Below are 56,065 nucleotides of genomic sequence, written 5' to 3' on the forward strand. Positions count from 1 at the left end.
CTGCACCTGAGGGGTCGAACGCCGGCCGAGCCGCAGCGCGGCCTCGGTGCCGGGAGTGATCTCGAGCAGTGCGGAGTTGCGGGCGGCGACGGCTTCGAGGCCTGCGAGCGCCCGTTCCCCCGCGCCTTCACGGAGTCCGGCGTCGAATGTCCGCTTCGTCGAGGTGACGTCGCCGACGATGCGGCTGAGCAGGAAGGTGCGCTCGTCATCCGCGTCGAGATCGATACCGTAGACATGCCAGCGCGCCTCGTAATCGAGCAGGGCCAGCGGCTCCACGCGCCTGCGACGCGGCGACTGCTCCCCCGGCTTGAGATAGTCGAAGGCGACCACGCGACAGTCCTCGATGGCGCTCTGCAGCGGCGCGAAGCTCGCATCGCGAACCGTGATGCGCGGCGCGAAGCCGATGATCGGCTCGTCGCCGTCGATGCCGAGCGCGCGGATCTTCCGCACTCCCGCCTGTGCATCCGCCGATGAGGACTCCGCACTCCATACGCTGCCCGCCAGGGTGAGGACGGCGAGCTCAGCCGCGCTGAACGCGATGTCAGCAGGCAGATCGTACTCGGCCTTCGGGATGCGATACCTGGCCTCCCGAAGATCGTTGGGATCACCAGGGTCGCCGATCGTCTCGATCGGGACGCCGAGCGTGCGCAGTTCGTCCTTATCGCGCTCGAACATCTTCTCCAGTGCATCCGCGCGCGTGCCGGCATCGGCGCGTTGACGGTACCCCGAGATGTTGTCGAGGATCTGCTGCTTCGTGAGCCCGATCTCCGTGGCCATCAGCGCCACGACGAGATTCGTCTGACGCTCTTCGGGCGGGATCCGGGCGGCCATCACTGTGCGGGGGCCGCGGGCGGATCGGTGCCGAGGATGTCGACGACGAAGACGAGGGTGGAGTTCGCGGGAACGGCGCCGCTGCCCGCCTCGCCGTAGCCGAGCTCAGGCGGAACGACGATGAGCACCTGCGAGCCGACGGTCTGGCCGGTGAGCCCCTGCGTCATGCCGGGAATCAGAGCGGTGAGGTCGAACGGCGTGGCACCGCGATCCCACGACGAGTCGAAGACGGTCTTGTCCGCCCACGTCACGCCGGTGTAGTTGACGAGCACCGTGTCGTCTTCAGCCACTTTCTCTCCCTCGCCCTTGATGAGGGTCTGGACGACGAGATCGGTGGGAGCGGCGCTGTCGGGGACGATGATGCCTGGACGCCCGTCAGCGGCACGAACCACGGTCGGCATGCCTGCGGCGTCGTTGTACTGCGGGGCGCCTTCGGCCTTCGACGGGAAGACCTTGACGACGTCGAACACGGCGACGACCGGTACGTCGTCATCGAGTTCGAAACTCGCCAGATTCTGGGCGCCGAAGTCCTCGGGAGAGATCACCGACAGCACACGGCTGCCCTCGGTCGCGCATTCCAGCGCTTCACCGAAGGCGGGAACCCGCTGAGCCCAGTAGTCGATGCTCACGAGCTGCGCCTGGTCCTCGTCGAACGCGGTGCCGGCGACCGCTTCGCCGCTCTTGCCGGAGTACAGCGTGAACTCGACGACAGCGCTCTGCGTCGGGCTCGTGAGTGCGGGGCCGTCGCCGACGACGACATCGCTGAACGAGCTCTTCTGCGCGCCGACCGGCGTGAACAGTTCGACTTCCGGCGTCTCGCCCACGTCTCCGGTGATCGTCGCGATGTCGTCGATCCCTGTGGCCGCCTCTGCACGATCGCATGCGGCTCCGTCGAATGCGGGCGCCGTCGCACACCCCGTCAGGGCGACGAGGGCGAGACTGAGTGTGGCCAGAGCAGCAGACGTTTTACGCACGCTCTCCAGTCTATTGCGATCGCTGCTCGGAATCGCGCGAAGCGGCGGCGCGACGTGAGCCGTCTGCCGCCTTGGTCGCCTCACGCACACGCTTGCGCAGGTTCTTGTCGGTGATCTCGCGATCCCCGACCGCTCCCGGCGTCCACTGCTCGACGTCGTGGTCGCCGTAGCTGGACTTCGACGCGCGTCGCTTGACCTCGGGCGCGATCGTTCCCGGCGCGAGACGGCGGGCGGTGAGCAGGAAGCCGGTGTGCGCGACCATCCGGTGATCCGGGCGCACGGCGAGTCCCTCGACGTGCCAGCCGCGCACCATGGTCTCGGAGGCATCCGGGTCGGTGAACAGTCCGGTGCCGCGAATGAATTCGGCGACGCGCGAGAGCTGCGTGGCCGTGGCGACGTAGCAGAGCACCACGCCGCCCGGCGTCAGCGCGTCGGCGACGACGTCCATGACCTCCCACGGTGCCAGCATGTCGAGCACGACGCGATCGACGGTTCCGGCGGGAAGTTCGACCGGGAGTGCCTCAAGCAGATCGCCGACCACGACACGCCAAGTGTCGGGCGACTCTCCGAAGAAGGTCTCGACGTTGGCCTTGGCGACCTCAGCGAAATCGTCCCGTCGCTCGAAGGACACGAGGGCGCCCGCCGGTCCCACAGCACGCAGCAACGAGAGCGAGAGCGCACCCGATCCGACTCCGGCTTCGACGACGGTCGCACCGGGGAAGATGTCGGCCTGCATCACGATCTGCGCCGCATCCTTCGGGTACACGATCGCGGCGCCGCGCGGCATCGACATCGCGAAGTCGCGCAGCAGCGGACGAAGCGCCAGATACTCGTGCCCTGAGCTGTTGGCGACCACGGAGCCGTCCGGCAAGCCGATCAGATCGCGATGCCTGAGCACGCCGTGGTGCGTGTGCAGTTCGCCGTCTTCGCTGAGTGTGACCGTGTGAAGCCGGTTCTTGGGTCCGGTGAGCTGCACGCGATCGCCGTCGCGAAACGGACCGCGCTGCCGTGAGGATGAAACGGTCATCGCAGCGCCCCCTCGGTCAGCGCCGTCTTCGTCGAGGCGTACAGGTCGATGATGTCCTGCGCAGTGCGATTCTCGAGCGTGGGCCAGAGCGCGTGCGCTCCCGCTCCATCGAGCGGCACCATGTGCGGCACACCGAGCGTCACCGCACCGGAGGCAGCACCCGCACGCACACCGGTCACGGAATCCTCGATCACGACGGCATCCTCGATGTCGATGTCGAGAAGTCCGGCTGCTTTCAGATACGGCTCGGGATGCGGTTTGGGCTGTTCGACGTCATCACCTGCGATGACGTGCTCGAAGGCATCGAAATCGACGAGTTCCACGACGCTCAGAGCCATCCGACGCAGCGACATCGTCACGAGTGCGGTACGGATGCCGTTGGCATGAAGGTCCCTCAACATCGCCTTGGCGCCGGGGCGAAAAGGCACGCCCTGCGTCGCCAGGGCCGTGCGCACGTCATCGGTGAGCTTGTCGACGATCGCGGCGGGATCCATGTCGACTCCCGCCGCACGGAGCATCACCGCACTGTCGAGAAGGCCGTTGCCGACGAGCTGCAGCGCCTGCTCGTGAGACCACGTTCCCCCGAAGGAATGCACCAGAGCCGTCTCCGCCGCCATCCAGTACGGCTCGGTGTCGACCAGTGTTCCATCCATGTCCCAGAGGACTGCGCGGGGCTTTTGACTCACTGCTCCATGCTAGCCCGGCCTGTGCCCCATACCCTCGGACGCGGACTAGCCTGGAGGGATACCTGCGTTCGCGATGGGAGGAGAACTCGATGGATGCACTGGGAAACCGCATCGTCGTCGTCGCGTTCGATGGCTGGAACGACGCCGGCGAGGCTGCGAGCGGCGCGATCGAGATGCTGCGCGAGAGCACCGAGTACGAGCTCGTGCACACCGTCGATCCCGAGCTGTACTTCGACTACCAGTACACCCGACCGTCGACGAAGATGGACGCGACCGGGCATCGTGATCTGCGCTGGCCCGAGGCCGCGCTGTGGCGTCCGGCCGCCCCAACCGACGACGGGTCTCCGGAATTCTGGCTGCTCACCGGCGTTGAGCCTGCCCGCACGTGGCAGGCGTTCGCGAACGAGTTCATCGACATCGCGTTGCGCGACGACGTCACCGGATTCATCACGCTCGGCGCGATGCTCTCCGACGTGCCCCACACCAGACCCATCTCGATATTCGCGTCGAGTGCCAACGAGCAGGTCCGGGAATCGCTCGGTCTCGAACGCTCCCTGTATGAGGGGCCGGTCGGCATCCTCAGTGTGATCGAGCACTTCGCCGAGCGCGCCGGCATCCCGACAGCTAATCTCTGGGCCAGCGTGCCGCATTACGTGGCATCCGCCGCGCCGTCGCCGAAGGCGACACTCGCGCTGCTCGACCGCCTGGAGGAACTCACCGGCATCGACATGCCACGTGAACGTCTGCGCACGGATGCCGCCACCTGGGAGGCGTCGATCGACGCCGCGGCGGCGGATGACGACGAGATGACCGAGTACATCCACCAGCTCGAACGCACCCGCGACACCTGGGATTCTCCCGAGGCCTCCGGCGATGCGATCGCGCAGGCGTTCGAACGCTACCTGCGTCGCCGAGGCGACGGCCCCGGCGACCACAAGCGCTAGCCCGAGATGACTCCCATGCTCAGCAGCACGAGCAGCGCCGTGCCGAGCAGGATGCGGTAGATCACGAACGGCAGGAAACTGTGCTTCGAGATCCAGTTCATGAAGAACGCGATCACTCCGAGGGCCACCACGAACGCGATACCGGTCGCGGCGACGGTCTCACCCAACGAGAAGTACTGGTCGGGTGCGTCCCAGCTCTTGAACAACTGGAAGAAACCGCTGCCGAATACTGCGGGAATGGCGAGCAGGAAGGCATAGCGCGCCGCTGCGGCCCGCTCGTAGCCGAGGAACAGTCCCATCGTGATCGTGCCCCCGGAACGCGAGACTCCGGGGATCAGTGCCAGCGCCTGAGCGAATCCGTAGAGAACTCCGTGCGGATAGGTGATCTGGTCGAGTTTGCGGCGCTTCGCGCCGACATAGTCGGCGATTCCGAGCAGGATGCCGAACACGATCAGCATGATCGCCACGATCCACATCGAGCGCAGCACGGTCTCGATCTCGTCCTGGAACAGTAATCCGAGAACGACGATCGGGATGCTGCCGATGATGATCAGCCACCCCATCCTGGCGTCTGGATCGTTGCGAGGGAGCGACCCTGTCAACGAACGGAACCAGTGACCGATGATGCGCGTGATGTCGCGCCAGAAGAACACCACCACGGCGGCCTCGGTACCGATCTGGGTGATCGCGGTGAACGCGGCTCCCGGATCCTCGCCGGAGCCGGTGAAGGTGCCGACGATGCGCAGATGGGCGCTGGACGAGATCGGGAGGAACTCGGTCAGTCCCTGGATGACGCCGAGGAACAGCGCTTCGAGCAGGTGCATGGAGGGGCCTTCTGATTCAGGGAGCGCGTCAATACGAGCGCAGCAGATCGGTCAGAACCTGCTGACCGAAGACAAGCGATTCTACGGGCACGCGTTCGTCGACGCCGTGGAACATCCCGGTGAAGTCGAGATCGGCGGGCAGGCGGAGGGGCGCGAACCCGTATCCGGTGATGCCGATCCTCGAGAGCGCCTTGTTGTCCGTGCCGGCACCGAGCAGATAAGGGATCACCGGCACACCGGGGTCGTGGCGCCCGAGACTCTGCACCATGGCGTCAACGAGAGCGCCCTCGAACGGCGTCTCCATGCCGATGTCGCGCACGACCGTCTCGATGACGATGTCGTCGCCGACGATCCGCTCCAGCTCGGCGAGCACCTCGTCCTCCGTGCCGGGAAGCACGCGCACGTCGATCAGCGCCTCGGCGCGCTCGGGGATCACGTTGTGCTTGTACCCGGCGGTCAGCGCCGTCGGGTTGGCCGTGGTGCGGAACGTCGAGCGCAGGAACGCCTCAGCGGGGCCGGATGCCGCTGCGAGTGCATCCGGGTCGTCAACCGGGCGTCCGGTGAGATCGCCGAGCCTCCGCAGCAGCGCTTCGGTCGTGGGCGTGAGCCTGATCGGCCAGCGAGTGCGCCCGATCGCCGCGACGGCCTCGGCGAGCTTCACCACGGCGTTGTCATCGTGAAGGCGGCTGCCGTGTCCGGCGCGACCCTTCGCGACGAGGCGGATCCAGATCAGTGCCTTCTCTCCCACCTGCAGCAGATAGGCGCGGCGGTCGTCGACGGTGATGGAATAGCCGCCGACCTCGCTGATCGCCTCTGTCGCTCCGGCGAACCACTCGGGTCGCTCCTTCACCACGAGCGCCGAGCCTTCGACACCGCCGTTCTCCTCGTCCGCGAAGAACACCAGTACGAGATCGCGCTCGGGCTGCTCCCCCGCCCGCAGGATGTCCGCGACGGACGTGAGGATCATCGCATCCATGTTCTTCATGTCGACGGCGCCGCGTCCCCACAGCATCCCGTCCCGCACCTCGCCGGCGAACGGATCGACGCTCCAGTCCTCGGCCATCGCCGGAACGACATCGAGGTGGCCGTGCACGACGAGCGCCGGCTTGCTCGGATCGCGTCCGCTCACGCGTGCCATGACGTTGGTGCGACGAGGGATGGGCTCGTAGTACTCAGGCGTCAGGCCGAGGCTCTCCAGGTACGCGCCGACGTACTCGGCCGCCTCCCGCTCTCCTTCGGCTCTGCCGCCGCCGAAGTTCGACGTGTCGATCCGGATCAGGTCACGCGCGACACGGACGACCTCGGGCAGTTCGGCGTCAGACATGTCCTCAGGCTATCGAACCGGCACGGCACGCCCGGGCCGATCCACGGTTCGAACGCACCTGCACGATCTGGTAATGTTTCTCTTCGGTCGGCAACGACTTTTCATCACCTGCGCGGGTGGCGGAATGGTAGACGCGCTACGTTGAGGTCGTAGTGCCCGTAAGGGCGTGGGGGTTCAAGTCCCCCTCCGCGCACAGAAAAAGCTCCGGAAGAATCCTGGTCAGACCAGATTCTTTCGGAGCTTTTGTCTTCTTCTCGGACCCGCGATCACGATTCGAGGTCTGCAGCGTCCTCATGACGCGCGCGCCGCAGCGGTGAGAGCCCGACCACGGCGGCGGCCACGGCGAATATCACCGCCGCGACGCCGAGAGTCAGCGGGTACCCCAGGACGGTCGCCAGTACGCCGGCGAGCAGCGCGCCGAAGAAGAAGATCACCCTGTTCATCGTGCGAATGGTCGAGTTCATCCTGCCCTGGATCGCATCAGGGGCGGCGGCCTGCCGATACCCGATGTCGTTCGCGTCCTCGATGCCCATCGAGAGCCCGTAGACGAACTGCGCCACCGAGATCAGCGGCAGAAGCAGAGCGAGACCGCTCGCAGCCGAGACCGGGGCGACCGCCAGCGCCACCCACGGCAGGATGACGAGCAGGCGGCCCAGCAGAATCGCCCTCCCAGCGCCCAGCCGACGACCGAGAGCAGGTGCGAACAGCGCGCCGAGGAATCCGCCGACTCCACCGCAGGCGAGAGCGAGTCCGAACGCCCACGGTTCGAGATTCAGCTCGCGCAGCACGAAGACGGCGAACACTGTCGCGACGATGCTGTTCGCGAGGAACCAGATGTGAACGGAGAGCGCGAGCGGGCGGAGCGTGCGATGGCGATACGTGTAGCGCATGCCCTCGACGATGTCGTGGCCGATGTGACGCCCGCTCGCGCGAGGCAGAGGAGGAGCCTCGTCGACCCTGATCCGCGACTGGAGCACGGCCGACACCGCGTTGATGGCGGCATCGAAGGCGAACAGGAACGGTGCGCCGAGAAGATTGAGCAGTGCTCCGCCCAGCGCCGGGCCCGCGGTGCCTGCCACCGTCTCGCTCTGTCCCAGCCTCGCGTTTGCCATCACGAGAGAACTACGAGGGACGATATGGGGAAGGAACGGCTGAGCGGCGGAATCCGCGAAGAGCGTGAGGACGCCGAGCATCAGGATCACGATCGCCAGAGACCAGAAATCGAGCGCGTCGACCAGTAGGAGCACGGGGACCGCACCGAGGACGACAGCGCGACCGATGCTCGTGAAGATGAGAGTCCGCTGACGTCGCCACCGATCCATCAGCGCCCCGACCACCACCCCCAGGAAGAGGTACGGGACGACGCTCAGCGCGCTCAGAACGCCGATCTCGAACGGCGAGGCCGCGAGGGACGTGACGATGAGGATCTGGAACGCCACGCCCGCGATCGACCCGCCGAATGCGCGGATGGTCGTCGCACTCCAGAACAGTGCGAAGGCAGGGGCACGGAGCACCTCACGCGCACGGTCTCCGTCGCCGGAACCGGGTCGAGCAGCATCGTCGTGCACTCGGCCAGTGTATGGGTGACGGTGCGCCCGATCAGACCGCGCCGACGCCGAAGGCCAGGCCCAGCAGGTAGGTGATCGCTGCCGCGCCGAATCCGATGGCGAGCTGGCGCAGCGCCCGACGCAATGGCGGGCCGCCGGAGAGCACGCCCACCATCGCGCCGGTTGCGAGCAGCGAGATGCCGACCAGGATCAGCGCCACGATGATCGCGGCCATGCCCTCGAGGCCGAAGATCCACGGCAGCACCGGGATGATCGCGCCGGAGGCGAAGAGGAAGAAGCTCGAGATCGCTGCGGTCCAATCGCTGCCGACGATGTCGTGATCGCTGCCTACGGCACCTGTGCGCACCGGCGCCGTCGCGGTGCGCCGCACGCCCTCCTGCGCGGCCGCGATGATGCGACGAGAACGCGCCAGCGCCTCCGCCTGATCCATGCCGCGTGCCCGAAAGACCAGCGCGAGCTCGTTCACGTCGATGTCGAGATCGCCCGCCGAGTGGGCAGCATCATCGTTCGCCTCGGTGGAGGCGAGCAGCTCGCGCTGCGACCGCACGGAGACGAACTCCCCCGCGCCCATCGACAGTGCACCTGCGAGCAGACCGGCGATGCCGCTGAAAAGCACGAAGCCGGAGCTCACCCCGGTCGCTCCGATGCCCAGCACCAGCGCGAGGTTGCTGACGAGGCCGTCGTTCGCGCCGAACACGGCCGCACGGAACGAGCCGGACAGACGACGCCTGCCACGCGCCGCGAGACCTCGGACGACCTCGTGGTGGATCTTCTCGTCGGCGCGCATCGCCGGCGTCGCATAACGCTCGGTGTCGTACGGTGACCGGGCCTCCGCGCTCTGGGCCAGCACGAGCACGAAGATCGATCCGAAACGCCCCGCCATCCAGGCCAGCATTCGAGAGCGGATGCCGGCCTTGGGAAGCCTGCCAGGATCACCCCCGAGCAGATCCAGCCAGTGCTGCTCGTGGCGACGCTCCGCATCGGCGAGGCTCTGCAGGATCTCGCGCTCCTCCCCCGTCTTGCGCGCTGCGAGCTTCTGGTACACCGTCCCCTCGGCACGCTCCTCGACGAGGTATCGCGCCCAGCGGCGACGGTCGGCAGCGGTCGGCTCGGCGGCAGCGGGCGCTGTCATGAATCCTCCAGTGGTGCTCGGGCAGCTTCAACGGTATCCAGCCGTCAGCTCGGAGATCCCCGGAATCCCCGGATTGCCAGCATTTCGGGGTTCCTAACCCTTCGACAGGCTCAGGGACCGGAAATCGACAGGCTCAGGGAACAGTCGTCTACTTGCGCACGCGCTTGCGCAGCACCTCGATGCGGGCCTGCAGCTGTGTCACGGTCGCCTGGGCGACAGCCGGACCTCCGCAGATGCGGCGCAGTTCGGCGTGCACCGCGCCATGTGGCTCGCCTGCCTGCCTGGCATACAGCCCGACGAGACTGTTCAGGAGCTGACGCTGTTCGCGCATCGTGCGATGCAGCGGTGCCGGCAGCGTCGTGACCGTCTCCGGGCCGGCCTCCGCCTCTCGCGTCTCACGCAGCTTGGACTGGCGCGTCTGGCGCTGCATGAGCAGCTCGTGCACGTGCTCAGGCTCGAGGAGCCCAGGGATGCCGATGAATTCCTCTTCCTCCGGCGTGCCTGGCTCGGCGAGCTGACCGAACTCCTGTCCCTCGAAGACGACTCGGTCGAAGTGCGCGAGCGAGGAGATCGCCTGGTAGGTGAACTCCTGCGTCAGGGCATCGGATGTCTCTTCCTCACGGTTCGCGCTCTCCAGGAGCGAGTCGTCGAATCCGTCCTCGTCCTTGGTCTGGCGATCCAGTGCATGGTCGCGCTGCTTCTCCAGCTCGTTCGCGAGCCCCATGAGCACTGGCACGTTCGGCAGGAAGACGCTCGCCGCCTCGCCACGACGCCTGGCGCGCACGAAACGGCCGATGGCCTGAGCGAAGAAGAGCGGCGTCGATGACGACGTCGCGTAGACGCCCACGGCGAGCCGCGGCACGTCGACGCCCTCCGAGACCATGCGCACCGCGACCATCCACCGGCTGTTGTCGGCGCTGAACTTCTCGATCCGTTCGGAGGCGGCGGCCTCATCGGAGAGCACGACCGTGGGTCGCTGACCGGTCAGGCTGTGCAGGATCTTGGCATACGCACGGGCGACGGTCTGATCTGTCGCGATCACCAGGCCACCGGCATCCGGCACGTGATGGCGTATCTCGGTGAGCCGCCGGTCGGCGGCCGACAGCACCGCGGGCATCCACTCGCCCTCCGGGTCGAGCGCTGTGCGCCACGCCTGTGAGTTGACGTCCTTGGTGTTGTCCTGACCGAGATGGGCCTCGAGTTCGTCGCCGGCGCTCGTGCGCCAGCGCATCTTCCCGGAGTACATGTGGAAGAGCACCGGCCGCACGACGCCGTCCGCGAGGGCGCGGCCGTACCCGTACGCGTAGTCGGTGGACGACACGCGCCCGCCGGTCTCGTCGGGCGCGTATGTCACGAACGGAATCGGCGCTGTATCGCTGCGGAAGGGAGTGCCCGACAGCGACAAGCGCCGCTTCGCCGGGCCGTATGCGTCACGGATCGAGTCGCCCCAGCTGAGCGCATCGCCGCCGTGATGCACCTCGTCGAGGATGACCAGAGTCTTGGCGTCTTCGGTCAGGTGGCGGTGCACCGACGACTTCGCGGCGACCTGTGCGTATGTGACGACGACCCCGTGGTACTGACGCGAGGGCGCCCAGTGGCTGTTCCGGAACCGCGGGTCGAGGCGGATGTGCACCTTCGCCGCGGCATCCGCCCACTGGGTCTTGAGGTGCTCGGTCGGGGCGACCACGATGATGCGGTTCACCTCTCCCATGCGGAGCAGCTCGACCGCGAGCGTCAGAGCGAAGGTGGTCTTTCCGGCACCAGGCGTCGCGGCGACGAGGAAATCTCGCTGATCGCGTTGGAAGTAGATGTCCAGTGCCTCCCGCTGCCAGGCACGGAGCTTGTCCGCCGTTCCCCACGGGGCGCGCTGGGGGAAGGACGGAGAGAGCATCGGTTCCAGGATAATCGGTGCCGCGGACACTTCTCCCCCGCCGCAGGCTTCCCGGTGATCGTGCTGGCCACCTCTTCGATGCGATGCCGAGTAGGCTCGGTCACTGCGCGGTCGCAGTTCCGGCCCGCGAGGCAGTGAAGGAGCAGCGATGGTCGACGAGGAATCGCCCAGAACGCCGTATATCGAGAATGAGACGCCGCATCCGTGGCGCCGATTCGTCGCCATCGGCGACTCGTTCACAGAGGGCATCGGCGATCCCGATCCCGCCGTCACGGATGGGCACCGCGGCTGGGCGGATCGTGTCGCCGAAGAGCTCGGACGCCAGGTCGACGGATTCGCCTATGCGAACCTGGCCGTGCGCGGAAAGCTCATCGCACAGATCGTCGCCGACCAGGTCGAACCCGCCGTCACACTGCGCCCAGACCTCGTCTCGATCTGCGCCGGTGGGAACGACGTCATCCGCCCCGGCACCGATCCGGATGTCATCGCCGAGCAGCTCGAGGATGCCGTCGCGCGCCTCGCGTCGACCGGTGCCGCAATCGTGGTGTTCACCGGAATCGACACCGGCTTCACCCCCGTCTTCCGGCGATTCCGCGGCAAGGTCGCGATCTACAACGAGACCATCCGCGCGATCGCCGAGCGGCACGACTGCATCGTCGCCGATCAGTGGGCGCTGAAGAACGTGCAGGACTCCCGCTTCTTCGACGACGATCGTCTGCACTTCAACGCGCTGGGGCACCATGAGGTCGCACGCATGGTGCTGCGGGCGCTGAACGTGCCGAATGACCTGCAGCCGATGCAGCCCGAGCCCCGTCCGGTGCGCACCTGGCGTGAGGCGCGTGCCGAAGACCTGGGCTGGGCGCGGGAGCACCTGGTGCCATGGGTACTGAGGCGCCTGCGACACCAGTCGTCCGGCGACCTCATCACCGCGAAGCGGCCGGAGGCGGGCCCGATCGTGTTCTCGGACAGCGCGAAGCGCGACGCCGAGTAGTCGCCTGGCCGAGCAGTCGCCGGGCCGAGCGGTCAGCCCGCGAGCGCCCACAGCGCGACAGCTGCGGCGGACGCCACATTCAGCGAGTCCACTCCTGCACGCATCGGGATCGTGACCACGGCGTCGGCTGCGTCCAGCGCGACCCGCGACAGGCCATCGCCCTCCGTGCCCATGACGAGTGCCACCCTGTCAGGACGGTCGATGGCATACTTGCGCAGCGGTACGGCGTCGTCGCTCAGTGCGAGAGCGGCCACCTCGAACCCGGCCGCATGCAGATCGGCGACGGCATCCGTCCAGTTCCCGATCCGGGCCCACGGCACCTGGAACACCGTGCCCATGCTCACCTTGACGCTGCGTCGATAGAGCGGATCAGCGCAGCGCGGCGAGACGAGTACCGCATCGGCGCCGAGCCCGGCGGCTGCGCGGAACGCGGCGCCGACGTTGGTGTGCTCGATGAGATCCTCCAGCACCAGGACCAGCCGTGCGCCCTCGAGCACCTCCGCCACCGTTGGCAGCGCAGGTCGGTGCATCGACGCCAGCGCCCCACGATGCACGGCGTAGCCGGTGACCTGCTCGGCGACTTCGTCGGGCACCACGTAAACGGCGGTGCCGCGATCGCCGAGCGCCTCTTCGACCTGATCGACCCATCTGCGCTGCGTCAGCACCGAGCGCGGTACGTGCCCCGCGTCGATCGCACGCCGGATGACCTTCACCGACTCGGCGATGTAGAGACCTTCACGGGGTTCCGTCAGGCGCCGAAGCGCGGTGTCGGTGAGGTTCCGGTAGTCGGCAAGGCGCGGATCGGCGCCGTCGGCGATGTACTCCAGAGGCATGTTGAACACTCTGCCATCGTCCGAGCCCCGGCCAGGACGGCCATCATGCGCCGGCCACGCCGTAGACTCCCTCGGGGAGGATTCGTGAGCGTGACGACCAGTGCCGAGCTGTCTGCCGGCATAGCGAGAGCCGTCGACCTTCTGAGGGGACGCAGGATCGCCGTCCTCACGGGCGCCGGGATATCGACGGACTCCGGTATTCCCGCGTACCGCGGCGAAGGTGCAAGGACGCGGGCCGATCCGATGACAGGGCAGCGCTATCTCGCTGACGAGGCCGCCCGTCGGCGTTACTGGGTGGGCGGTCACCTCGGCTGGCGCGCGTTCGCGCATGCCGAGCCGAACGCCGGGCACATCGCGCTCGCCGAGATGGAACGCGACGGGGTCTCCACCGGCGTCATCACTCAGAACGTGGACGGCCTGCATCTGCGGGCCGGCAGCAGCCGAGTGATCGAGGTGCACGGCACCATGCGTCGGGTGGTGTGCCTGCGGTGCGGCCAGGTCTTCGACCGCCGTGACATCGCGACGCAGATCGAAGCGCTCAATCCGTGGATCACCGTTCCGGAGAACATCGTGCTCAACCCGGACGGCGACGTCGCGCCGGAGAGTACCGAGGACTTCGTCGTCCCCACATGCACGGTGTGCGGTGGGATGCTGAAACCCGACGTGGTCTTCTTCGGCGAGTACGTGCCCGCGGACCGTTTCCGCGCCGCCGAATCGCTCCTGCGCGCCAGCGATGCGCTGATCGTCGCCGGCTCCTCGCTCGTCGTGAACTCCGGAGTGCGGCTCATCGAGCGCGCCCGCCGCCGCAACATCCCGCTCATCATCGTCAATCGCGAGCCCACCCGCGCCGACCCCTGGGCGGACGTGACTCTCGCAGGAGGCACGAGCGACGTCCTCCCCGCATTCCAGGAGCTTCTCACGTGACCTTCATCACCCTCGTCCGCCACGGTCAGACCGACTGGAACCTGGATCGCCGCATCCAGGGTTCGACGGACATCCCGCTCAACGAGACCGGCCGCGGTCACGCGCGCGACGCCGCAGCTCTCCTCGCGGGCGCCACCCATCATGCGATCTACGCGAGTCCGCTCGTGCGAGCTCATGAGACGGCGCAGATCATCGCCGACGCGATCGGCCTTGCTCAGCCCGAACTGGTCTCCGACCTTCGCGAGCGCGAGTTCGGCGAGGCCGAGGGAATGCTCGTCGCGGACTACATAGATCGTTACGGCGACTGGTACGCCGAAGTTCCGAAGGCGGAGAGCTTCGGTCAGGTCGCCGAGCGTGCGCTCGCCGCCCTGGACGTGATCGCCCGGGCATCTCGCCGTCGTTCGGCGCCGACCGCGGAATCCGTCATTGTCGTCGCGCATGGCGGAGTCATCCGTGCGCTGCTCGACCACGCCTCGGGCGGAACCATGCCGCCGGCCGGCGTGCCGCTCGCGAACGGATCCGTGCACCGCTTCGAGGCGGCGCCCGGGATCCTTCGACTGCTGGAGACGGTCGCGGTCTGAACTCCGCATCGTCTTGAACGAGCGGAACGCGGAGAATCAGCGACCGGCGCGCGCGATCACCGCTCGTGCGTGCCGCAGCACCGGTTCGTCGACCATCTGTCCACGGAACCTGAACACGCCCCGCTCCCCCTCTGCCGCAGCAAGAACGGCCTCCGCCCAAGAGGAGATCGCGGCATCCGGAAGGTACGCCTGCCGGATGATCGGAACCTGGCCGGGGTGGATGCACGCCGTGGCATGGAATCCGGATGCGACGGCATCCGCCGCCTCCCGCTCCAGGCCCTCCGTGTCTTCGATGTCGATGTGCACCGCGTCGATAGCCGCCTTGCCCTGCGCGCCGGCCTCCACGAGCACCCGCGAACGCGCGTACCGCGCGACGTCGCGGTAGCGGCCGCTCGCATCTCGACTCGACGTTCCGCCGAGGGACGCCACCAGATCCTCTGCACCCCACATGAGAGCCACGACGCGGTCGTGCGCGGCGAGCCGGTCGGCCGCTGCGACGCCGCGCGCGGTCTCGCACAGGGCGATCAGGGAGAACCGTTCATCGAAGGCGTCCAACGATGCGGGGTTCTCCGCCTTCGCGACCATCACTGTGCGGAAGTCCGTGTCCGCCAGCGCCGCGAGATCGCGTGCGAAGTCACTCGTGCCAGGGGCGTTGACCCGCACGATCACGCGCTCGGCTCCGACGGCGGTGTCGATCACGTTGCGTCGAGCCGCGTCCTTGTCTGCGGGAGCCACGGCATCTTCGAGGTCGAGGATCACAGCATCGGCGCGTTCCAGAGCCTTCTCGAAGCGCTCCGACCGATCCGCCGGGCAGAACAGCAGAGCGGGGCCGAGCTCAAACACCATCGGACTCCCCTTCCGGCCTGCAGTGCACGAGCACAGTGCGCGCGGCCTTCGCGACGACGACATCGTCCTGATTGCGTCCGGTGTGCACGATCGTGCAGATGCCCTGCCCCGGCCGCGACGATGACAGCCGCTTCTCGGTCACCACGCTCTCGGTGTAGAGGGTGTCTCCGGCGAACAGGGGGTGCGGGAACGCGATCTCACCCAGCCCGAGTTGCGCCACGAGAGTGCCCTGCGTCAGTTGCGCGACCGATGAACCCACCATCGTCGACAGCGTCCACATCGAGTTCATCAGGCGCTGACCGAACTCCTGCTCGGCCGCGAAGGCGGCGTCCAAGTGCAGCGCCTGCGTATTCATGGTCAGCGTGGTGAAGAGCACGTTGTCGGCCTCGGTCGCCGTGCGGCCAGGTCTGTGCTGGTAGCGCGCGCCGACTTCGAACTCTTCGAAGTACAGTCCGCGCTGGAGGATGTCCGTCATGCTGACACGCTACCCGGCGAGTCCCAATGCCCGCGCGATCACCAGCAGCTGCACCTCGGTTGTGCCCTCGCCGATCTCGAGGATCTTCGAGTCGCGGTAGTGGCGCGCGACCGGGAACTCGTTCATGAACCCGTTGCCGCCGAAGATCTGCGTCGCGTCCCTGGCGTTGTCCATCGCGGCGTCTCCCGCGACGAGTTTGGCGATCGCGGAAGCCTCCGCGAAGGGCTTGCCCGCGTCGCGGAGCCGCGCGGCGTGATGCCACGCAAGACGAGCCGTGTGCACGCGTGCGCGCATCCGTGCCAGGGTGAACTGCGCGTTCTGCCTCGTGCTCAGGGCGCTGCCGAACACGGTGCGGCTCTTCGCGTATTCGACCGCCGCTTCCAGACACCCTTCCGCTGCACCGGTGGACAGCGCCGCGATCGCGATGCGCCCTTCGTCGAGGATGCTGAGGAAGTTGCGGAATCCGCTCCCCTCGTCGCCGAGCAGGTTCTCCGCAGGGACCCTCGCGCCGTCGAACGTCAGCGGATGCGTGTCGGATGCACGCCAGCCGACCTTGTCGTACGGCGCCTCCACGGTGAAGCCGGGGGTGCCATTCGGCACGATGATGGTCGAGATCTCCTTGCGACCGTCGCGGATGCCGGTGACAGCCGCGACCGTGACGAAACGGGTGATCGGTGTGCCGGAGTTCGTGATGAACTGCTTGGTGCCGTCGATGACCCACTCGTCACCATCGCGCCGAGCCGTCGTCCGCGTCGCCCCGGCGTCGCTGCCGGCTTCCGGCTCGGTGAGCCCGAACCCCGCAAGAGCCCGTCCAGCGAGCAGGTCTGGCAGGTACTCGGCCTTCTGCGCATCGTCGCCGAAGCGGAAGATCGGCATGGCGCCGAGGCTCACGCCGGCCTCCAAGGTGATCGCCATCGACTGATCGACCCTGGCGAGTGCCTCGATCGCGAGGCCGAGGGCCATGTAGTCGCCGCCCTGACCGCCGACGTCCTCGGGGAACGGGAGCCCGAACAGCCCCAGTTCCCCCATCTGACGGACGACGTCCATCGACAGGGTATGGGTTCGATCGGCCTCATACGACTGCGGCGCGACGACGGTGTCGGCGAACTCGCGCACCATCGCGGCGAGTTCGACCTCTTCGGCAGTGAGATCTTCGGTCATGCGATTGCTCCTTCTGGGGTGTCGTTCGACGCCGTCGCTTCGGTGGGTGTCACCACCGCGACAGCCTGGCCGCGCTTCGCCTGGTCTCCGACCGCCATCAGCAGGCGCACGACGCCGTCGTGGGGGGCCGGAACCGGATGCTCCATTTTCATCGCCTCGATCGAGACGAGGGGCTGTCCTGCAGTCACGGTCGCGCCGTCTTCGACATGCACGGCGACGATGCTCCCCGGCATCGGCGCGCGCGCTTCCGGATGCGTCGCCGTGCTGACAGGATGCTGCGCGGCGACGCGGAGCCTCATCCGCTCACGGCGATCGACGGGGCGAAGGCGTGCGGACCGGCCGTTCTCGCTCACCCAGATCGCGCCGTCGGCATCCGTTGCCGCAACGGCTTCCCCCACCTCTGCGACCGGTCCTGTCACCTCGATGAGCTCGTCCGCGTCCGTGAGGAAGGCCACGGCCCGCGCCCCGCGGTCGGTGAGGGCCGCCCACACGTCGCCCGACCGGCGAAACACGTCTTGCGGCACGAGAGGTGCCTCAGCACGTCCTGTTTCGCTGTGCAGCTCCCGTTTCGCCGCGGCGATCATGGCGGCGGAAGGCTCAGCAGGACGTACGGGCAGCAGCGTCTCGATCAGCCCGGTGTCGAGGTCGCCGCTCACGACCCGCTCGTTCGTGAGCAGCTGCCGCAGGAACGCGATGTTCGTCTCGATGCCGAGCACGACCGTCTCCGCCAGGGCCTGGTCGAGGCGGGCCAAAGCCGTCTCACGATCGGGTCCGTGGGCGATCACCTTCGCGATCATCGGGTCGTAGAACCCCGTGACCTCGCTGCCGGTCTCGATCGCGGCATCCACACGCACGCCGCGCGGCGCGGCGAAGCGCAGAACAGGGCCGGTCGAAGGCAGGAAGTCGTGCTCTGGTGACTCCGCATAGATGCGGGCCTCCACTGCATGGCCGCGCAATGCGGGTGCCGGCGCAAGCACGCCACCGGCGGCGACGTCGAGCTGCAGAGCGACCAGGTCGAGGCCAGTGACCGCCTCGGTGACCGGATGCTCGACCTGCAGCCTCGTGTTCATCTCGATGAAGAAGAAGTCATCTGGCGCGTCCGCGTCGACGAGGAACTCGACCGTGCCGGCGCCGACGTACGACACGCTCTCGCCGGCACGGACCGCGGCCTCGAACAGTCGCTCGGTGAGTCCGCCAGGAAGTCCAGCGGACGGGGCTTCCTCGATGACCTTCTGGTGCCGGCGCTGCAGAGTGCACTCGCGCTCGCCGAGGGCGATGACCGTGCCGTGGATGTCGCCGAACACCTGCACCTCGATATGACGAGGGCGGCGGATGAGCCGCTCCAGCACGAGCGCATCGTCGCCGAACGCCGCCTTGGCGACGCGACGGGCGGATGCCAGCGCTGAGGCGAGAGCGCCGGAATCCGAGACCGTCTCCATGCCCTTGCCGCCGCCGCCTGCGCTGGGCTTGACCAGCAGCGGATACCCGATCTCGTTCGCCCGAACGGCGATCTCGTCATCCGTCAGTCCCGCAGCCGTGAAGCCGGGCACCACGGGGACTCCCCGTGCGCCGACGTGGTCGCGCGCCTTCGCCTTGTCGCCCATGATCTCCAGGGCTTCGACGGATGGGCCGATGAAGATGATGCCCGCTCGCGTGCATGCCTCCGCGAGGGCCACGCTCTCGGAGAGGAAGCCGTAGCCGGGGTGGATCGCATCCGCACCGCACCGTTTCGCGGCGCCGATCACTGCTTCGACGGCGAGATACGACTCCGCCGCAGGAGCGGGGCCGATCAGAACGGCGTCGTCCGCCTCGCGGACATGAGGTGCCGTGGCATCCGCTTCGCTGTAGACCGCGACGCTGCGCAGGCCCTGCTCGCGCAGGGTGCGGATGATGCGGCGGGCGATCTCACCGCGATTGGCGACCAGCACTGTGTTCATGTCGTTCATGCTCATCACATCCTGAATACGCCGAAGCGCGGTTCTGGCAGCGGGCTGCGGGCGACGACGTCGAGCGCGAGACCCAGGATGTCGCGCGTCTCATCGGGATCGACGATCCCGTCGTCCCAGAGCCGCGCGGTGGCGTAATAGGGCTCGCCCTGTGTCTCATACTGCTCGCGGATCGGCTCTTCGAACGCGCTGCGCTCCTCGGCGCTCCAGCTCTCGCCGCGTGCAGTCAGCTGGTCGTCCTTCACCGTCGCCAGCACCGACGCCGCCTGATTTCCGCCCATCACCGAGATGCGGCTGGCCGGCCAGGTCCACAGGAACCGCGGTGAGTACGCACGCCCGCACATCGAGTAGTTGCCCGCGCCGAAGGAGCCGCCGATGATGACGGTGAGTTTCGGCACGCGTGTGGTCGCGACCGCGGTGACCATCTTCGCGCCGTCCTTGGCGATACCGCCGGCTTCGGCCTCGGAGCCGACCATGAATCCCGTGATGTTCTGCAGGAACAGCAGCGGGATGCCGCGCTGATCGCACAGCTCGATGAAATGCGCTCCCTTGAGCGCGGACTCGCTGAAGAGCACGCCGTTGTTCGCGACGACGCCGATCTGATGGCCGTGCAGCCTGGCGAACCCGGTCACCAGCGTCGTGCCGTACTCGGACTTGAACTCGCGGAACGTGTCGGCGTCGATGAGCCGGTCGATCACCTCGTGCACGTCGTACGCGGCGTTCACATCGACGGGGACGACGTCGTAGAGGCTGGACTGCTCGGCGGGCGCTCGGGACGCTGACACCTCCCACGCAGGTGCGCTCGGCGATGGCAGCGTCGTGACGATGTCGCGGAGGATCTCGAGGGCGTGCTCGTCGTCCTCGGCAAGGTGATCCACCACGCCGGAGCGCCTGGCATGCAGCTCTCCGCCGCCGAGGTCCTCCGCGGCGACGATCTCGCCGATGGCGGCTTTGACGAGGGGCGGCCCGCCGAGGAAGATCGTGCCCTGGTTACGCACGATCACGGTCTCATCGCTCATCGCGGGAACGTACGCGCCACCCGCCGTGCAGGATCCGAGCACCGCCGCCAACTGCGGGATGCGTTCGGCACTCATCCGCGCCTGATTGAAGAAGATGCGGCCGAAATGCTCACGATCGGGGAAGACCTCGTCCTGCTTCGGCAGGAACGCGCCGCCGGAGTCGACGAGGTAGAGGCACGGAAGCCGGTTCTCGAGCGCGATCTCCTGGGCGCGAAGATGCTTCTTCACCGTGAGCGGCAGGTAGCTCCCGCCCTTCACCGTCGCATCGTTGCAGACGACCATCACGTGTCGTCCGTGCACGAGCCCGATGCCGGCGATGACGCCCGCCCCCGGCACCTCTCCCCCGTACATCCCGTCCGCTGCGAGCGGCGACACCTCGAGAAACGGACTGCCCTCATCGAGCAGCCTCGCGATCCTCTCCCGCGGCAGCAGCTTGCCGCGAGCGACGTGGCGGGTGCGAGAGGCTTCGGGGCCGCCCAGCGCGGCGGTTGCGCGCCGCTCGCGCAGCTCAGCGGCCAGCATCTCCTGGGTGACGGGCATCCCGGCGTCCTCCTCGACTCACGGTGGCGTTGAACAACGCTTTTCGGTTACTGTGCACTAACCAGCCATTTTAGGTTAGCGAGCATTAACTGAGATGACAAGCCCCCCGACCGCGCGAGATCGCGCGAAAGCAGAGCGCGCGGATTCCCTGCTGCACGAGGCCGCGCGGCTCTTCGCCGAGCGCGGCTACTCCGGCGTGAGCCTGGAGGACATCGGATCCGCCGTCGGGGTATCCGGACCAGCGGTGTACCGCCATTTCGCCGGCAAGCAGGCGCTGCTCGGCGCCGTCCTCGTCAAGGTCAGCGAAGACCTCGTCAGCGGTGGGTCCCGCGTCGCCGCGTCGTCGTCCGGCGATCAAGAACGGATGCTGGCCCTCATCGGATTCCACGTCGACTTCGCACTCGCCCATGCCGACGTCATCCGTGTGCAGGACAGGGATCTGGCGCATCTGAGCGACGAGGACCGCGCCGAGGTGCGCCGGCTGCAGCGCACCTACATCGATCTGTGGATCTCGGCTCTCACACCGCTGCACGACGCGCCGGCTGACGAACTGCGGCTGCGCGTTCAGGCGTGCTTCGGTCTCATCAACTCCACCCCGCACAGCACGCGCAGCGCGACAAGGTCGAAGAAGTCGACGGCGACCATTCTCACCGCGATGGCGCACGCCGCCCTGACGTCCTGAACCCCAGGACCGCTCCCTCAGGCTCAGCGGCCGGGGCGCCCGGCGCTGAGCCCGAGTGAGCGTCATCGCAGGAGCATCGCGCGACCGGGCTCCTCAAGGATGTCGGCGACGTCCTTGACGAATCGGGCGCCTTCCGCGCCGTCGACGATCCGGTGATCGAACGACAGGCTCAGAGTCATCACCTGGCGAAGCGCGATCTCGCCCTTGTACTCCCACGGCAGGCGCCGCACGGCACCGACCGCGAGGATGCCGGATTGCCCAGGAGGCAGGATCGGCGTGCCGGCATCGATGCCGAAGACGCCGATGTTCGTGATCGAGAAGGTGCCGCCGGCCAGCTCTGCCGGTGAGGTCTTCCCTGAACGGGCGGTCTCGGTGAGCGCACGCAACGCATCGGCGAGCTGGGGCAGGGTCATCTGATCGGCGTCACGGATGTTCGGCACTATCAGCCCCCGCTCCGTCGCCGCGGCGATGCCGAGATCCACGTAGTGCGGCTGCACGATCTCGCCGGCCGCGTCATCCCAGCGCGAGTTGAGTCCTGGCGTACGGCTGAGCGCGAGGCACACTGCTTTGGCCACGATCACGAGCGGTCCGATCCGGCGCTCGGACAGTGCGCGGTCATCGCGCAGACTAGCGATCAGATCCATGGTCGCCGTGACATCGACGGTGTGGAACGTGGTCACGTGCGGGGCGGTGAAGGCACTCTGCACCATCGCCGCTGCGGTGTGCTTGCGGACGCCCCGGATCGGGATCCGCGTCTCCCGCTCACCCACGGATCGCTCCGGTGACGTGCTCGGCGCGTGCGTCGTGCGAGGCTCCACCTCGCCACCCACCCGCTCGAGATACGCGTCGACGTCATCGCGGGTGATCACGCGGTCTCCGACGTCGGCGGCAACGAGCGCGATGTCGACTCCCGATCGTTTCGCGTATGCGCGCACCGGTGGCGTCGAACGCGGCCGCTCGCCCACTTGCGCGGGCGCGGCGCTGGACTCCGGCAGCACATCGTGCGGCGCCGCCTCCAGCACAGCAGTGTCGGACACCGCATCGACGCGCCCGGCTCTGCGCACGCGCCGTGTGGGACGGCCGCCCTTCGCTGGGGCGGCTCCATAGCCCACGAGATTCGGCGGCGTCTTCTCCTCCGCGGCGGACGAGGCCGTGGCGGAGGACGCCGCATCCGCCGGCGCGGCATCCGGGGCGTCCACCCCGGCCACGTCGAAGGCGATCAACGGAGCCCCCACAGCGACGGTCTCGCCGGCCTCGGCGTGCAGCGTCGACACGATCCCGTCGAACGGCGACGGCAGTTCGACGACGGCCTTCGCCGTCTCCACTTCGGCGAGCGTCTGGTTCAACGTCACTGTGTCGCCCGGTGCCACCAGCCACTGCACGACCTCGGCCTCAGCGAGTCCCTCGCCGAGATCCGGAAGGCGGAACTCCTCGATCATGACTCCGCTCCCGTCAGGCTGTTAGGCCGGTCGAGCACCCGATCGACCGCGTCGAGTATGCGATCGAGATCGGGAAGGTGGAACTTCTCGAGCTTCGCAGGCGGGTATGGGACGTCATGTCCGGTGACCCGGAGCGGCGGCGCCTCAAGGTACTCGAAGCACTGCTCCGTGACGCTCGCGATCACCTCCGCGGCGACGCCAGCTTCGCGCGAAGCCTCGTGCGCGACGACGACTCGTCCAGTGCGGCGCACCGACGCGGTGACGGTGTCATAGTCGACCGGAGAGATCGAGCGAAGATCGATGACCTCCAGCGAGACTCCATCGTCTTCCGCGGCCGACGCGGCATCCAGCGCAGTCGACACCATCGCACCATAAGTGATGATCGTGGCATCCGCCCCCTCGCGAAGGACGCGTGCGACTCCCATCGGGGGCGCATCAGCGAGCGAGGCATCCAGATCGACCTCACCCTTGTGGTGATAGAGGCGCTTCGGCTCGAAGAAGATGACAGGGTCGTCCGAGGCGATGGCCTGCTGAAGACAGCGGTAGGCGTCCTGGGGATTGGACACCGTGATGACGCGCAGCCCGGCCGTGTGGACGAAATACGCCTCCGGCGACTCCGAGTGATGTTCGGCTGCGCCGATACCGCCTGCCCAGGGGATGCGGATCGTGATGGGCATCTTCACCCGCCCCTGGGTGCGGTAGTGCAGTTTCGCGACCTGCGAGACGATCTGATCGAACGCCGGGTAGACGAAGCCGTCGAACTGGATCTCGACGACCGGACGGTACCCGCGATAGGCGAGGCCGACAGCCGTACCGACGATGCCGGACTCTGCGAGCGGGGTGTCGATCACGCGCGCGGCACCGAACTCCTTCTGCAGGCCGTCGGTGATGCGGAACACACCACCGAGCTTGCCGATGTCCTCACCCATCAGCACGACCTTCTCGTCGTCGCTCATGGCCTTGCGGAGCCCCGCGTTCAGGGCCTTGCCCAGTGTGATCTCCGTCATCTCAGGCCCCCTCGAATGAAGAGATGTACGCGGCGTACTCGTCGCGCTGACGATCGATCCCGCAGTGCGGCTCGGCGTAGACGTTGTCGAAGACGGCGAGCGGCTCGCGCGTGACCAGGCCCAGACATGCGGCACGCATCTCACGTGCCATGACATCGGCATCCGCCTGCACAGCAGCCATCTGCTCGTCGTCGAGTTCGCCGGCGGCGCGAAGGTGCGCCTCCAGCCGGGCGATCGGGTCGCGCGTGCGCCAGGCCTCGAGTTCGGCGGGGTCACGGTAGCGAGTGGGGTCATCCGAGGTGGTGTGCGGTCCCATCCGGTACGTCACCGCCTCGATGAATGCCGGCCCCTTGCCCGCACGTGCATGCGCGAGCGCCCAGCGCATCGCCGCCATGCAGGCGAGCACATCGTTGCCGTCGACGCGGAGGCTCGGGATGCCGAACCCCGGAGCACGGCCGGCGATCGGATACTGCGACTGCACGGCGACGGGCTCGGAGATCGCCCAGTGGTTGTTCTGGCAGACGAACACGACCGGTGCCTGATAAGAGGCGGCGAACACCATGGCCTCGTTGACGTCGCCCTGACTGGTCGCCCCGTCGCCGAAGTAGGTGACGGCGACTTCGGGGGCCTTCTCGTGCTTGATTCCCATGGCGTAGCCGACGGCGTGCAGGGTCTGCGCGCCGATGATGATCTGCAGCGGAGCGATCCGCATCTCGATTGGGTCGAACGGAGCGCCCTCTTCACCGCGCCAGACGCGCACGAAGTCGCCCGGCTGCGCGCCGCGCGCGTAGATGACGCCGGTCTCGCGGTAGCTCGGGAAGACGAAGTCGATCGGGTCGAGCGCGCGGGCGGTGCCGATCTGCGCTGCTTCCTGGCCGTTGCAGGGCGCCCACAGACCGAGCTGGCCCTGGCGCTGCAGTGCGATGCCCTCGGCATCGATGCGGCGCAGGATGACCATGTCGCGGTGCAGCGCCCGCAACTGCGCTGCGTCGACATCGGCCACGAACGGGTCGAGTTCCGGGTTCTTCTGACGGGTGCCGTCTGGTGCGAGAAGCCGCTCGGAGAGTTCCAGATCCTGCGTGGTGTCTGCGATCGGCGTGGTCTGCATTGACATCATCGTCCTCCTGTCGTGTGTCTCCCTCGTGAGGAGTTGCACGCGTGCACCGACATCATCATCGGATGCTTCGAGCGTACGTCCGCTGATCAGCACGCTCAAGCATTCAGAAGCGTCCTGAGCATGTTGCCCAGTGCGCGCGCGCCGACCCTGCTAATGTTTGGCACTATGCCCGCTCTCGACCGCGTCGATCTCGAACTGCTCGCCGTCCTCGCCGAGGATCCGCGAACGACGATCGTCGCGCTCGCCGAGACGCTCGGGCTGTCCCGCAACACGATTCAGGCGCGGATGGCCAGGCTCGAGCAGACCGGAGTGTTCCTGTCCTATGAGCGCTCCTTCTCACCAGAGGTGCTCGGCTTCCCGTTGCAGGCGTTCGTCAGCATCGGACTGCGGCAGACGGAGCTCCCCCGCATCACGGCCGAGCTCGCACGCATCCCCGAGGTGCTGCAGGTGCACGGCCTCAGCGGCGCGATCGATCTGCTGGCGCGAGTCGCCTGCCGCGACGCACGTCACCTCTTCGATACGGACGCACGGATCCTGTCGATCGAAGGCGTCGAACGCACCGAGACGTCGCTCGCGATGGGCGAGGTGATACCGTTCCGCGTCGCCGGTCTCATCGGCCTCGCGCGACGGGAACCCTGAGGAAGCGACGGATCGCCCCGGCTGCTTCGGCCGGGGTCTCGTAGTGGACGAGATGGCCGACGTCGGCGATCTCCACGAGCTCTGCATCGGGGAACAGTGTCGCGAGATGGCGCTCGGCCTCGATGGGTGTGATGTCGTCCTTCTGCGCGGCGACCAGCAGCGTCGGCACCGGGATCTGCGGGGCGAAGGCGCGGACATCGTGAGAGACACTCGCGACAAAGGCGTCACGCAGCACATCGCGGTCGGAGAAGTCGGAGAAGTAGGTGTCGTGCTGGTCGTGGATGAAGCGCCGAAGCGACGCGTCCTTCGTCTTCGCCATCGTGATGCTCATGACGCGAACGATCAGGCGATTGCGCAGCAACGCGGTGCCGAGCCTTGATGGCAGCACTGCCCCGAGGTCGTAGTACCAGACGGCCAGGCGCGTCATCACGCCCTTGGGCCCTTCCAGGGCGGGTGCGCCGATGGGGTTGATCAGGATCAGTCTCGGTGTCTCGAGCCCGCCGGAGACCGCGGCGGATGCCACGATCGAGCCGAACGAATGGCCCAGGATGACGGCACCGGGCGCGACGGCAACGGAGAAGTCCCGGAGCCACTCGGCGTAGGCGGCGAGATCGTGCGTGCGGCCTGGGAGAGGCGGCGTCTCACCGAAACCGGGCAGATCGGGCGCGATCACCCGCGCCTCGGGGAGATACGCGAGCACGGGCTCCAGCCCATGATGCTCGCCGCGGAAGCCGTGCACCGCGATCACCGTGGTCGGGTCGCTCTCGGTCCCTGAGCCTGTCGAAGGGCCGTACACCCAGTACGCGGTCGTCGCGCCGAGCACCTCGACTTCGTGACGCTCGACCGGCAGGCGGCTCAGCCGGTCGGCATACGGCGAGGCAACGGTCATGGATCCAGTCTACGGGCGAGCCTGCACAGCATTGTCCGAACCCCTCCCTAGCGTGGGGTCATGGCAATCGATCTCGAACTCCCCGGCTGGCTCAGCCGCATCGGCGTCTTCGATCTCGAGACCACTGGCGTCGACGTCACCTCCGACCGCATCGTCACCGCGCACGTCGGCGTGCTCGACGCGAAAGGCCGCGAGATCGCTGCGCGCTCCTGGCTCGCCGATCCGGGCATCCCCATTCCCGAGGGCGCGGCAGCCGTGCACGGTATCAGCACCGAGCAGGCCCGACGAGACGGACGCGTCGCACGCGAGGTCGTCACCGAGGTCACAGCCTCGCTCCGCGCCCTCTTCGCCCAGGGCATGCCGGTGGTCGCCTACAACGCGTCCTATGACTTCTCACTGCTCACGCACGAGTGTCTGAGGCACGGCATCCCGACCCTCGAATCACCCGGCCCCATCATCGACCCGCATGTGATCGACAAGGCTGTCGATCGGTATCGCAAGGGCAAGCGCACACTCGAGGTCGTCGCAGAGCATTACGAGGTGCGGCTCGACGGGGCTCATGAGGCAGCCGCCGATGCGATTGCCGCCGGCCGCGTCGCCCAGGCGATCGCGCGAAGCTTCCCGCTCGCCGCCACGGCACAGGAACTGCACACGCAGCAGATCGGCTGGGCCCGCACGCAGGCCGAGAGCCTGACGGAGTACTTCATCCGGATAGGCCGACTCGACGCCGAAGACACACTCGACGGCACCTGGCCGGTGCGTCAGGTCTGAAACGCCGAGACCCCGGCTCGTTGTCGATACCCCATCTGAATGACGCCAGCATCCCGGGGTCTCGACATGAACCGGGGGTCTCAGCAACCCATCCGACGCACGAAAAAGGCCCCGCCGAAGCGGGGCCTTTCTTTGGGGCAGAAGTTACTTGCTGCCGCCGAAGCCCTTGAAGCGCTGGTTGAACTTCTCGACACGACCGGCCGAGTCCATGATGCGCTGCTTGCCCGTGTAGAACGGGTGCGAAGACGAGGAGATCTCGACGTCGATGACGGGGTACTCCACGCCGTCCAGTTCGATCTTCTTGTCGCTGGAGACGGTGGAACGGGTGAGGAACGTCTCGCCCGAGCCGAGGTCGCGGAACACGACGGCCTTGTAGACGGGGTGAATGTCAGTCTTCATTGCTGATTCCTTGGCTTGCGGATACGAATAGATAGAGAGTCAGAGGGTGCATGCGCACCAAGGGTCAAGTCTAGCAGATGTGCATTCAGGACGTGGCGCGCGCCGCGTACCTGCCGTCCTCTGCGCTGAGCGCGATCGGCATGCCGAAGGCCTCGGTCAGAGCATCCGCCGTCAAGGTCTCGGCGATCGGGCCCGCCGCGACGATGCCACCGTCGCGGATCAGCAGCACGTGCGTGAAGCCGATCGGGATCTCTTCGACGTGGTGTGTGACCATGACCATGGCCGGAGTCGTCGGGGATGATGCGTATCCACTGAGCAACCCGAGCAGTTCCTCTCGGGCGCCGAGGTCGAGCGATGCGGTCGGCTCGTCGAGCAGCAGCAGCTCCGGGTCGGTCATGACCGCCCGCGCGATCTGCACCCGCTTCTGCTCGCCGTCGCTGAGGGTTCCGAACGTGCGGTCGGCGAGGTGATCGAGCTTCCACTCCCCCAGCACTCGCACGGCGCGCCGCTCATCGATGTTCTCGTACTGCTCGTTCCAGCGGCCCGTCACCGAAAAGGCGGCGGTCAGGACGACGTTGAGCACGCTCTCGTCGCGGGGGATGCGCTTCGCCATCGCCGTCGAGGCGAACCCGATGCGAGGACGCAGCTCGAACACGTCGGTACGGCCGAGCGTCTCGCCCAGGACGGTCACTGTGCCGCCGGTCGGATGCATCAGCGTGTCAGCCAGCTGGAGCAGAGTCGTCTTACCCGCACCGTTCGGCCCGAGTACGACCCATCGTTGATCCTCCGCGACCTGCCAGGTCACATGATCGACGATGTTGCGCCCGTCACGGCGCACGACGACATCGGTGAAATCAAGAGCACTCGGCATGCTTCAAGCCTATCGGCTCAATCTGTCAGCTCCGCGTAGAGCGCCCGCGTGGTGTCGGCAATCGCACCCCAGCTGAACTCGCGGGCGGCGCGCTCGCGTCCGGCTTCTCCGTAAGCGGCGGCCTGCGCCGGATCCATCGCGACCTCGGTGAGTGTGCGCGCGAGATCGTCGACATAACGGTCGGGATCCACGGGCGTCCCCGTCCCGTCCGTCACCTGCTCGATCGGCACGAGACGGCCGGTGACGCGGTCATCGACGACCTCTGGGATGCCGCCCGTCGCCGTGCCGACAACAGCGGCGCCGCACGCCATCGCCTCAAGGTTCACGATCCCGAGCGGCTCGTACACGGACGGGCAGACGAAGGTGGTGGCGGCCGTGAGAATCGCGGAGAGCTCGTCTCGTGGCAGCATCCGCTCGATCCAGATGACGCCCTGGCGCGTCTGCTGCAGCAGGCGTACGCCCTCCTGCACCTCAGCCATGATCTCCTGGGTGTCCGGCGCACCCGCGCACAGCACCAACTGGACCTCCGGCGGCAGAACGGCTGCGGCACGCAGCAGATACGGCAATCCCTTCTGCCGGGTGATGCGCCCCACGAAGACGACGGACGGACGGTACGGATCCATGCCGATGCTCGCGAGGAATGCGTCATCCTGCACCGGACGCCACCGCTCCACATCGATTCCGTTGTGGATCACCCTGACTCGACTCGGATCCACCTCCGGATAGCTGCGCAGGATGTCGGCGCGCATCCCGGCCGATACCGCGACGATGGCCGCGGCGTTCTCATATGCCAGCTTCTCGATCCCGCTGGAGACGGCATAGCCGCCGCCGAGCTGTTCGGCCTTCCACGGTCGCAGCGGTTCCAGGCTGTGCGCGGTGAGCACGTGCGGGATCCCATGCAGCTGCGAAGCGATGTGTCCCGCGAAGTTCGCGTACCAGGTGTGGCTGTGCACGAGATCCGCACCGGCGATGTCGCCGACCATCGCCAGGTCGGTACCGAGTGTCTGAATCGCGGGGTTCGCACCGGCGAGTTCGATGGGTGTGCGGTACCCACGCGTGGCCGCCTCATCGCGGTCCGCGCCGAACGCGCGTACCTGGACATCGATGGTCAGACGCAGTGCGGCGACGAGTTCCGCGACGTGGACACCGGCTCCGCCGTAGATCTCCGGCGGGTATTCCTTGGTGATCATGTCAACGCGCATGTCTGAACGCTAGTACAGCGACGCGTTGGGATCTATGGTGGAGCCATGGCGGTCCCCAAGAAGGTTTTCGGCATCATCCTCGCCGGTGGTGAAGGCAAGCGGCTCATGCCCCTGACGGCCGATCGGGCGAAGCCTGCGGTGCCTTTCGGGGGCCAGTATCGGCTGATCGATTTCGCGATTTCCAACCTCATAAACTCGGGGCTTCGGCAGGTCGTCGTCCTGACGCAGTACAAGTCGCACAGCCTCGATCGGCACATCTCGCAGACCTGGCGGATGTCGGCACTGCTCGACTCGTACGTCACGTCCGTGCCCGCACAGCAGCGGCTCGGGAAGCGCTGGTTCTCCGGTTCCGCCGATGCGATTCTGCAGAGCCTCAATCTCATCAACGACGAGAAGCCCGACATCGTGGTGGTGATCGGCGCCGACCACGTGTATCGGATGGATTTCCGCCAGATGGTCAAGGCGCACATCGCCTCCGGCGCGAAGGCCACGGTCGCCGGCATCCGGCAGCCCCTCGCACTCGCGAACCAGTTCGGCGTGATCGATGCGGATCCGGACGGATCAGGTCGCATCCGTGCATTCCTCGAGAAACCGACGGATATCGAGGGCCTCGCGGACTCGCCGCACGAAGTACTCGCCTCGATGGGCAACTACATCTTCGACACCGACGCACTCGTCGAGGCGGTCGAGACGGATGGCGAACTCGCGACGTCGGCGCACGACATGGGCGGCGACATCATCCCGTACTTCGTCGATCGCGGCGAGGCCGGCTACTACGACATGAAGCAGAATGACGTACCAGGTTCTTCACCGCGCGATCGTGCGTATTGGCGTGATGTCGGCACGATCGATTCGTTCTTCGACGCGCACATGGACCTGATCTCCACGCTTCCCGTGTTCAACCTGTACAACACGCTGTGGCCCATTCGCACGCAGAGTGTGAACGCGCCGCCGGCGAAGTTCGTGCGGGATGCGGTCGGACGGATCGGCAATGCGATCGACTCCATCGTGTCGCTGGGGTCCGTACTCTCCGGCACCCACCTCGAGCGCAGCGTGGTCGGTCCAGGAACTCTCGCCGGAGGTGGCTCGACGATCACCGATTCCGTGCTGTTCGACCACGTGCACGTCGGTCAGGGTGCCCGGATCCATCGGGCCGTTCTCGACAAGAACGTCGTCCTGCTCGATGGCGCCACTGTTGGCGTCGACCGCGAGCGCGACATCGAACGCGGATTCACCGTGACCGAGTCCGGCATCACGGTGGTGGGCAAGGGCGTGCAGATCGAACGCTGACCGGCGCGCTACCCTCGATCGTGTGACCTCCGCGCGTTTCCTCGTCGTCCTCGATGCCGATTCCACCCTCATCCGCAATGAGGTGATCGAACTCCTCGCCGATGAAGCCGGCCGACGCGAAGAGGTGCAGCGGGCGACCGAGGCAGCCATGCGCGGAGAAGTCGACTTCGCGACGAGCCTGCGATCGCGGGTCAAGGAACTCCAGGGCGTGCCGACCGCGGCGTATGAACGGGTGCGGGCGCGCGTCGAGCCGACGCAGGGTGTGCGCGATCTGACCGCGGCCGTTCACGAACGCGGCGGCGTGGTCGGCGTCGTGTCCGGCGGATTCCACGAGATCCTCGACCACATCGCTCCTGCACTGGGCGTCGATCGCTGGCGCGCCAATCGTCTCGACGTCGCGGACGGGATGCTGACCGGATTCGTCGACGGCGAGATCGTGGATGCCGCGGCGAAGGCTCACGCGCTCACCGAATGGGCGGCCGAACTCGAAGTGCCCCTGCACGCCACGATCGCGATCGGCGACGGGGCGAACGATCTTCAGATGATGTCGGTCGCCGGCCTCGGCCTCGCGTTCAACGCCAAGCCCGCCGTCCGCGATGCGGCGAGCATGGTGATCGGACCGCAGGATCTCAGCGCCGTCATCCCGCTGCTTCCCTGATCAGTTGACGCCGACCACGTCCCGACGGTCGCATCGACGCGGACTTCTGGCGAATGTCCGGGCCCCGGCGTAGCGTCATCGCATGGACATCATCCTCGTACCAGGTCTTTGGCTCGATGCGTCGTCGTGGGACGACGTCGTCCCCGCTCTGGAGGCGGCAGGCAACCGTCCGCTGCCGATGACTCTCCCTGGCGTGGGCGAACCGGCTGAGCGGTCGGCCGAATTAGGCATGTCCGACTGGGTCGATGCGGTCGTTGACAAGATCGACGCCGCGGACGGCCCTGTCGTGCTCGTCGGACACAGCGGCGGAGGAAACGTGGTCTGGGGCGCGGCAGATGCGCGTTCCGATCGCGTCGCACGTGTCGTCTTCGTCGATACCGTGCCTCCGCCCCCAGACTCCGCCATCTCGGAGTTCGATCTCGTCGACGGCGTGGTTCCGTTTCCCGGGTGGGACTTCTTCCCTGACGAGGATGTGTCCGATCTCGATGGGCACACCCGTGCCCGCACCCTTCCGCTGACGCGGTCGGTGCCCGCGCGTGTGCCCACTGAACCCGTGAAGCTGACGGGCGACCGGCGCAGAGTGCCGGTGACCATGCTGATGGGCTGGATGGACCAGCAGCAGATGGAGGCCGAACTCGACCAGTGGGGCGCGTACGCCGACGAGTATCGCGCGATCGACGACGTGACGGTGAAGAAGATCGGCTCTGGCCACTGGCCGCAGTTCTCCGTGCCCGATCGACTCGCGGCGCTGATCAACGAGTCAGTGGCCCATCCCGAGCCCGCCGTCGACGGGGATGACCGCACCTGAGATGTAGGCCGCGTCATCACCGGCGAGCCAGGTCACCACGCCGGCGACCTCGTCCGGCGTGGCGAAGCGGCCGGCCGGGATGTTCGCCTTGTACTGCTTCTGCGTGTCCTCGGGGAGCTCGGCGGTCATGTCGGTCTCGATGAACCCCGGTGCGACGACGTTCGCCGTGATGCCTCGGGCGCCGAGCTCACGGGTCAGCGAACGAGCGAACCCGACCAGACCGCTCTTCGATGCGGAGTAGTTCACCTGTCCGGCTGAGCCGTACAGTCCCACGACGCTCGAGATCAGGATGACACGTCCGAATCGCGCACGCAGCATCCCCTTCGACGCGCGCTTGACGACGCGGAACGCGCCGCCGAGGTTCGTCGCGACGACGCTGTCGAAATCGTCCTCGCTCATGCGCATGAGCAGTGTGTCCTTGGTGATCCCGGCGTTGGCGACAACGACCTCCACCGGACCGAGCTTCTCCTCGACCTCGGTGAATGCTGCGTCGATGGACGCAGCATCCGTCACATCGGCACGGACGGTGAGCGCGCCTTCCGGACCTTCACCGCTACGAGCGGTGACAGCGACACGATAGCCGTCGCGGATGAAGCGTTCGGCGATCGAGCGGCCGATGCCGCGGTTGCCTCCGGTGACGAGGACGACACGTTCTGAATTCATGATCTTTCACTCCCACTGGTGCTCGGTCGAGGCCCGAGCAATCCTATCGGGGCGACGAACGCATGACCCCACGCGGCGTAGGCTTGAAGTACCGTGAACCGCTCCCGTCATGCCCCCGCCGTGACCTCCCTGCCGCAGTCCCCGCAGGACGAGGCCACCGGTCGCGTGCGTCGTTATGTGCTCACGATGGTGATCCGGATGGCGTGTTTCGCGCTGACGATCTTCGTGACCCCGTACGGCTGGTACACCTGGGTCTTCGCGATCGCGACAGCAGTGCTGCCGTACATCGCCGTCGTCTTCGCGAACGCCATCAGCCCCACTGCGAGCCCGGCTCCTGAATCCGCGACGCAGGAGCTGTCGGCGACGGTGCGCACCGCACCCGCCGAGCCGACGGATGCGAACACGATCACCATTCATGAGACGCCACACGGTGAGAACACCCACGAAGAGAAGCCTGATGACGACAGGGCGAACCGCGTGAAGAACCACGATGACAGGAGCGGCGAGGCGTGACGGACGAGTTCGAGTGCTCTCGCGCAGCGTGCCGCGCACTGGCCACCCACCACGTCGTGTGGCGCAACCCGCGCATCCACTCCGTCGACCGCGAGAAGGTCTGGCTGGCGTGCGACGAGCATGTCGACTTCCTGCGTGATTACCTGGCCGCGCGGGACTTCCCGGTGACGGTCCGGGAAGGACTGCCCGCATGAGCAATCGTCTCGTGCGCTGGGGTGTCTACGTCCTCATCGCGATCGCATTCGCCGTGGCCTGCGCTTTTCTCTCGAACTGGCAGTTCGATCGAAATGAGAGTCGGGCAGCACAGCTCGATCTCGTCGAGCGCAACTATGACGCCGCGCCGATCCCTCTCTCTGAGGCGATCGCCGCCGACGGCTCTCTCGACGCCGAAGACGAATGGCATCCGGTGAAGCTCGAGGGCGAGTATCTCTCCGATCAGCAGGTCCTCGTACGCAATCGCCCGCACGGCGGGACGAGCGCATTCGAGGTGCTCGTCCCCTTCCAGGACGTGGACGGGCGCGTGTTCGTCGTCGACCGCGGCTGGGTGCCGCCCGGTGAGCAGGCCACCCCCGACGTCATTGCCGCGGCTCCGACCGGCACGGTCGAGGTCATCGTACGGCTTCGACCAGGCGAGCCGCTGCCGACATCGGGACGCAGCGCCCCAGAGGGACAGGTGCCGACGATCCACCTGCCGAGCATCGCGGCGACGACCACGGGCGACGTCATCACAAGCGCGTACGGTCTGCTTGTGAGTGAGGATCCAGAACCTGACACGGCTCTCGGCGCATTCGACTCTCCCACCGAGGACCCTGGACCTCATCTGTCGTATGCGATCCAGTGGATCCTGTTCGCCCTGATGGGATTCATCTTCATCGGGTACATGATCCGCACAGAGATCCAGAAACACCGCGAAGAGGTCGAAGGCCGACCCACGCCGACCAGGAAGCCCCGGCGCCGTGACCATGACGCGGATGCCGAGGATGAGCTGCTCGACGACGTCGACGCCCGCGTCTGACTCAGTCCTTCAGCAGGTCCGGACGCCGGCTCTCGGTGCGTGCCAGCTGCTGCTCGCGACGCCATGCCGCGATCGCCGCATGATTTCCGCTGAGCAGTACGCCCGGCACAGCACGGTCGCGCCAGGTCGAAGGTTTCGTGTATGACGGATACTCCAGCAGGCCGTCCTCATGCGATTCCTCGACCAGGCTGTCAGGATTCCCGACGACGCCGGGGATGAGGCGTCCGACCGCCTCGATCATCGCCATCGCGGCGACCTCACCGCCATTGAGCACGTAATCGCCGAGGCTGACGAGGCGCACCTCGCCCAGCGAGGCCGCGTACTCGAAGACGCGCTCGTCGATGCCTTCGTACCGCCCGCAGCCGATGATCAGGTGCTCGCGTTCGGAGAGCTCACGCGCAGTCGTCTGATGGAACACTTCGCCGGCAGGCGAAGGGAAGATGATGGTCGGACGGTCAGAGCCCGCGGCGAGGTCGTCGAGCGCCAGCGCCCACGGCTCGGGCTTCATGACCATGCCTGCTCCCCCGCCGTACGGGGTGTCATCGACCGTTCGGTGACGGTCGCTGGTCCAGTCACGCAGATCATGGATGCGCAGATCCAGGATGCCGCTCTCGCGTGCCTTGCCCAGCAGCGACAGCGTCAGTCCGTCGAAGTAGGACGGGAAGATGGAGACGACGTCTATCCGCATGCGCTGATCGTAGCGATCGATCAATCGACGGCCGAGTCGCCCTCAGCGGCCGGCGTCGACTCATCGCCATTGGTCGACGAGTCGGTCGCGGCATCCGGAAGCTCTTCGAACAGCCCGGCGGGAGGCGTGACGATGACGCGCCCAGCGGCCACGTCGACTGCCGGGACGATGGCCTTGACGAACGGGACCATGACGTCGCCGTCCGCACCGGTGCCCGTCGGGCGGACGATCAGGAGATCCTGCGCAGGCATGTGCTCGACGCGAGCGACCTTGCCGATGACGATCTCATCGCGGACAACATCGAGTCCGACGAGCTGGTGGTCGTACCAGGCGTCATCCTCCACCTCGTCGGCATCCTGATCGATCCACAGGATGGCCCGCACGAGACCTTCGGCGCCTTCGCGGTCGTCGATGTCGTCGAAGAACACGACGGGGTTGCCGTTCATGACCCGGTACTCACGGACCTTGACACTCTTGCCGTGCCACGGAGATGCCTCGGGCACCTGCAACGTGAACTCGGCACCCGTGACGAAACGACGCTCGGGGTTGTCGGTGTACAGCTCCAGCTTGAGCGCGCCCTTGAGGCCGTGAGCCTTGACGAGACGCCCGACGCGCAGCTGGTTCTTGCCCTGGTTTCTGTCTTTCGACACCACGTCAGTCGTCCGCGACGTCGACGCGAACGCGACGCCCGTCCGCCAGAGCGGTGATGAGCGTACGCAGTGCCTTTGCGGTGCGGCCGCCGCGCCCGATCACGCGCCCCCGGTCGTCGGGGTGCACGCGCACCTCGAGCAGGTCGCCCCTCGGCGACGTGGAGGCGTTGATCTGAACATCGTCAGGGTGATCGACGATCCCCTTGACGATGTGTTCGAGCGCGGCGGCGAGCACGGCGATTACTCGGCGTCTGCTGCGGGAGCCTCTGCGGCCTCCGCGTCGGCAGCGGCGGGAGCCTCCTCAGCGGGAGCCTCCTTCTTCTCCGCCTTCGGCTTGACGACAGACTTCTTGGCACCGTCGATCTCGAACGGCACCTTGGGAGCCTTGACCTGAACGGTCGAGACTGCATCCTTGTCGCCCTTGAACTTGCCCCAGTCGCCCGTGAGCTTGAGCAGAGCAGCGACCTGCTCGGACGGCTGTGCGCCGACCGACAGCCAGTACTGTGCACGCTCGGAGTCGACCTCGATGAACGAGGGCTGCTCGGTGGGGTGGTACTTGCCGATCTCCTCGATCACTCGACCGTCGCGCTTGGTGCGCGAGTCGGCGACGACGATGCGGTAGTAAGGCGCGCGGATCTTGCCCATGCGCTTGAGACGAATCTTGACAGCCACGATTCTCCTGAATTGTGTGGAAGGAAACGAACCGGTCGCCTGGAGAGTGGGGTGCACACCCGGCGGAAGCTCAAATGAGTGGACGCATTCTGGATAGAGGGTCGAGAACGTCGTCCGACCCTCTATTCTGCCAGATTCGGAGGCGAGTAGCGAAACGAGGCGACATGCGGTCATCCGTGTCGCGGACTGTGCGTGTCAGACTGTGCACGTGACGCAAGAATTCACCGATTCCCCTCGGTCCACGGTCGGTCTCGAATGGGAGATCATGCTCGCCGATCCGGAAACCGGAGATCTTGTCGGTCGTGCGCCCGAGCTGCTGGCCGCGCTGGAGGATGAAAGCGCGCCAGAGCGCCACACGGTCACCGGCGAACTCCTCACGAACACGATCGAGGTCACCAGCGGGATCGGCGAATCGGTGGCCCATGCCATCGGCGACATCGGCAACGCGATCACCGCGGTGCGGGCGGCCACGGATCCGGCCGGCATCGAACTGCTCTCAGCCGGCAGCCATCCCTTCGCGCAGTGGTTCGACCAGCGCGTCACCGACAAGACGCGGTACCACGACCTCATCGAGCGCACCCAGTGGTGGGGCCGCAACATGATGATCTGGGGCATCCATGTCCACATCGGCGTCGAGGACCGCGACAAGGTCTTCCCCATCATCAACGCACTGACCGCGTATCTGCCGCATCTTCAGTCGCTCTCGGCATCGAGTCCGTTCTGGGCCGGTGAACGAACCGGCTACGCATCCAACCGTGCTCTGGTGTTCCAGCAGCTTCCCACTGCCGGGTTGCCATGGGCGCTGCACTCCTGGGAAGAGTTCGAGGGCTATCTCGATGACATGGTCCGCACCGGTGTGATGGCGGACGCCACGGAGGTGCGCTGGGACATCCGTCCCGCTCCTCGATGGGGCACGATCGAGGTGCGCGCCTGCGACGGGCTGTCCACGCTCGCCGAGCTCGCCTCGGTCGCAGCGCTCGTGCAGGTGCTCGTCGAGCATCTGTCACGGATGCTGGATGCCGGCGAGACGCTGCCCACGATGCCCTCCTGGTTCCACCGCGAGAACAAGTGGAGGGCGGCGCGCTACGGACTGGACGCCCGATTGATCGTGGACGGCGCCGGCACGCAGCGGCAGGTTCGCGAGCACCTCGCGGAGACGGTGTCCGCGCTCGCTCCGATCGCGGTGGATCTCGGGTGCGAAGCCGAGTTCGCCGGGGTCAGCACGATCCTCGAGGGCGGTGCGAGCTACGAGCGTCAGCTGGCGGTCGCCGATTCGACCGATTCCGACCTCGGTGAGGTCGTGCAGCATCTCATCCGCGAGTTCCGCTCCGGCCCCGGCGCGCCAGTGATCTGAGGTCAGTCCTCGTCGACCCAGTCGAACGTGCGCGTGACGGCCTTGCGCCACCGTGCGAGGCGGCGCTCGCGCTCGGCGTCATCGATCTGCGGTTCCCAGCGCTCGTCCTCGTGCCACATCGCGCGAAGTTCGTCGAGATCGGCCCAGACTCCGACGGCGAGCCCCGCCGCATACGCTGCGCCGAGTGCTGTCGTCTCGATGATTGCCGGGCGCACGACGGGAACGCCGAGCACGTCAGCCTGGAACTGCATCAGCGAGTCGTTGCCGACCATTCCGCCGTCGACCCGCAGCTCCTCCAACGACACGTTCGTGTCGGCGATGACGGCATCCAGCACCTCACGCGTCTGGAAGGCGACCGCCTCCAGCGCGGCGCGGGCGATATGGCCCTTGTTCGCGAAGCGCGTGAGTCCGAGGATCGCGCCGCGCGCGTCGGGTCGCCAGTACGGCGCGAAAAGCCCCGAGAACGCCGGAACGATGTACACGCCTCCGTTGTCCTCCACAGAGAGCGCGAGTTCTTCCACATCAGCCGAGTCCTTGATGAGGCCCAGGTTGTCGCGCAGCCATTGGACCAATGACCCTGTGACGGCGATCGATCCCTCCAGCGCGTACTTCGGCGACTCATCGCCCAGGCGATACGCGACCGTGGTCACCAGCCCGTTCTCGCTGTCGACGATATCCTCGCCGGTGTTCACGATGAGGAAGTTGCCCGTGCCGTAGGTGTTCTTGGACTCACCGCGCTCGAACGCGACCTGGCCGAATGTGGCAGCCTGCTGGTCTCCGAGGATTCCCGCGATCGGGATGCCGTCGAGCGAAGTGCCGACCGCCTTCCCGTACACCTCCGACGAAGAGAGGATCGTGGGCAGCATGGCGCGAGGAACCCCGAACGCCTTCAGGAGCGCGTCGTCCCAGTCGAGCGTGCGCAGGTCCATCAGCAGCGTGCGGCTGGCGTTCGTGACGTCAGTGGCGTGTACTCCCCCGTCGACACCGCCCGTGAGATTCCACAGCACCCACGTGTCGGGAGTGCCGAACAGCAGATCTCCGTTCTCTGCCCGTTCGCGCGCGCCGTCGACATTGTCGAGGATCCAGGCGATCTTGGACGCCGAGAAGTATGTGGCGAGCGGCAGTCCGGTGATATCCGCGAAGCGGCGAACACCACCGTCGGCCGCCAGCGTATCGATGAGCGCCTGTGTGCGGGTGTCCTGCCAGACGATCGCGTTGTAGACGGGCTCGCCGGTCAGGCGATCCCACACCACGGCCGTCTCTCGCTGATTGGTGATGCCGATCGCCGCCACGTCGGATGCCTCCAGACGGGCATTCTGCACGGCGACATCGATGACCGCCCGGGTGTTCGTCCAGATCTCTGCCGCGTCGTGCTCGACCCAGCCTGCCTGAGGGAAGATCTGCTCGTGCTCGCGCTGGCCCGAGGCGACGATGGCTCCTCGCTCGTCGAAGACGATGGCTCGTGTGCTCGTGGTGCCCTGGTCTACGGCGACGATGTGCATAGGTGTTCTCTCCAGCCGGTGACGGCGTTGTCTGCTCTGGGATTCAGCCTAGAAGAAGTCGGCCCAGTGACTCAGCCGCCCTGCACGAACGTGCAGCATCCGTTCGTCACGAGTCGACGAGCTGCTCGGCGAGATGCTCGTCGAGAACGAGGTCGGTGATCAGACGCGTGGCGATCGCCCCTCGCAGGGTCGGCAGCTTCTGCACGCCGGTGACGACGCAGATGCGCCTGGACGCCCTCGACAGCACGGAGAAGGCGGGACCGGTCGCCCTGTTGTTCAACTCGATGTCCTTCCAGCTGCCATCGGATCGGTAGAACACCGTGGCCATGTCGCCGACGACCTTCTCCTCCCGCAGGCTGCGGTAGTCGTCCCGATCGAGATAGCCGCCGATGTAGACACGGCTCGGCACCTCGGCGAAGGGCGAACCGAGCCCGAACAGGATGACGTCGGCCCGCGCCTGCAGGTCGAGCACACGCCTGGTGCTGCGCTCGCGCCACATCGCCTCCTTCGTACGCGGGTCGTCGAAGAACGCCGGGACGGGGAACTGCTGGATGCCGGCGCCGAACGCCTGCCCGAAACGATGCAGGATCTCGCTGGCGTAGTCGACCCCGCTCGTGAAGGTGTTGCCTGCGCCGTTGAGCTGGACGACGGTGGAATTGTGCGTCTCCTTCTTCGGCAGGTGCCTGCTGATGGCGTCCAGCGTGGATCCCCAGGCGATGCCGAGGGTCATGTTCGAATCGAAGTAGAGCGGCAGCAGACGTGCCGCACTCATCGCGACACGTTCGAAACGCTCGACGTCGGAGAGGTTCTTCGGCGTCGGCACGACGTGCGCCGCGATGCCGAACCGCTCGCGGATGGCCTCCTCCAGGCGCAGCTCCTGTCCCTGCGGCTGGTGGATCTGGATCTCCACGAGCCCGGTGGCACGCGCATGGCTGAGCAGGCGGGAGACGGACGAGCGTGACGTCGCGAGCTCACGGGCGATCGCGTCCATCGTCATGTCCTGCAAGTAGTACATCTGGGCCGCGCGCAGCGCGGTCCCCGCCCGGGGATCGCTCAGGGATGATTCGCTCATCGATTCTCCTTGCACGTTCGTGCATCTCGCTTGCGCAGTTGTGCCGGCCGAATCAGGATATACCGTGTAGGCCCAGCAAGGAGAGACGATGAGCACTGCGAACACCGCCCTGGTCGAACGAGAGAGTGTACGCCTCGCGCGGGAGAGCGGCCGGACCGGCGTCGTGATCATCGGCGCCGGAATCAATGGAATCTCGACCTTCCGTGATCTGGCGATGCAGGGCATCGATGTACTCCTCGTCGATCGAGAGGACTTCGCCTCCGGCGCGACCGCCGCGTCCAGCCACATGATCCATGGCGGCATCCGCTATCTCGAGAACGGCGAGTTCCGGCTCGTGAAGGAGTCGGTGCAGGAACGCAACGGTCTGCTGAAGATCGCGCCGCACTATGTCAAGCCGCTCGAGACGACGATCCCGATCTACTCGACCTTCTCTGGAGTGTTCGCCGCCCCGCTCCGCTTCCTCACGCACAAGCAGGGCAAGCCACAGGAACGCGGCGCGTTCCTCATCAAGATCGGGCTGATGCTGTACGACACGTTCTCCCGTGACGGCGGCAGCGTTCCCCGTCACCGTTTCGTCGGCCGCAAGAAGTCGCTGCAGCAGCTACCGAAGCTCGACAGGGAGATCAAGTACACCGCGACGTACTACGACGCTTCCGTCCACGACCCCGAACGTCTCGCGCTCGATGTGCTGCGCGACGGTGAGGCCGCTCATTCGGGCGCACGCGCGCTCAACTATGTCGAGGCCATCGGACTGGACGACGGGGGCGTGCACCTGCGCGACCGCGAGACCGGCATCGACTTCCACATCGCCGCCGATGTCATCGTGAATGCCTCTGGCCCGTGGACAGACCTCACGAACGAGGCGCTCGGCACCGATACGGCGTTCATGGGAGGCACCAAGGGTTCGCACATCGTGCTCGATCATCCAGAGCTGCTCGACGCGACCGGCGGCCGGGAGATCTTCTTCGAGCACTCCGACGGCCGCATCGTCCTCATCTACCCGCTGAAGGGCCGAGTACTCGTCGGCACGACCGACCTCGAGGCCGACCCCAGGCAGCCTGCCCGCTGCACGGAAGAGGAAGTCGACTACTTCTTCGACCTGATCGGTCACGTGTTCCCCACGATCGCCGTCGACCGTTCTCAGATCGTGTACCGGTACTCCGGCATCCGCCCGTTGCCGCACCATGACGACACCGCTCCCGGCTTCGTCTCGCGCGACTATCGGATCGAACGGCGCGAGAAGGACGGCTCCCCCACCGTGTTCAGCCTCGTCGGCGGAAAGTGGACGACGTTCCGTGCTCTGGGCGAGAACCTCGCCGATCACGTGCTCACCGAGCTCGGACGCCAGCGCGTGGCGAGCACGGTCGGGGTGCGCATCGGCGGCGGCAACGGATATCCGCGCACACCACGGCGCCGCATGGAGTGGCTGCGCCAGAACGTCGGTGACACCGAACGCGGTCGCACACTCTTCGTCCGTTACGGCACGCGGGCCGCAGAGGTCGCAGCCTTCATCGACGACGGGGATGACACGCAGATCGTCGGAGATGCGCTGTCGACCCGCGAACTCGCATGGATGGTCGAGCGCGAGCAGGTCCGCCACGTCGCAGACGTCATCTTCCGACGCACGAGTCTCGCCTTCACCGGCGATGCGGATGCCGCGGCCGTGCAGGCGATCGCAGAGGCGCTCGCACCACTGCTCGGCTGGGATGCCGCACGGATCGAGTCCGAGATCGAGGACATGTCGACCCAGCTGCGCGACGCGCACGGCGTGGACATCGACGTCTCCGTGACCTCCGCCTGAGCGTCAGTTCTTGCCGAACAGCTTCTGGATCTCAGCCATGTCGGCTTCGGTCGGCGCCTTCTGACCACCGAGGCCGAAGCCAGAGCCTGTCGCAGGTCCGGAGGGAAGGCCGGCGTTCTCCGCGGCCCGCTTCGCCGGGTTGCCCGAACGCGACGCGCCCTGCGACTTGCCCTTCTTGCCGCGTTTCGACGATGCGCCTGGCCGCCCCATGCCGGGCATCGCGCCCATGCCTGGAATGTTCGGGGTGCCGCCGCGTGCGACGGTCTTCATCATCTTCGCGGCCTGATCGAAGCGCTGCACGAGCTGGTTCACGTCGGTCACGGTCATGCCGGAGCCCTTGGCGATGCGCACGCGGCGTGAGCCGTTGAGGACCTTGGGGTTCTGCCGCTCCCCTGGCGTCATCGACCGGATGATCGCTTCGGTGCGATCGATCTCCTTCTCGTCGAAGTCCTCCAGCTGCTGCTTCATCTGACCCATACCCGGGAGCATCCCGAGCATCTTCTTCATCGACCCCATCTTCTTCATCTGCTGAAGCTGGCCGAGGAAGTCCTCAAGCGTGAACTGATCGGTCGCGAACTTCTCGGCGACCTTCTGCGCCTCTTCCTCATCGAAGGCCTGCTGGGCCTGCTCGATGAGCGTGAGGATGTCACCGAGGTCGAGGATTCGGCTCGCCATGCGGTCTGGGTAGAACGGCTCGAGGTCGTCGAGACCCTCACCCGTCGAGGCGAAGATGATCGGGCGGCCTGTGACGGACGCCACTGACAGCGCAGCGCCACCGCGCGCGTCGCCGTCGAGCTTGGAGAGGACGACGCCGGTGAAGTCGACGCCCTCCTGGAAGGCCTTCGCCGTGTTGACGGCATCCTGGCCGATCATGGCGTCGATGACGAACAGCACCTCATCGGGGTTCGTCGCCTTGCGGATGTCGGATGCCTGCTTCATGAGCTCGGCGTCGACGCCGAGGCGGCCCGCCGTGTCGATGATGACGACGTCGTGCTGCTGACGGCGGGCGTGCTCGACGCCGTCGCGCGAGACCTTGACGGGGTCGCCGACGCCGTTGCCCGGCTCGGGCGCATAGATGGTGGCGCCGGCCTGCTCGGCGACGACCTGCAACTGGTTCACGGCATTCGGACGCTGCAGGTCGGCGGCGACGAGGAGCGGCGTATGGCCGTCCTTCTCGAGCTGCTTGGCCAGTTTCCCGGCGAAGGTCGTCTTACCGGATCCCTGCAGACCTGCGAGCATGATCACGGTCGGCGGGGTCTTCGCGAATTCGAGACGACGCTGCGCACCGCCGAGGATCTGCACGAGCTCCTCATTGACGATCTGCACGACCTGCTGGGCGGGGTTCAGAGCCTTGCTGACCTCGTCGCCGAGAGCGCGTTCGCGCACCTTCGCAGTGAAGTCCTTGACGACGACGAGCGCGACGTCGGCATCCAGCAGTGCGCGACGGATCTCGCGCACCGTGCCGTCGACGTCGGCCGCACTGAGCTTTCCCTTCGTACGAAGGTTGCGGAATGTCTCGGTGAGCCGATCGGAGAGCGTGCCAAAGGTAGCCATGGTGCTCTCGATTCTACGCGAGCGGATGCGGACGATGCGGTCGCGGTGTCAGGCACGCCACGGGAGATCGTGGATGCTCGCCAGAGCCTCTGTGAAAAGGGCCTCGGGCGAGCCATGACCGGCGCCCGCCTCGGCCCAGACGCGCAGAGACGACAGCACGGCGGCCGCGTGAGCGGCACCGAGGATGTCGGCACGGATCGCACCGATGCCGCTTCGTCGTGCAGCATCCGCGATTCCTGCGGCGAGGCGGGCGTGGCGCAGACCGGTGTCGCGGACCAGTTCATCCTTGAGCCCCATCGCCGTCGCGTTGCGCAGTGCGAGGGCCAACGGGTCGGGCGCGAAATCGTGGACGACGGTCAACACGATGCCGCGCACGGCGGCGGCATCAGCATCCGTCCCCAGCGCGCCAACCGCGCCGATGGCCCGGTCGATCCTGGCATCGAGGCCGGACCAGAGCACGTCGCTCTTCGAGGAGAAGTAGTTGAAGAAGCTGGAGCGGCTCACCCCGGCGCGTCGTGTGATGTCCGCCACCGATGTCGAATCGTAGCCCTGTTCGAGGAACAACTCGCAGGCCGCCTCGGCGAGCACCTCACGCGATGAGGCGCGAGGGCGTCCGGCGCGGGGTTCGATCGTCATCCACTTACCGTACCGCGCGTGCGTTCGCGACCAGAAGGAGTATTGTTAGACGGCATCCAACAATAGGTGAAAGGCGAACATGCTCGACATCCTCACTGCCGGTCTCGCGCCGACATACGTCCCGTACCTCGACGGCTGGGAGCTGCAGCGCAGCACCCATCGTGACGTCGTCGACGCCGTGCGTCCCGACACGCTGATTCTTCTGGAGCACGAGGCCGTGTACACCGCCGGCAAGCGCACCGAGCCGCAGGAGCGTCCGCAGGACGGCACCCCTGTGGTCGATGTCGACCGTGGGGGCAAGATCACCTGGCACGGACCTGGCCAGCTCGTCGGCTACCCGATCGTGCGACTGCCGGAGCCCATGGACGTCGTCGCGCACGTGCGTCGCCTCGAACGACTGCTGATCGACATCCTCCGCCCGTTCGGAGTCGACGGATACCAGGTCGAAGGGCGAAGCGGCGTGTGGGTGCGTCGTCCGCTCTCCGAGGACAAGGTGGCGGCGATCGGCGTGCGCGTGCAGCAGGGCGTCACGATGCACGGCTTCGCGATCAACTGCGACAACACTCTCGCCGGGTTCCGCGGCATCATCCCGTGCGGCATCACGGATGCCGGGGTCACGACGGTCAGCGAGGTGGTCGGGCGCGATGTATCCCCCGTCGACATCGTGGGCGCCGTCGCGGAGGCCTTCGTCAGTGACTATTCGGATGCCGAGTACGAAGGAGTTCCCGCATGAGCGCGGCAGCACCAGAAGGACGCAAGCTCCTCCGGCTGGAGATCCGCAACGCGGAGACGCCGATCGAGCGCAAGCCGGAGTGGATCAAGACCAAGGCGAAGATGGGGCCGGAGTACACCGCACTGCACTCGCTCGTCAAGGAGGAGGGTCTGCACACCGTCTGTCAGGAAGCCGGCTGCCCGAACATCTTCGAGTGCTGGGAGGATCGGGAGGCCACGTTCCTCATCGGCGGTTCGCAGTGCACCAGGCGCTGCGACTTCTGCCAGATCGACACCGGCAAGCCGGCCGACTACGACACCGACGAGCCGCGCCGCGTCGCCGAGAGCGTCACCCGCATGGGATTGCGCTACGCAACGGTCACGAGTGTCGCCAGGGATGATCTTCCCGACACCGGCGCCTGGCTGAATGCCGAGACGGTCCGCCGAATCCACGCGGAGAACCCGAACACCGGGGTCGAGCTGCTCGCCAACGACCACAACGGCGATCCCGAGTTCCTCGGTCAGATCTTCGCCGCACGTCCTGAGGTGTTCGCGCACAACGTCGAGACGGTGCCGCGCATCTTCAAGCGCATCCGGCCCGCCTTCCGCTACGAACGCTCGCTGGGAGTGCTCACCCAGGCTCGGGATGCCGGTCTCATCACGAAGTCGAACCTGATCCTCGGCATGGGTGAAACACCGGAAGAGGTCGTGCAGGCCCTGCAGGATCTGCACGACGCGGGCTGCGACATCATCACAATCACTCAGTACCTTCGCCCGACTCCCCGTCACCTGCCGGTCGACCGCTGGGTGAAGCCCGCCGAGTTCGTCGAATTCAGGGAAGAGGCTGAGCGGATCGGCTTCCTCGGAGTTCTCGCCGGTCCCCTCGTGCGTTCGTCGTACCGTGCGGGTCGCCTGTGGGCGCAGTCCATGCTCTCGAAGGGACGCGAGATCCCGCCGCACCTGTCACACATCGCCGACAGCGCAGACCTCGGCTTCGCGCAGGCCGTGTGAAAACCCTCGCTTGCTCTCGCCGCGACCCCTACACTGGTCGGCATCGAGAGGAGCCTCGTGGACCGCGACGACCCGACGTCGCCGGCGTCAGTCTTCGCATCCGTCGACGTCGACGCAGATGCGTCCCGGCAGTGGATCGCCGACGGCCTCACGCGGCAGGCCGAGCTCGGCGAACGCTTCGCGCTGAGCCCCCAGCAGCGCGCTGATCTCACCCAGCTGCTGAGCGGCACCTGGTGGGAGGCCATCTTCGAGCAGGACGGCGACGCCCAGGAAGAATCGCGTGCACTCCTCGAACGCGCACTCCCACCGGCCGTGCGCGCCGCCGACCGCCTGCCGTCCGGCGGACTCGTCCTCGCCCTGTATCTGCGCAACCTCGTCAACAGCGCGTGGGCGCTGACCTGGGATCACGAGACTCTCGCCGTCGCCATCCGCATCTCCTGCGATGCTGCGACGACGGCGCGCAAGCGCCGCGCCGATCCGCTGAGCACGTTGGGCTGGCGGCTTCTGGAGTTCCTGCTTCTGGAGTTCCGCGTCGAGTCCGCATTGCTGGCAGGCCGCCTGGACATCGTCGCGCGGTCGGCGGAGGACGCAGTGGATGCCGCGGCCACCCTCGTCACCGCCATGGACGACCTCGACTCACCCGAAGACGCGCATGCCGCGACCGGAATGGCCGTGCTCGCGGCAGAAGCATCCAACGAACTCGTCTACTACCGGGTCGTGCTCGACGGCGCGCGCCTGGCTCAGCGGATGCTGGAGGCATACGTACCGGGCGCCATGGCAGAGCTCGAACGCCTACGCTCGCTCGTCGCCAGCACCCCGTTCAACCCCGTCGACGCCAGCGAACTGCGTGGCCATCTGACGGCGATCGGGACGGTCTGCGCCTCTCAAGACCGCGACCGCCTGCACATCGACGAAGGGCGCGTGCGCTTCGTGTACCCGTTCGGCGTGCGCGGGCACCATCATCAGACGCATCTCGAGCTCACCGACGCACTCGTTCTCGCAGCTCAGCGGCGTCTGACCGGCGGCGGAACACTCGGCGGCGTGCCTGTCGCCGGCATACGTCGGCGCCTCGATCTCAGCGACGTCTGGCAGGGCACCGACACCTTCGGTCGCGGGTACCGGGGTGCGACGATCGAACTCGGCGACATCCGCGTCGAGCATGTCGGCGCGGAGGGCTCGGGGCAGATCATCCGCACGCGCGTCCAGCTCTCGCACCTGGGCAACAACGCGATCATCTTCGAGGTCGACCTCGCAGGCTCGGCCGCGCACCGGGTCGCCGAGACCGTGCACCTCGCCACTCCGTCGTTCGGGGATCTCCGCGAGATCCCCGAACTGATGCGGATGTACAGCGACCAAGGCGACCTGGCCGGACTCCCCCAGCTCGTCGACGACCTTCTCGACGACATCGGCTCGCTCGATCCCGAGGCGACGATCGCGGCACGTGAAGGATCATTCGGCGTGATCACCAGCGTGCTCGCAGCATCGCGGGTCCACGGACGCACGAGGACTGCGCTCACCGCCGCTGGAGAACTCCTCGATCTGTGGGGGAATCAGCCGCTGATCCATCCCCTCCCCAGTGGCGCTGCCAGCATCGCCGACTGGACGATGTACGACCTCGATGGCATCCATACCTGGTCGCTGCTGCATCTGAACAGCGAGATCCTCGCCTCGAATAGCAACGTCTCGCTTCTCGCGAGTCTCGGCTCTCCGGACTTCGCCGTCGCAGACATCGAGAGCTTCCTCGAGTTCGCGCACAGCATGCACGGCATGTACCAGGGGTGGCAGGACGCGATCCGATCGTTCGCCGAACAGATCGCACGGCTGCTGCGCGACGCCGAACTGCTGCTCGCCGGAGCCGAGCCGGCATCCGGCCAGGATCGCGCGACGACCATCGCCGAGCTCGATGAACTCGTGAACCGAGTGGAGCGCACCGAACTCGCGCTTCAGTCGTTCGTGCAGTCCAATGAGGCGATCATGCTGTTCATCGAGTCGCCGACCATCGTGACCTCTCCACCGTTGCGCGTCGACCTCGATACCGTCCTGACCTCGAACGGCTACCCGCGGCTCCGTGACGGATTCACGCGGGCGGTGAGGGACGTTCTCGGCACCCGACTGCAGCCGCTGCTGGAAGTCGTGCATCGGCGCATGGAGCAGTCTTTCGCAGCCGAACAGGCGATACTGGCCCAGAAGCAGCGGGAGCACGAGGCGGCGCTCGAGGAACGCCGCGAGGCCAGAGACCGGCGCAATTCGCGCCTGCTGGAGCTGCTGGGTGCCGTGTTCGCGGTGGTCGGCTTCGCAGGCCTCGCATCGGTGCTCCAGGCGGGGCATCCGGAGTGGGGCGCCGTCGAGGCGTGGATCCTGTTCGCCTCGGTCCTCGTTCTGGCCGGACTCACCGGGGTCGTCCTCGCAGCTGTCACACGTGCTGATCGTCGTGAGCGCAATCGACGCCGCAGCCGACACGAGAATGCACCCGGATGAGCGTGCGCGTCGAGTCGGCATCAGACATGGGCCCGCTCGAGAGGGCCTATGTCGAGATCCTGGCACCGAGCTTCCCAGCCTCCGAGCTCACCCCGCGTTCCGCCTTCCTCGCGCAGGCGCGCTCCGGCGAGCTCGTCGCGCTCGTCGCCTGGATCGACGACGTGCCGTGCGGGGTGATCGTCGGCGAACGCGCCGGATCGACCATGCTCATCGCCTGGCTCGCCGTGCGCGCGGATCTGCGCGGTCGCGGCGTCGGATCGGCGCTTCTCGACGCGGGGAAGGAGGAGTGGATGCGTTCGCCGGACGTCGAGCTCGTTCTCGCCGAGTTGGAGCGACCCGACATGCACGTCGCCGACGAGGCGTTCGGCGACCCGCGCAGGCGCATCCGCTTCTACGCGGGTCACGGAGCGGCAGCCCTGGACCTCCCGTACTACCAGCCGTCGATCACGGAGGGAATGCCGCGCGTGCGCGGCCTGATCCTCGCGCTCGTGGCCTCCCGCACGACAGCGGCGACGACGGCGACGCCCCGGATGCTCGAAGCCGTCGAGGCCGCAGCCGTGCGGAGCTACCTGCTGGAGACGTTCGGTTCCCCCGCGGACGCGGATGCCGAGACCGCACGCATCCACACGGCGGCCGGGGCCCAGGAGGGTATCCGTCTGGTCGCTCTGGACGACTACCGGGAGATTCCGGTCTGAGCTTCGCTGAGCGAGGGGTCAGTCGCCGCTCATCACGGACTGCACGGAACCATCTGAGGAGAGGTTCACCAGGAGCACGTCATCGGTGTTGTCCGGATCGAGTGCGTACTCCAGGACCGCGAACGGCTCCGACCCGCCATGCTCGTCCGCGAGGATCGTCATGCTCATGAGGCGCATCGAGCGGATGATGTCGACCGCCGGATCCGCGCTGACGTCGACGAGCACGTCTTCGAGTTCATCGCCGTACGCCTCCTGCTGCTGCAGGATGTACTCGGTCACCTCGCTCGCACGGTCGTCGACCTCGGCGAGCATGCCGCGTCGTGCCGCTCCGTCGACTTCCTCCAGCCCTGAGATGAGGGCGGCGGCGATGTCGAGCGCGTCTGCCGAGACATCGTCCTGATCAGGCGCGGTGAGATCGACGGTCACCGCCTGGTCGCCCAACTCCACCGTCTCGGACCAGAAGATCGATCCGTCCGGCCCTGAGGACAGGAGCCCGAAGTAGTCGTGTTCGATCGCCATAACGCTATGAAACCAGTCCGATCACTGACCGACAAGAGATGCCACGAAGACGTGCGGCGTGAAGCCGGTGAGGTCGTCGATTCCCTCACCTTGGCCGAGCAGTTTGACGGGGATGCCGGTGCGTTCCTGGACGGCGAGTACGAAGCCGCCCTTCGCCGATCCGTCGAGCTTCGTGAGCACGAGACCGGTGACATCGGCGTGCTCGAGGAAGGCCTCAGCCTGCATGACGCCGTTCTGCCCCGTGGTCGCGTCGAGCACGAGCAGCACCTCGCTGATCGGCGCCTGCTTCTCGATCACGCGGCGGATCTTCGTCAGTTCGTCCATGAGTCCGCCCTTGGTGTGCAGGCGGCCGGCGGTGTCGATGATCGCGATCTCGATGCCCTCGCGCTGGGCGTACTCGATGGTCTGGTAGGCGACGGATGCCGGATCCTGGCCTTCCTGCTGCGGGCGGACGATCGCCGCTCCCCCGCGCTGGGCCCAGGTCGCGAGCTGATCGACGGCGGCCGCACGGAACGTGTCGGCGGCGCCGACGACCACGCTGCGCTGGTAACCGCGCAGGAACTTGGTGAACTTGCCGATCGTCGTCGTCTTGCCGACGCCGTTCACTCCGACGACGAGCACGACCGCTGGACGCTCGGTGAGCTTGAGGGTCGTGTCGAACTTCGCGAAGTGCTCCTCGAGCGTCTCGCGCAGCATGCGCTGCAGGTCCTGAGGATCGGTGGTGCGGTAGCGATCGACCTTCTCGCGCAGCTCGTCGACGATCCGCTCCGAGATGTCGGGGCCGAAGTCTGCAGTGATCAGCGCGGTCTCGAGGTCTTCCCAGGTCGTCTCATCGATCGTGGGCTTGACGAACATCCCGCGCAGCGCGCGGCCGAGGGACCAGGACTTCTCCGCCATGCGTCCAGCCTACGGTGCCGGTAGCATCGCGGGATGCAGCAGCTCCCAGCCTCGCGCCGCGTGTTCATCCACGGCGCGGGGCGGCGCGGTCACGATGCCTGGCCGCATTCGGATGCTGCAGCCGGAGACTTCGTGAGCTTCGAGGCAGGCTCAAGCATCCAGGAGCAGGTCGCGACACTCATCGATTCGTACTCCGGCGTGCGAGTCCTCCTCCACGCCCACTCGCTCGGCGCCGTGCCCACAGTGCTCGTCGCAGCATCCGGAAGGCTCGACGTTGCCGGACTCGTCCTCGTAGAGCCGGCGCTTTACGACGTCGCCCGCGGCGAAGTCGCGGTCGAACGGCATATCGGAATCGTGGCCGAGGCGCGTGCACAGGCCGACGACGGCGACCTGCAGCGGTTCTGGGCGATCTTCCGTCCACTCATGTTCGGCGAGGCATTCGATGAGGGCCGATGGGAGACCGAGCGCGCGACTGCTCAGCGGTGGGCTGCAAGCAATGTGCCGTGGGGGCACGCTGTCAGGGCAGGCATGATCATCGGCATCCCGACTCTCGTCGTCACCGGCGGCTGGAACGACGAGTACGAGACGATCGCGCGCACGCTCGCGCGGCACGGCGCCCGTCATCTCGTGCTGGAGGGCGCCACCCACCGCCCGCAGGATCTGTCGGGCTTCGCATCTGCCGTCGAGGAGTTCGAGCACGCCGCCGAGAGCTGAGCGTGCCGAATCTCAGACGGTGTCCCTCGCCGACGGCGTGTCTGCGACCCAATCCCGACCGACACGCTGTTGAGGGCTCGGAGCGTCCGAGATTCGGGACGGACGTATGGCCCGCTCAGCTCGCCGCCGCAGCGGCCCTGTCCCCCACGCGCTGGCCGACAACGGCCGAGACGCCGTCCTGGCGCATCGAAACGCCGTACAGGGCGTCAGCGATCTCCATGGTGCGCTTCTGGTGGGTGATGATCAGCAGCTGAGAGCTCTCGCGGAGCTGCTCGAACACCGTCAGCAGACGGCCGAGGTTGGCGTCGTCGAGCGCCGCCTCCACCTCGTCGAGGATGTAGAACGGGCTCGGCCTGGCCTTGAATATCGCCACCAGCAGTGCGACTGCGGCAAGTGAGCGCTCCCCGCCGGACAGCAGCGACAGGCGTTCGATCTTCTTTCCCACTGGACGCACGGACACCTCGATGCCGGTCGTGAGCATGTTCTCCGGATCTGTGAGCGAGATGCTGCCCGAGCCGCCGGGGAACAGCAGCGGGAAGACCTCGCCGAACGCGCGCTGAGTGTCTTCGAATGCGCTGGCGAAGATCGTCTGCATCCGCTCGTCGAGGTCGCCGATGATCGTCAGCAGGTCCTGCCGAGTCTGAGTGAGGTCGGCGAGCTGCTCGGTCAAGAACGCGTGCCGCTGCTCGAGGGCGGCGAACTCCTCCAGGGCGAGCGGATTCACCCGGCCCAACTGCGTGAGCTTGCGCTCCGATTCCGCAAGACGTCGCTCCTGCATCCGCCGGTCGTAGGGAATGGCGGTCGGGTCGATGTCGTCGATCGCCTCGGGGTCCGCCTCTGCCAGCGGATCGCGCGGCACCGGCTGATCCGGACCATATTCCGCAACGAGAATATCTTCGTCGAGCGCCAGTTCGGATGCCACGCGCTCCAGCAGACTCGTCAGATGCAGCTTCTTCTCATGGATCTGAAGCTCGAGCCCGTGGACGCTCTCCGTGAGCCCGGACAGTCGCTCGCGCAGCGAACTCTCCTGCACCCGAAGCGCGGTGAGTTCCTCGTTCTGGGCTGATCTGGCGTTCTCCGCCTCTGTGAGAACGACGCGCGCTTCTGTCACCGAGCGGTCGAGCGAGTCGAGTATGCGTGGGAGCTCCGCAGCGACAGCCGCTGCCGCTTCACGCTGCGCACGCCGGATCACCGCACGGCGAGCCGCCTCCGCAGCGGCATCCCGTTCCTGCTCGCGCTGGCGCTCGAGACTCGCCACTCTGGCCTGTGCCGCGCGCACGCGCTCTCGCAGGGTCTCGATCTCCAATCGGGCACGCACTTCACCCTCGCGCGCCGTCTCCAGCGCCTCGAGCAGCCCGTCGCGCGCCGACGCGTCCAGCACGGGGCGAGGTGTCGCCTGCGCCTCCTCAAGAGCTGCCGTTGCTGCGGCCGATCCCGCCTCGGCGTCCGCCACCGCGGCCTGCGCCTGCGCGACACCGGCCTCGAGCCGCTCGCACTCGGCCACCGCCGATTCGTGTCGCACCGTGACGCGATTCAACTGCTCGGCGTGCGTCGCCAGTGCCGCGTCGTGTTCGCGCAGCGCCCGCAACGACTCCTTGGCCTGACGGCGGGTGACCTCCACGCGTTCCGATGCTTCTTCACGCGCCTCACGCAGCGAATCCACGATCACGCGTACCTCGTCGAGGCGTTCCCTGGCCGCATCGCGCTCAGCCGTCAGTTCGAGCCTCGATCGCTCGCCGCCGGAACCTGTCCGCAGCGTCTGCGCGGTCACCACGTCCCCGCCGGTCGTGACGATCGTCACCGCGGTGTCGCCGAGTGCGTCCAGAGCAGCGCGCGCGTGGCGGGCGGCAGAACGATCCTCCGCGATGAGCACGTACGAGAGCACGCCGAGCACGCCGTCCGGTGCGCTCACGACGTCGGTCGCGCGTGTCACGCCGTCGATCGTCGGAAGGTCGGTGGTCGGGCGAAGTGCGTCCGCCAGGACGAAATCGATGATGCCGCGCTGCTGCTGCGCTGATTCCTCAGCCAGCGTGAACGCCGCAGCCGCATCGTCGACCAGCACGCCTTCCGCGAGCGGTCCCAGCACAGCGGCGATCGCGGCTTCGTAGCCGGCCGTCACCTGAACGGCATCGCCGACGAGACCTCTGACACCGGCGCCGCCGGCCTTCACGACCTCGGCGGCTCCGCCCGAAAGGGACAGCGCACTGCTCAGTGCCGACGCCTTCGCCGTCAACGACTCCGCCTCGCGCTCCACGGAGTGAAGCCGCTCCCGCAGTCCCTCGAGTTCGGTCTCGGCGGCCGTCGCCTCGCGTTGCGCGGACTCATATGCCGCAGCGTGTTCGGCCGCAGTGCCTTCCGGCGCCTCCGCGTCGTCGATCTGCTCCAGGGCGTCTGCGGCCTCCCGACGGCGTTCGTCGGCGGCCTCGAGCGCAGTCACCTGGCGCAGCACCGCACCGCGCACTGCGGCGAGAGCGGATGCCGCGGCCTCAGCCGTGCCGCGCAACGCCGTCAACCGCATGTCGTGCTGCGAGACGAGCGCGCTCTGCTCGGCGATGTCGACGTCGAGCGTGTCGAGCTCCGCTCGTGCATCGACGACATCGCGGCTCGCCGACACCGCGGCATCCTGAGCATCGCCGAGTCCCGCGGAGATCGTCGTGATCTCATCCTTGGCCTCGTCGATCGTCGCCTGCGTCACCGTCACCGAGGTGACTGCCGCATCGTCTTCCTCGGAACCGAGCAGCGCGAGCCGCTGGTTCGCAAGCGTGTAGAGCGAACGCATCCGTTCCTGCGCCTGCTCGAGTCCGAACGCCACCCGGCGCGCCTCGTCCACGCCGGCCGAATTCTGATCCGCTTCGAGCCTCGCGATACCGGCCCGCACAGTGTCGGCCTGGTCCGTGAGCACCAGACGCTCGGTATGACGCTCCTGCTCGGTGCGTGTGTGGTCGGCGAGTGCCGTGCGCAGGGCGACGACGTCGTCGGCGAAGATGCGTGCCTTGGCATCGCGCACGACGGCCGCGATGGTCTGCGCCTCACGGGCGATCTCGGCCTGTCTGCCGAGCGGCTTGAGCTGACGTCGGATCTCGCCGGCAAGATCGCTGAGACGCGTGAGGTTACTCTCCATCGCGTCGAGCTTGCGGAGCGTCTTCTCCTTGCGACGGCGATGCTTGAGGATGCCGGCGGCCTCCTCGATGAATCCGCGGCGATCCTCCGGTGACGCCTGGAGCACGGTATCCAGTCGTCCCTGCCCGACGATGACGTGCATCTCGCGGCCGAGGCCTGAGTCGCTGAGCAGCTCCTGCACATCGAGCAGCCGGCAACCTGAACCGTTGATCGCGTACTCGCTGGAGCCGTTGCGGAACAGTGTGCGACTGATCGTGACCTCGGCGAACTCGATCGGCAGAGCACCGTCGCTGTTGTCGATCGTCAGCTGCACCTCAGCACGACCAAGCGGTCCGCGCGTGGACGTTCCCGCGAAGATGACGTCTTCCATCTTGCCGCCGCGCAGCGTCTTCGCGCCCTGCTCCCCCATCACCCACGCGAGCCCGTCGACGACATTCGATTTGCCGGAGCCGTTGGGTCCGACGATGCACGTGACGCCGGGTTCGAACACGAAGCTCGTGGGCTGCGCGAACGATTTGAAGCCCTTGAGGGTCAGGCTCTTCAGATGCATGCGGGCACCGCTCGTCCGGGGAGAATCACGCCTCAACGCTACCGAAACGCCGGGTGAATTCCGACATCCCGCGCGGTGCACCGGTCGATCGAAGCGCGCGGCGACACGCCGGTGACAGCATCGATGCTTGACGTTCACACCATTCGCCCAGTAACTTGGCAAACCGGAAAGCTCACGAAAGGAGGACGCTCATGATCACCACGCATAACACCGCAGCCGGCTTCACGCTCGGCGCGACGCATATCGCGGATCAGCCGTCCTCTTCGTTTGACGCCCTCCGCAATGCGCTGTCGTAGAACCGCAGCCTGAGATCACGGGCCCCGAGTGGGCCTTCTCCGCCGGTTCCCGCCGCTGACACGTCGGTCATGCACCGCCGTCACGCATCGGTCGATGTTCTCGACCTCTGCCTTCCCCGGCGACGTCTCCCCTTCCGAGACCGCTCGCCTCTCGCGCCCCCGACGCATCGACGTCGGCGGACACCCCACAGGAAATCGACAGGAAACGAGACCTCTCGTGAGTAACAACACGCTGCTTCGCAGCACTGCCCACCCACCATGTCCCGAGGACCAGGAGACCCTCGAAGTCAGGCTGCCGTCCGACCGGACCGAGCTCGCGCTCTCGGACCGGCTCTCCCTCCGCCTCGGCCTCTGGCTGCTGCTGAGGACCCAGCGTCCGCGCAGGGCGACAACCCGCACGATGACCAACGAAGAAGTCATGCGGATGTTCGAGACCAAGCACGCCACCGAGCGTGAGTCTCTGACGATGCTCGCCTACCAGATGCAGCGTCATCTGCGCTGATCTCGATCAGCACACCAGGAGAAACGACATGAACATCCGACTGACAGATACCGCGACGCTGCATCCGCTCGTGCTTCCCGCACGGGCGGATGCGGTGCCGTCCGATGCGATCCGCACCTACGCGGAAGTGCGCAATACGTCCATACGTGAGACGACGGGCCGT

56 protein-coding genes and 1 tRNA gene (2 of these 57 only partly in view) are annotated in these 56,065 nt (G+C 67.0%); 23 read left to right on the plus strand and 34 right to left on the minus strand.

The window, feature by feature from the left end; all coding sequences use genetic code 11:
- The 4 genes in view from IEV67_RS11230 to IEV67_RS11245 are tightly spaced (at most 10 nt apart) and all read right to left on the minus strand, a layout consistent with a single transcriptional unit that may run on beyond the window.
- On the minus strand, positions 1–831 hold the 5' portion of the coding sequence (locus IEV67_RS11230; RefSeq protein WP_188436649.1) for a helix-turn-helix transcriptional regulator. Its footprint begins 189 nt before the window's first position; the window shows 831 of its 1,020 coding nt (coding positions 1–831); its start codon is at positions 829–831; its stop codon lies beyond the left edge, outside the window.
- On the minus strand, positions 831–1,805 hold the full coding sequence (locus tag IEV67_RS11235) for an FKBP-type peptidyl-prolyl cis-trans isomerase (protein ID WP_188436650.1): 975 nt from the start codon (positions 1,803–1,805) through the stop codon (positions 831–833). The genes IEV67_RS11230 and IEV67_RS11235 overlap by 1 nt, the downstream gene beginning before the upstream one ends.
- 10 nt (positions 1,806–1,815) lie before the next feature.
- Complete coding sequence (locus IEV67_RS11240) at positions 1,816–2,832, minus strand: tRNA (adenine-N1)-methyltransferase (RefSeq protein WP_188436651.1); 1,017 nt, start codon at positions 2,830–2,832, stop codon at positions 1,816–1,818.
- Positions 2,829–3,518 carry an HAD family hydrolase gene (locus tag IEV67_RS11245; protein WP_268238584.1) on the minus strand — a complete coding sequence of 230 codons (690 nt, stop codon included), beginning with the start codon at positions 3,516–3,518 and terminating at the stop codon, positions 2,829–2,831. Before IEV67_RS11245 ends, IEV67_RS11240 begins: the two co-directional genes overlap by 4 nt.
- Positions 3,519–3,607: 89 nt before the next feature.
- Here IEV67_RS11245 and IEV67_RS11250 point away from each other — a divergent pair, with 89 nt between their 5' ends.
- Positions 3,608–4,462, plus strand: coding sequence for a PAC2 family protein (locus IEV67_RS11250; RefSeq protein ID WP_188436652.1), 855 nt, complete (start codon positions 3,608–3,610; stop codon positions 4,460–4,462).
- Here the strand turns inward: IEV67_RS11250 and IEV67_RS11255 are convergent.
- Positions 4,459–5,286 carry an undecaprenyl-diphosphate phosphatase gene (locus tag IEV67_RS11255; RefSeq protein WP_188436653.1) on the minus strand — a complete coding sequence of 276 codons (828 nt, stop codon included), beginning with the start codon at positions 5,284–5,286 and terminating at the stop codon, positions 4,459–4,461. The genes IEV67_RS11250 and IEV67_RS11255 overlap by 4 nt on opposite strands.
- 28 nt (positions 5,287–5,314) lie before the next feature.
- The gene (locus IEV67_RS11260; protein ID WP_188436654.1) at positions 5,315–6,610 is read right to left on the minus strand and encodes a M20/M25/M40 family metallo-hydrolase; all 1,296 of its coding nucleotides are present in this window, start codon (positions 6,608–6,610) and stop codon (positions 5,315–5,317) included.
- Between the two features lie 110 nt (positions 6,611–6,720).
- Between IEV67_RS11260 and IEV67_RS11265 the strand changes: the two genes are divergently transcribed.
- Positions 6,721–6,803: transfer RNA gene (locus tag IEV67_RS11265), tRNA-Leu, on the plus strand.
- A 73-nt stretch (positions 6,804–6,876) separates the two neighbouring features.
- Here IEV67_RS11265 and IEV67_RS11270 read toward each other — a convergent pair.
- From IEV67_RS11270 to IEV67_RS11280, 3 genes are all read right to left on the minus strand, one after another.
- Complete coding sequence (locus tag IEV67_RS11270; protein ID WP_188436655.1) at positions 6,877–8,178, minus strand: MFS transporter; 1,302 nt, start codon at positions 8,176–8,178, stop codon at positions 6,877–6,879.
- A 31-nt stretch (positions 8,179–8,209) separates the two neighbouring features.
- Positions 8,210–9,310: a VIT1/CCC1 transporter family protein gene (locus IEV67_RS11275; RefSeq protein WP_188436656.1), complete on the minus strand. Its 1,101-nt coding sequence runs from the start codon at positions 9,308–9,310 to the stop codon at positions 8,210–8,212.
- A 148-nt stretch (positions 9,311–9,458) separates the two neighbouring features.
- A complete protein-coding gene (locus IEV67_RS11280; protein WP_188436657.1) occupies positions 9,459–11,201 on the minus strand; it encodes a DEAD/DEAH box helicase in 1,743 nt (580 codons plus the stop codon).
- 148 nt (positions 11,202–11,349) lie between these two features.
- Here IEV67_RS11280 and IEV67_RS11285 point away from each other — a divergent pair, with 148 nt between their 5' ends.
- A complete protein-coding gene (locus IEV67_RS11285) occupies positions 11,350–12,192 on the plus strand; it encodes an SGNH/GDSL hydrolase family protein (protein WP_188436658.1) in 843 nt (280 codons plus the stop codon).
- Positions 12,193–12,224: 32 nt separating this feature from the next.
- Here IEV67_RS11285 and IEV67_RS11290 read toward each other — a convergent pair whose 3' ends face one another.
- The gene (locus tag IEV67_RS11290) at positions 12,225–13,025 is read right to left on the minus strand and encodes a TrmH family RNA methyltransferase (RefSeq protein WP_188436659.1); all 801 of its coding nucleotides are present in this window, start codon (positions 13,023–13,025) and stop codon (positions 12,225–12,227) included.
- A gap of 45 nt (positions 13,026–13,070) precedes the next feature.
- On the opposite strand from IEV67_RS11290, the gene IEV67_RS11295 reads away from it, so the two are divergent.
- Positions 13,071–13,949 carry a Sir2 family NAD-dependent protein deacetylase gene (locus IEV67_RS11295; protein WP_188436660.1) on the plus strand — a complete coding sequence of 293 codons (879 nt, stop codon included), beginning with the start codon at positions 13,071–13,073 and terminating at the stop codon, positions 13,947–13,949.
- Complete coding sequence (locus tag IEV67_RS11300) at positions 13,946–14,530, plus strand: histidine phosphatase family protein (protein ID WP_188436661.1); 585 nt, start codon at positions 13,946–13,948, stop codon at positions 14,528–14,530. Before IEV67_RS11295 ends, IEV67_RS11300 begins: the two co-directional genes overlap by 4 nt.
- Positions 14,531–14,566: 36 nt before the next feature.
- Here the strand turns inward: IEV67_RS11300 and IEV67_RS11305 are convergent, their stop codons facing one another.
- The 5 genes from IEV67_RS11305 to IEV67_RS11325 are packed head-to-tail and all read right to left on the minus strand — an operon-like array spanning position 14,567 to position 20,517.
- Positions 14,567–15,376, minus strand: coding sequence for an HpcH/HpaI aldolase/citrate lyase family protein (locus IEV67_RS11305; RefSeq protein ID WP_188436662.1), 810 nt, complete (start codon positions 15,374–15,376; stop codon positions 14,567–14,569).
- Positions 15,366–15,851, minus strand: coding sequence for a MaoC family dehydratase (locus tag IEV67_RS11310; RefSeq protein ID WP_188436663.1), 486 nt, complete (start codon positions 15,849–15,851; stop codon positions 15,366–15,368). Before IEV67_RS11310 ends, IEV67_RS11305 begins: the two co-directional genes overlap by 11 nt.
- Before the next feature lie 9 nt (positions 15,852–15,860).
- Positions 15,861–17,012 (minus strand): acyl-CoA dehydrogenase family protein, encoded by a 1,152-nt coding sequence (locus IEV67_RS11315; RefSeq protein WP_188436664.1) that lies wholly within the window; start codon positions 17,010–17,012, stop codon positions 15,861–15,863.
- Complete coding sequence (locus IEV67_RS11320) at positions 17,009–18,958, minus strand: ATP-binding protein (RefSeq protein ID WP_229703043.1); 1,950 nt, start codon at positions 18,956–18,958, stop codon at positions 17,009–17,011. Before IEV67_RS11320 ends, IEV67_RS11315 begins: the two co-directional genes overlap by 4 nt.
- Before the next feature lie 5 nt (positions 18,959–18,963).
- Complete coding sequence (locus tag IEV67_RS11325; protein ID WP_188436666.1) at positions 18,964–20,517, minus strand: carboxyl transferase domain-containing protein; 1,554 nt, start codon at positions 20,515–20,517, stop codon at positions 18,964–18,966.
- Between the two features lie 94 nt (positions 20,518–20,611).
- Between IEV67_RS11325 and IEV67_RS11330 the strand changes: the two genes are divergently transcribed.
- Complete coding sequence (locus tag IEV67_RS11330) at positions 20,612–21,199, plus strand: TetR/AcrR family transcriptional regulator (protein WP_188436667.1); 588 nt, start codon at positions 20,612–20,614, stop codon at positions 21,197–21,199.
- A 62-nt stretch (positions 21,200–21,261) separates the two neighbouring features.
- Here IEV67_RS11330 and IEV67_RS11335 read toward each other — a convergent pair whose 3' ends face one another.
- From IEV67_RS11335 to pdhA, 3 genes are read right to left on the minus strand one after another with little or no spacing between them, the layout of a single operon-like run.
- Positions 21,262–22,638: a dihydrolipoamide acetyltransferase family protein gene (locus IEV67_RS11335; RefSeq protein WP_188436668.1), complete on the minus strand. Its 1,377-nt coding sequence runs from the start codon at positions 22,636–22,638 to the stop codon at positions 21,262–21,264.
- A complete protein-coding gene (locus IEV67_RS11340) occupies positions 22,635–23,645 on the minus strand; it encodes an alpha-ketoacid dehydrogenase subunit beta (protein WP_188436669.1) in 1,011 nt (336 codons plus the stop codon). Before IEV67_RS11340 ends, IEV67_RS11335 begins: the two co-directional genes overlap by 4 nt.
- Position 23,646: 1 nt before the next feature.
- The gene (gene pdhA / locus IEV67_RS11345) at positions 23,647–24,759 is read right to left on the minus strand and encodes a pyruvate dehydrogenase (acetyl-transferring) E1 component subunit alpha (protein WP_188436670.1); all 1,113 of its coding nucleotides are present in this window, start codon (positions 24,757–24,759) and stop codon (positions 23,647–23,649) included.
- 168 nt (positions 24,760–24,927) lie between these two features.
- Between pdhA and IEV67_RS11350 the strand changes: the two genes are divergently transcribed.
- Positions 24,928–25,401: an Lrp/AsnC family transcriptional regulator gene (locus IEV67_RS11350; RefSeq protein WP_188436671.1), complete on the plus strand. Its 474-nt coding sequence runs from the start codon at positions 24,928–24,930 to the stop codon at positions 25,399–25,401.
- On the opposite strand, the gene IEV67_RS11355 is transcribed toward IEV67_RS11350, so the two are convergent.
- A complete protein-coding gene (locus IEV67_RS11355; protein WP_188436672.1) occupies positions 25,373–26,290 on the minus strand; it encodes an alpha/beta fold hydrolase in 918 nt (305 codons plus the stop codon). The two genes, IEV67_RS11350 and IEV67_RS11355, sit on opposite strands and share 29 nt — an antisense overlap.
- Before the next feature lie 60 nt (positions 26,291–26,350).
- Between IEV67_RS11355 and IEV67_RS11360 the strand changes: the two genes are divergently transcribed.
- Positions 26,351–27,061 (plus strand): exonuclease domain-containing protein, encoded by a 711-nt coding sequence (locus IEV67_RS11360; protein WP_188436673.1) that lies wholly within the window; start codon positions 26,351–26,353, stop codon positions 27,059–27,061.
- A gap of 144 nt (positions 27,062–27,205) precedes the next feature.
- Here IEV67_RS11360 and IEV67_RS11365 read toward each other — a convergent pair whose 3' ends face one another.
- The 3 genes from IEV67_RS11365 to glgA all read right to left on the minus strand — a co-directional run bounded on the left by IEV67_RS11365 (position 27,206) and on the right by glgA (position 29,533).
- The gene (locus IEV67_RS11365) at positions 27,206–27,460 is read right to left on the minus strand and encodes a type B 50S ribosomal protein L31 (protein WP_188436674.1); all 255 of its coding nucleotides are present in this window, start codon (positions 27,458–27,460) and stop codon (positions 27,206–27,208) included.
- Positions 27,461–27,545: 85 nt separating this feature from the next.
- Positions 27,546–28,331: an ABC transporter ATP-binding protein gene (locus tag IEV67_RS11370; RefSeq protein WP_188436675.1), complete on the minus strand. Its 786-nt coding sequence runs from the start codon at positions 28,329–28,331 to the stop codon at positions 27,546–27,548.
- Positions 28,332–28,348: 17 nt separating this feature from the next.
- A complete protein-coding gene (glgA, locus tag IEV67_RS11375) occupies positions 28,349–29,533 on the minus strand; it encodes a glycogen synthase (RefSeq protein WP_188436676.1) in 1,185 nt (394 codons plus the stop codon).
- A gap of 45 nt (positions 29,534–29,578) precedes the next feature.
- Between glgA and IEV67_RS11380 the strand changes: the two genes are divergently transcribed.
- From IEV67_RS11380 to IEV67_RS11390, 3 genes are all read left to right on the plus strand, one after another.
- On the plus strand, positions 29,579–30,823 hold the full coding sequence (locus IEV67_RS11380) for a glucose-1-phosphate adenylyltransferase (RefSeq protein ID WP_188436677.1): 1,245 nt from the start codon (positions 29,579–29,581) through the stop codon (positions 30,821–30,823).
- Between the two features lie 22 nt (positions 30,824–30,845).
- Entirely contained in the window at positions 30,846–31,481 is a 636-nt protein-coding gene (serB, locus tag IEV67_RS11385) for a phosphoserine phosphatase SerB (protein WP_188436678.1), read from the plus strand.
- Between the two features lie 82 nt (positions 31,482–31,563).
- Positions 31,564–32,289, plus strand: coding sequence for an alpha/beta fold hydrolase (locus IEV67_RS11390; protein WP_188436679.1), 726 nt, complete (start codon positions 31,564–31,566; stop codon positions 32,287–32,289).
- Here IEV67_RS11390 and IEV67_RS11395 read toward each other — a convergent pair.
- Positions 32,242–32,952 (minus strand): beta-ketoacyl-ACP reductase, encoded by a 711-nt coding sequence (locus tag IEV67_RS11395; RefSeq protein ID WP_188436680.1) that lies wholly within the window; start codon positions 32,950–32,952, stop codon positions 32,242–32,244. The two genes, IEV67_RS11390 and IEV67_RS11395, sit on opposite strands and share 48 nt — an antisense overlap.
- A gap of 93 nt (positions 32,953–33,045) precedes the next feature.
- Between IEV67_RS11395 and IEV67_RS11400 the strand changes: the two genes are divergently transcribed.
- From IEV67_RS11400 to IEV67_RS11410, 3 genes are read left to right on the plus strand one after another with little or no spacing between them, the layout of a single operon-like run.
- On the plus strand, positions 33,046–33,465 hold the full coding sequence (locus IEV67_RS11400; RefSeq protein ID WP_188436681.1) for a DUF3099 domain-containing protein: 420 nt from the start codon (positions 33,046–33,048) through the stop codon (positions 33,463–33,465).
- A complete protein-coding gene (locus tag IEV67_RS11405) occupies positions 33,462–33,659 on the plus strand; it encodes a hypothetical protein (protein WP_188436682.1) in 198 nt (65 codons plus the stop codon). The genes IEV67_RS11400 and IEV67_RS11405 overlap by 4 nt, the downstream gene beginning before the upstream one ends.
- Positions 33,656–34,480 (plus strand): SURF1 family cytochrome oxidase biogenesis protein, encoded by an 825-nt coding sequence (locus tag IEV67_RS11410; protein WP_188436683.1) that lies wholly within the window; start codon positions 33,656–33,658, stop codon positions 34,478–34,480. Before IEV67_RS11405 ends, IEV67_RS11410 begins: the two co-directional genes overlap by 4 nt.
- A 1-nt stretch (position 34,481) precedes the next feature.
- Here IEV67_RS11410 and trmD read toward each other — a convergent pair whose 3' ends face one another.
- From trmD to rpsP, 4 genes are read right to left on the minus strand one after another with little or no spacing between them, the layout of a single operon-like run.
- Positions 34,482–35,168 carry a tRNA (guanosine(37)-N1)-methyltransferase TrmD gene (gene trmD, locus IEV67_RS11415; RefSeq protein WP_188436684.1) on the minus strand — a complete coding sequence of 229 codons (687 nt, stop codon included), beginning with the start codon at positions 35,166–35,168 and terminating at the stop codon, positions 34,482–34,484.
- Between the two features lie 20 nt (positions 35,169–35,188).
- Positions 35,189–35,821 carry a ribosome maturation factor RimM gene (gene rimM / locus IEV67_RS11420; protein WP_188436685.1) on the minus strand — a complete coding sequence of 211 codons (633 nt, stop codon included), beginning with the start codon at positions 35,819–35,821 and terminating at the stop codon, positions 35,189–35,191.
- 1 nt (position 35,822) lies between these two features.
- Positions 35,823–36,053, minus strand: coding sequence for an RNA-binding protein (locus IEV67_RS11425; RefSeq protein WP_188436686.1), 231 nt, complete (start codon positions 36,051–36,053; stop codon positions 35,823–35,825).
- A 5-nt stretch (positions 36,054–36,058) separates the two neighbouring features.
- Complete coding sequence (gene rpsP, locus IEV67_RS11430) at positions 36,059–36,490, minus strand: 30S ribosomal protein S16 (RefSeq protein WP_188436687.1); 432 nt, start codon at positions 36,488–36,490, stop codon at positions 36,059–36,061.
- Positions 36,491–36,692: 202 nt separating this feature from the next.
- On the opposite strand from rpsP, the gene IEV67_RS11435 reads away from it, so the two are divergent.
- Positions 36,693–37,844 carry a glutamate--cysteine ligase gene (locus IEV67_RS11435; RefSeq protein ID WP_373284469.1) on the plus strand — a complete coding sequence of 384 codons (1,152 nt, stop codon included), beginning with the start codon at positions 36,693–36,695 and terminating at the stop codon, positions 37,842–37,844.
- A gap of 2 nt (positions 37,845–37,846) precedes the next feature.
- Here IEV67_RS11435 and glpK read toward each other — a convergent pair whose 3' ends face one another.
- Both glpK and IEV67_RS11445 read right to left on the minus strand, forming a co-directional pair.
- On the minus strand, positions 37,847–39,346 hold the full coding sequence (gene glpK / locus IEV67_RS11440; protein WP_188436689.1) for a glycerol kinase GlpK: 1,500 nt from the start codon (positions 39,344–39,346) through the stop codon (positions 37,847–37,849).
- A 106-nt stretch (positions 39,347–39,452) separates the two neighbouring features.
- Positions 39,453–40,418 (minus strand): sugar-binding transcriptional regulator, encoded by a 966-nt coding sequence (locus tag IEV67_RS11445; RefSeq protein ID WP_188436690.1) that lies wholly within the window; start codon positions 40,416–40,418, stop codon positions 39,453–39,455.
- Between the two features lie 88 nt (positions 40,419–40,506).
- Here IEV67_RS11445 and IEV67_RS11450 point away from each other — a divergent pair, with 88 nt between their 5' ends.
- The gene (locus IEV67_RS11450) at positions 40,507–42,219 is read left to right on the plus strand and encodes a glycerol-3-phosphate dehydrogenase/oxidase (RefSeq protein WP_188436691.1); all 1,713 of its coding nucleotides are present in this window, start codon (positions 40,507–40,509) and stop codon (positions 42,217–42,219) included.
- Positions 42,220–42,222: 3 nt separating this feature from the next.
- On the opposite strand, the gene ffh is transcribed toward IEV67_RS11450, so the two are convergent.
- Positions 42,223–43,773, minus strand: a complete 1,551-nt coding sequence (gene ffh / locus IEV67_RS11455) for a signal recognition particle protein (protein ID WP_188436692.1) — start codon at positions 43,771–43,773, stop codon at positions 42,223–42,225.
- Positions 43,774–43,821: 48 nt separating this feature from the next.
- Positions 43,822–44,409 carry a TetR/AcrR family transcriptional regulator gene (locus IEV67_RS11460; RefSeq protein WP_188436693.1) on the minus strand — a complete coding sequence of 196 codons (588 nt, stop codon included), beginning with the start codon at positions 44,407–44,409 and terminating at the stop codon, positions 43,822–43,824.
- A gap of 79 nt (positions 44,410–44,488) precedes the next feature.
- Here IEV67_RS11460 and lipB point away from each other — a divergent pair, with 79 nt between their 5' ends.
- From lipB to IEV67_RS11480, 4 genes are read left to right on the plus strand one after another with little or no spacing between them, the layout of a single operon-like run.
- Entirely contained in the window at positions 44,489–45,142 is a 654-nt protein-coding gene (gene lipB, locus IEV67_RS11465) for a lipoyl(octanoyl) transferase LipB (protein WP_188436694.1), read from the plus strand.
- A complete protein-coding gene (gene lipA / locus IEV67_RS11470) occupies positions 45,139–46,131 on the plus strand; it encodes a lipoyl synthase (protein ID WP_188436695.1) in 993 nt (330 codons plus the stop codon). Before lipB ends, lipA begins: the two co-directional genes overlap by 4 nt.
- A 57-nt stretch (positions 46,132–46,188) precedes the next feature.
- Positions 46,189–48,609 (plus strand): hypothetical protein, encoded by a 2,421-nt coding sequence (locus IEV67_RS11475; protein WP_188436696.1) that lies wholly within the window; start codon positions 46,189–46,191, stop codon positions 48,607–48,609.
- Positions 48,606–49,304: a GNAT family N-acetyltransferase gene (locus IEV67_RS11480; RefSeq protein ID WP_188436697.1), complete on the plus strand. Its 699-nt coding sequence runs from the start codon at positions 48,606–48,608 to the stop codon at positions 49,302–49,304. Before IEV67_RS11475 ends, IEV67_RS11480 begins: the two co-directional genes overlap by 4 nt.
- Before the next feature lie 18 nt (positions 49,305–49,322).
- Here the strand turns inward: IEV67_RS11480 and IEV67_RS11485 are convergent, their stop codons facing one another.
- Positions 49,323–49,823, minus strand: a complete 501-nt coding sequence (locus IEV67_RS11485; RefSeq protein WP_188436698.1) for a DUF2004 domain-containing protein — start codon at positions 49,821–49,823, stop codon at positions 49,323–49,325.
- Positions 49,824–49,844: 21 nt separating this feature from the next.
- The gene (ftsY, locus tag IEV67_RS11490) at positions 49,845–50,720 is read right to left on the minus strand and encodes a signal recognition particle-docking protein FtsY (protein WP_188436699.1); all 876 of its coding nucleotides are present in this window, start codon (positions 50,718–50,720) and stop codon (positions 49,845–49,847) included.
- A gap of 33 nt (positions 50,721–50,753) precedes the next feature.
- On the opposite strand from ftsY, the gene IEV67_RS11495 reads away from it, so the two are divergent.
- Positions 50,754–51,434, plus strand: coding sequence for an alpha/beta hydrolase (locus IEV67_RS11495; RefSeq protein ID WP_188436700.1), 681 nt, complete (start codon positions 50,754–50,756; stop codon positions 51,432–51,434).
- Positions 51,435–51,549: 115 nt separating this feature from the next.
- Here the strand turns inward: IEV67_RS11495 and smc are convergent, their stop codons facing one another.
- Positions 51,550–55,104, minus strand: coding sequence for a chromosome segregation protein SMC (gene smc / locus IEV67_RS11500; protein ID WP_188436701.1), 3,555 nt, complete (start codon positions 55,102–55,104; stop codon positions 51,550–51,552).
- A gap of 513 nt (positions 55,105–55,617) precedes the next feature.
- On the opposite strand from smc, the gene IEV67_RS11505 reads away from it, so the two are divergent.
- Positions 55,618–55,902 carry a hypothetical protein gene (locus tag IEV67_RS11505; RefSeq protein WP_033104535.1) on the plus strand — a complete coding sequence of 95 codons (285 nt, stop codon included), beginning with the start codon at positions 55,618–55,620 and terminating at the stop codon, positions 55,900–55,902.
- A gap of 28 nt (positions 55,903–55,930) precedes the next feature.
- Positions 55,931–56,065, plus strand: the beginning of a protein-coding gene (locus IEV67_RS11510) for a GNAT family N-acetyltransferase (protein ID WP_188436702.1). It continues 957 nt past the right edge of the window; only the first 135 of its 1,092 coding nucleotides appear in the window; the start codon lies at positions 55,931–55,933; its stop codon lies off the right edge, out of view.

It is taken from the genome of Microbacterium murale (genome assembly GCF_014635185.1).
GTDB classification, from domain to species: Bacteria; Actinomycetota; Actinomycetes; order Actinomycetales; family Microbacteriaceae; genus Microbacterium; species Microbacterium murale.

Bases quoted from the DNA above. Each gene is read 5' to 3' on its own strand.
- ftsY (WP_188436699.1), bottom strand. From the start codon at position 50,720: ATGGCGGAGAAGTCCTGGTCCCTCGGCCGCGCGCTGCGCGGGATGTTC.
- IEV67_RS11255 (WP_188436653.1), bottom strand. From the start codon at position 5,286: ATGCACCTGCTCGAAGCGCTGTTCCTCGGCGTCATCCAGGGACTGACC.
- IEV67_RS11240 (WP_188436651.1), bottom strand. From the start codon at position 2,832: ATGACCGTTTCATCCTCACGGCAGCGCGGTCCGTTTCGCGACGGCGAT.
- ffh (WP_188436692.1), bottom strand. From the start codon at position 43,773: ATGGCTACCTTTGGCACGCTCTCCGATCGGCTCACCGAGACATTCCGC.
- smc (WP_188436701.1), bottom strand. From the start codon at position 55,104: ATGCATCTGAAGAGCCTGACCCTCAAGGGCTTCAAATCGTTCGCGCAG.
- IEV67_RS11370 (WP_188436675.1), bottom strand. From the start codon at position 28,331: ATGCCGAGTGCTCTTGATTTCACCGATGTCGTCGTGCGCCGTGACGGG.
- IEV67_RS11450 (WP_188436691.1), top strand. From the start codon at position 40,507: ATGAGCACTGCGAACACCGCCCTGGTCGAACGAGAGAGTGTACGCCTC.
- pdhA (WP_188436670.1), bottom strand. From the start codon at position 24,759: ATGTCAATGCAGACCACGCCGATCGCAGACACCACGCAGGATCTGGAA.
- IEV67_RS11275 (WP_188436656.1), bottom strand. From the start codon at position 9,310: ATGACAGCGCCCGCTGCCGCCGAGCCGACCGCTGCCGACCGTCGCCGC.
- IEV67_RS11445 (WP_188436690.1), bottom strand. From the start codon at position 40,418: ATGAGCGAATCATCCCTGAGCGATCCCCGGGCGGGGACCGCGCTGCGC.
- IEV67_RS11360 (WP_188436673.1), top strand. From the start codon at position 26,351: ATGGCAATCGATCTCGAACTCCCCGGCTGGCTCAGCCGCATCGGCGTC.
- IEV67_RS11320 (WP_229703043.1), bottom strand. From the start codon at position 18,958: ATGAACGACATGAACACAGTGCTGGTCGCCAATCGCGGTGAGATCGCC.
- IEV67_RS11480 (WP_188436697.1), top strand. From the start codon at position 48,606: ATGAGCGTGCGCGTCGAGTCGGCATCAGACATGGGCCCGCTCGAGAGG.
- IEV67_RS11390 (WP_188436679.1), top strand. From the start codon at position 31,564: ATGGACATCATCCTCGTACCAGGTCTTTGGCTCGATGCGTCGTCGTGG.
- IEV67_RS11325 (WP_188436666.1), bottom strand. From the start codon at position 20,517: ATGCCCGTCACCCAGGAGATGCTGGCCGCTGAGCTGCGCGAGCGGCGC.
- IEV67_RS11285 (WP_188436658.1), top strand. From the start codon at position 11,350: ATGGTCGACGAGGAATCGCCCAGAACGCCGTATATCGAGAATGAGACG.
- IEV67_RS11250 (WP_188436652.1), top strand. From the start codon at position 3,608: ATGGATGCACTGGGAAACCGCATCGTCGTCGTCGCGTTCGATGGCTGG.
- trmD (WP_188436684.1), bottom strand. From the start codon at position 35,168: ATGCGGATAGACGTCGTCTCCATCTTCCCGTCCTACTTCGACGGACTG.
- IEV67_RS11365 (WP_188436674.1), bottom strand. From the start codon at position 27,460: ATGAAGACTGACATTCACCCCGTCTACAAGGCCGTCGTGTTCCGCGAC.
- IEV67_RS11495 (WP_188436700.1), top strand. From the start codon at position 50,754: ATGCAGCAGCTCCCAGCCTCGCGCCGCGTGTTCATCCACGGCGCGGGG.
- IEV67_RS11280 (WP_188436657.1), bottom strand. From the start codon at position 11,201: ATGCTCTCTCCGTCCTTCCCCCAGCGCGCCCCGTGGGGAACGGCGGAC.
- IEV67_RS11395 (WP_188436680.1), bottom strand. From the start codon at position 32,952: ATGAATTCAGAACGTGTCGTCCTCGTCACCGGAGGCAACCGCGGCATC.
- IEV67_RS11315 (WP_188436664.1), bottom strand. From the start codon at position 17,012: ATGACCGAAGATCTCACTGCCGAAGAGGTCGAACTCGCCGCGATGGTG.
- IEV67_RS11355 (WP_188436672.1), bottom strand. From the start codon at position 26,290: ATGACCGTTGCCTCGCCGTATGCCGACCGGCTGAGCCGCCTGCCGGTC.
- lipB (WP_188436694.1), top strand. From the start codon at position 44,489: ATGCTCGACATCCTCACTGCCGGTCTCGCGCCGACATACGTCCCGTAC.
- IEV67_RS11410 (WP_188436683.1), top strand. From the start codon at position 33,656: ATGAGCAATCGTCTCGTGCGCTGGGGTGTCTACGTCCTCATCGCGATC.
- IEV67_RS11340 (WP_188436669.1), bottom strand. From the start codon at position 23,645: ATGACGGAGATCACACTGGGCAAGGCCCTGAACGCGGGGCTCCGCAAG.
- IEV67_RS11330 (WP_188436667.1), top strand. From the start codon at position 20,612: ATGACAAGCCCCCCGACCGCGCGAGATCGCGCGAAAGCAGAGCGCGCG.
- IEV67_RS11295 (WP_188436660.1), top strand. From the start codon at position 13,071: ATGCGCCGGCCACGCCGTAGACTCCCTCGGGGAGGATTCGTGAGCGTG.
- IEV67_RS11310 (WP_188436663.1), bottom strand. From the start codon at position 15,851: ATGACGGACATCCTCCAGCGCGGACTGTACTTCGAAGAGTTCGAAGTC.
- IEV67_RS11260 (WP_188436654.1), bottom strand. From the start codon at position 6,610: ATGTCTGACGCCGAACTGCCCGAGGTCGTCCGTGTCGCGCGTGACCTG.
- IEV67_RS11350 (WP_188436671.1), top strand. From the start codon at position 24,928: ATGCCCGCTCTCGACCGCGTCGATCTCGAACTGCTCGCCGTCCTCGCC.
- lipA (WP_188436695.1), top strand. From the start codon at position 45,139: ATGAGCGCGGCAGCACCAGAAGGACGCAAGCTCCTCCGGCTGGAGATC.
- IEV67_RS11485 (WP_188436698.1), bottom strand. From the start codon at position 49,823: ATGGCGATCGAACACGACTACTTCGGGCTCCTGTCCTCAGGGCCGGAC.
- glpK (WP_188436689.1), bottom strand. From the start codon at position 39,346: ATGCACATCGTCGCCGTAGACCAGGGCACCACGAGCACACGAGCCATC.
- IEV67_RS11305 (WP_188436662.1), bottom strand. From the start codon at position 15,376: ATGGTGTTTGAGCTCGGCCCCGCTCTGCTGTTCTGCCCGGCGGATCGG.
- IEV67_RS11460 (WP_188436693.1), bottom strand. From the start codon at position 44,409: ATGACGATCGAACCCCGCGCCGGACGCCCTCGCGCCTCATCGCGTGAG.
- IEV67_RS11380 (WP_188436677.1), top strand. From the start codon at position 29,579: ATGGCGGTCCCCAAGAAGGTTTTCGGCATCATCCTCGCCGGTGGTGAA.
- glgA (WP_188436676.1), bottom strand. From the start codon at position 29,533: ATGCGCGTTGACATGATCACCAAGGAATACCCGCCGGAGATCTACGGC.
- IEV67_RS11335 (WP_188436668.1), bottom strand. From the start codon at position 22,638: ATGATCGAGGAGTTCCGCCTTCCGGATCTCGGCGAGGGACTCGCTGAG.
- IEV67_RS11290 (WP_188436659.1), bottom strand. From the start codon at position 13,025: ATGCCTCTGGAGTACATCGCCGACGGCGCCGATCCGCGCCTTGCCGAC.